Annotated in this window: 56 protein-coding genes (2 of these 56 only partly in view); 27 read left to right on the top strand and 29 right to left on the bottom strand. The window is 69.4% G+C overall.

The features are described 5' to 3' along the window. From EFL95_RS10875 to EFL95_RS10850, 5 genes are all read right to left on the bottom strand, one after another. On the bottom strand, positions 1-162 hold the 5' portion of the coding sequence (locus tag EFL95_RS10875) for a DUF4242 domain-containing protein (RefSeq protein ID WP_123233981.1). 87 nt of this gene lie to the left of the window's left edge; 162 of the gene's 249 nt are visible here — the first part of the coding sequence; its start codon is at positions 160-162; the stop codon falls past the left edge of the window. Between the two features lie 98 nt (positions 163-260). Continuing rightward, entirely contained in the window at positions 261-821 is a 561-nt protein-coding gene (locus EFL95_RS10870; RefSeq protein WP_148045029.1) for a hypothetical protein, read from the bottom strand. A gap of 19 nt (positions 822-840) precedes the next feature. Beyond that, entirely contained in the window at positions 841-1,404 is a 564-nt protein-coding gene (locus EFL95_RS10860; protein ID WP_183407128.1) for a LemA family protein, read from the bottom strand. After that, entirely contained in the window at positions 1,401-2,093 is a 693-nt protein-coding gene (locus EFL95_RS10855) for a DUF3137 domain-containing protein (RefSeq protein WP_123233978.1), read from the bottom strand. Before EFL95_RS10855 ends, EFL95_RS10860 begins: the two co-directional genes overlap by 4 nt. Positions 2,094-2,122: 29 nt before the next feature. Further along, positions 2,123-2,932 carry a crotonase/enoyl-CoA hydratase family protein gene (locus EFL95_RS10850; RefSeq protein WP_123233977.1) on the bottom strand — a complete coding sequence of 270 codons (810 nt, stop codon included), beginning with the start codon at positions 2,930-2,932 and terminating at the stop codon, positions 2,123-2,125. 47 nt (positions 2,933-2,979) lie between these two features. Between EFL95_RS10850 and EFL95_RS10845 the strand changes: the two genes are divergently transcribed. From EFL95_RS10845 to EFL95_RS10825, 5 genes are read left to right on the top strand one after another with little or no spacing between them, the layout of a single operon-like run. After that, positions 2,980-4,644 carry an acyl-CoA synthetase gene (locus EFL95_RS10845; protein WP_123233976.1) on the top strand — a complete coding sequence of 555 codons (1,665 nt, stop codon included), beginning with the start codon at positions 2,980-2,982 and terminating at the stop codon, positions 4,642-4,644. Continuing rightward, positions 4,644-5,744, top strand: coding sequence for an NAD(P)H-dependent flavin oxidoreductase (locus tag EFL95_RS10840; protein WP_123233975.1), 1,101 nt, complete (start codon positions 4,644-4,646; stop codon positions 5,742-5,744). The genes EFL95_RS10845 and EFL95_RS10840 overlap by 1 nt, the downstream gene beginning before the upstream one ends. Positions 5,745-5,783: 39 nt before the next feature. After that, entirely contained in the window at positions 5,784-6,389 is a 606-nt protein-coding gene (locus tag EFL95_RS10835) for a LysE family translocator (RefSeq protein ID WP_123233974.1), read from the top strand. 41 nt (positions 6,390-6,430) lie between these two features. Then, the gene (locus EFL95_RS10830; RefSeq protein ID WP_123233973.1) at positions 6,431-7,918 is read left to right on the top strand and encodes an LVIVD repeat-containing protein; all 1,488 of its coding nucleotides are present in this window, start codon (positions 6,431-6,433) and stop codon (positions 7,916-7,918) included. 16 nt (positions 7,919-7,934) lie between these two features. Then, a complete protein-coding gene (locus EFL95_RS10825) occupies positions 7,935-9,356 on the top strand; it encodes an LVIVD repeat-containing protein (protein WP_123233972.1) in 1,422 nt (473 codons plus the stop codon). A 16-nt stretch (positions 9,357-9,372) separates the two neighbouring features. Here the strand turns inward: EFL95_RS10825 and EFL95_RS10820 are convergent, their stop codons facing one another. From EFL95_RS10820 to EFL95_RS10805, 4 genes are read right to left on the bottom strand one after another with little or no spacing between them, the layout of a single operon-like run. After that, positions 9,373-10,113 (bottom strand): RDD family protein, encoded by a 741-nt coding sequence (locus tag EFL95_RS10820; protein ID WP_123233971.1) that lies wholly within the window; start codon positions 10,111-10,113, stop codon positions 9,373-9,375. Positions 10,114-10,131: 18 nt separating this feature from the next. After that, positions 10,132-11,661, bottom strand: a complete 1,530-nt coding sequence (locus EFL95_RS10815) for a long-chain-fatty-acid--CoA ligase (protein WP_123233970.1) — start codon at positions 11,659-11,661, stop codon at positions 10,132-10,134. After that, entirely contained in the window at positions 11,658-12,770 is a 1,113-nt protein-coding gene (locus EFL95_RS10810; RefSeq protein WP_123233969.1) for an acyl-CoA dehydrogenase family protein, read from the bottom strand. Before EFL95_RS10810 ends, EFL95_RS10815 begins: the two co-directional genes overlap by 4 nt. An 11-nt stretch (positions 12,771-12,781) precedes the next feature. After that, positions 12,782-13,996: an acyl-CoA dehydrogenase family protein gene (locus EFL95_RS10805; RefSeq protein WP_123233968.1), complete on the bottom strand. Its 1,215-nt coding sequence runs from the start codon at positions 13,994-13,996 to the stop codon at positions 12,782-12,784. Positions 13,997-14,096: 100 nt separating this feature from the next. On the opposite strand from EFL95_RS10805, the gene EFL95_RS10800 reads away from it, so the two are divergent. The 3 genes from EFL95_RS10800 to EFL95_RS10790 are packed head-to-tail and all read left to right on the top strand — an operon-like array spanning position 14,097 to position 16,657. Continuing rightward, positions 14,097-15,260 (top strand): 3-ketosteroid-9-alpha-monooxygenase, oxygenase component, encoded by a 1,164-nt coding sequence (locus EFL95_RS10800; protein ID WP_123233967.1) that lies wholly within the window; start codon positions 14,097-14,099, stop codon positions 15,258-15,260. After that, complete coding sequence (locus EFL95_RS10795; RefSeq protein WP_123233966.1) at positions 15,260-15,562, top strand: hypothetical protein; 303 nt, start codon at positions 15,260-15,262, stop codon at positions 15,560-15,562. Before EFL95_RS10800 ends, EFL95_RS10795 begins: the two co-directional genes overlap by 1 nt. 3 nt (positions 15,563-15,565) lie before the next feature. Beyond that, positions 15,566-16,657, top strand: coding sequence for a ferredoxin--NADP reductase (locus tag EFL95_RS10790; RefSeq protein ID WP_123233965.1), 1,092 nt, complete (start codon positions 15,566-15,568; stop codon positions 16,655-16,657). Here EFL95_RS10790 and pssA read toward each other — a convergent pair. The 6 genes from pssA to EFL95_RS20110 form a co-directional block, all read right to left on the bottom strand. Continuing rightward, positions 16,645-17,577, bottom strand: a complete 933-nt coding sequence (gene pssA, locus EFL95_RS10785) for a CDP-diacylglycerol--serine O-phosphatidyltransferase (RefSeq protein WP_221176365.1) — start codon at positions 17,575-17,577, stop codon at positions 16,645-16,647. The two genes, EFL95_RS10790 and pssA, sit on opposite strands and share 13 nt — an antisense overlap. Next, positions 17,574-18,221: a phosphatidylserine decarboxylase gene (locus tag EFL95_RS10780; protein ID WP_123233964.1), complete on the bottom strand. Its 648-nt coding sequence runs from the start codon at positions 18,219-18,221 to the stop codon at positions 17,574-17,576. Before EFL95_RS10780 ends, pssA begins: the two co-directional genes overlap by 4 nt. Further along, positions 18,205-18,984, bottom strand: coding sequence for an SDR family NAD(P)-dependent oxidoreductase (locus EFL95_RS10775; RefSeq protein ID WP_123233963.1), 780 nt, complete (start codon positions 18,982-18,984; stop codon positions 18,205-18,207). The genes EFL95_RS10780 and EFL95_RS10775 overlap by 17 nt, the downstream gene beginning before the upstream one ends. Positions 18,985-19,023: 39 nt before the next feature. Beyond that, a complete protein-coding gene (locus EFL95_RS10770; RefSeq protein ID WP_123233962.1) occupies positions 19,024-20,271 on the bottom strand; it encodes an HNH endonuclease signature motif containing protein in 1,248 nt (415 codons plus the stop codon). 270 nt (positions 20,272-20,541) lie between these two features. Continuing rightward, positions 20,542-22,389: a GMC family oxidoreductase gene (locus EFL95_RS10765; protein WP_123233961.1), complete on the bottom strand. Its 1,848-nt coding sequence runs from the start codon at positions 22,387-22,389 to the stop codon at positions 20,542-20,544. Between the two features lie 56 nt (positions 22,390-22,445). Then, on the bottom strand, positions 22,446-23,615 hold the full coding sequence (locus tag EFL95_RS20110) for a response regulator (RefSeq protein ID WP_123233960.1): 1,170 nt from the start codon (positions 23,613-23,615) through the stop codon (positions 22,446-22,448). A 172-nt stretch (positions 23,616-23,787) separates the two neighbouring features. Between EFL95_RS20110 and EFL95_RS10755 the strand changes: the two genes are divergently transcribed. Beyond that, on the top strand, positions 23,788-24,930 hold the full coding sequence (locus EFL95_RS10755; protein WP_123233959.1) for a sensor histidine kinase: 1,143 nt from the start codon (positions 23,788-23,790) through the stop codon (positions 24,928-24,930). Between the two features lie 3 nt (positions 24,931-24,933). Then, a complete protein-coding gene (locus EFL95_RS10750) occupies positions 24,934-26,046 on the top strand; it encodes a sensor histidine kinase (RefSeq protein WP_123233958.1) in 1,113 nt (370 codons plus the stop codon). Between the two features lie 6 nt (positions 26,047-26,052). On the opposite strand, the gene EFL95_RS10745 is transcribed toward EFL95_RS10750, so the two are convergent. Beyond that, positions 26,053-26,724 carry an MBL fold metallo-hydrolase gene (locus EFL95_RS10745; RefSeq protein WP_123233957.1) on the bottom strand — a complete coding sequence of 224 codons (672 nt, stop codon included), beginning with the start codon at positions 26,722-26,724 and terminating at the stop codon, positions 26,053-26,055. Between the two features lie 66 nt (positions 26,725-26,790). Here EFL95_RS10745 and EFL95_RS10740 point away from each other — a divergent pair, with 66 nt between their 5' ends. Further along, the gene (locus EFL95_RS10740; protein WP_148045028.1) at positions 26,791-27,840 is read left to right on the top strand and encodes a hypothetical protein; all 1,050 of its coding nucleotides are present in this window, start codon (positions 26,791-26,793) and stop codon (positions 27,838-27,840) included. Positions 27,841-27,851: 11 nt separating this feature from the next. On the opposite strand, the gene EFL95_RS10735 is transcribed toward EFL95_RS10740, so the two are convergent. Continuing rightward, positions 27,852-28,568, bottom strand: coding sequence for a maleylpyruvate isomerase family mycothiol-dependent enzyme (locus EFL95_RS10735; RefSeq protein WP_123233955.1), 717 nt, complete (start codon positions 28,566-28,568; stop codon positions 27,852-27,854). Between the two features lie 104 nt (positions 28,569-28,672). Here EFL95_RS10735 and uvrA point away from each other — a divergent pair, with 104 nt between their 5' ends. Together uvrA and EFL95_RS10725 are read left to right on the top strand one after the other, a co-directional pair. Next, positions 28,673-31,531 (top strand): excinuclease ABC subunit UvrA, encoded by a 2,859-nt coding sequence (gene uvrA, locus EFL95_RS10730; RefSeq protein WP_123233954.1) that lies wholly within the window; start codon positions 28,673-28,675, stop codon positions 31,529-31,531. Between the two features lie 79 nt (positions 31,532-31,610). Beyond that, positions 31,611-32,036 (top strand): Rieske (2Fe-2S) protein, encoded by a 426-nt coding sequence (locus EFL95_RS10725; protein WP_123233953.1) that lies wholly within the window; start codon positions 31,611-31,613, stop codon positions 32,034-32,036. Between the two features lie 6 nt (positions 32,037-32,042). Here EFL95_RS10725 and EFL95_RS10720 read toward each other — a convergent pair whose 3' ends face one another. Next, complete coding sequence (locus tag EFL95_RS10720) at positions 32,043-32,321, bottom strand: hypothetical protein (RefSeq protein ID WP_123233952.1); 279 nt, start codon at positions 32,319-32,321, stop codon at positions 32,043-32,045. Between the two features lie 65 nt (positions 32,322-32,386). Between EFL95_RS10720 and EFL95_RS10715 the strand changes: the two genes are divergently transcribed. From EFL95_RS10715 to EFL95_RS10655, 13 genes are all read left to right on the top strand, one after another. Next, on the top strand, positions 32,387-33,271 hold the full coding sequence (locus tag EFL95_RS10715) for an LLM class F420-dependent oxidoreductase (protein ID WP_123233951.1): 885 nt from the start codon (positions 32,387-32,389) through the stop codon (positions 33,269-33,271). Positions 33,272-33,304: 33 nt separating this feature from the next. After that, positions 33,305-35,287, top strand: a complete 1,983-nt coding sequence (gene uvrC, locus EFL95_RS10710; RefSeq protein WP_123233950.1) for an excinuclease ABC subunit UvrC — start codon at positions 33,305-33,307, stop codon at positions 35,285-35,287. Continuing rightward, positions 35,284-36,186: an RNase adapter RapZ gene (gene rapZ, locus EFL95_RS10705; protein WP_123233949.1), complete on the top strand. Its 903-nt coding sequence runs from the start codon at positions 35,284-35,286 to the stop codon at positions 36,184-36,186. Before uvrC ends, rapZ begins: the two co-directional genes overlap by 4 nt. Further along, complete coding sequence (locus EFL95_RS10700; protein WP_183407127.1) at positions 36,183-37,121, top strand: gluconeogenesis factor YvcK family protein; 939 nt, start codon at positions 36,183-36,185, stop codon at positions 37,119-37,121. Before rapZ ends, EFL95_RS10700 begins: the two co-directional genes overlap by 4 nt. A 10-nt stretch (positions 37,122-37,131) precedes the next feature. Continuing rightward, complete coding sequence (gene whiA, locus EFL95_RS10695) at positions 37,132-38,118, top strand: DNA-binding protein WhiA (protein WP_123233947.1); 987 nt, start codon at positions 37,132-37,134, stop codon at positions 38,116-38,118. A gap of 89 nt (positions 38,119-38,207) precedes the next feature. Further along, complete coding sequence (gene gap, locus EFL95_RS10690) at positions 38,208-39,203, top strand: type I glyceraldehyde-3-phosphate dehydrogenase (protein ID WP_123233946.1); 996 nt, start codon at positions 38,208-38,210, stop codon at positions 39,201-39,203. A gap of 1 nt (position 39,204) precedes the next feature. Next, positions 39,205-40,395 (top strand): phosphoglycerate kinase, encoded by a 1,191-nt coding sequence (locus EFL95_RS10685; RefSeq protein WP_123233945.1) that lies wholly within the window; start codon positions 39,205-39,207, stop codon positions 40,393-40,395. A gap of 2 nt (positions 40,396-40,397) precedes the next feature. Continuing rightward, positions 40,398-41,210 carry a triose-phosphate isomerase gene (gene tpiA, locus EFL95_RS10680; protein ID WP_123233944.1) on the top strand — a complete coding sequence of 271 codons (813 nt, stop codon included), beginning with the start codon at positions 40,398-40,400 and terminating at the stop codon, positions 41,208-41,210. After that, positions 41,207-41,560, top strand: coding sequence for a VOC family protein (locus EFL95_RS10675; protein WP_123233943.1), 354 nt, complete (start codon positions 41,207-41,209; stop codon positions 41,558-41,560). Before tpiA ends, EFL95_RS10675 begins: the two co-directional genes overlap by 4 nt. Before the next feature lie 41 nt (positions 41,561-41,601). Then, positions 41,602-42,708, top strand: a complete 1,107-nt coding sequence (locus EFL95_RS10670) for an NAD(P)H-dependent amine dehydrogenase family protein (protein ID WP_221176364.1) — start codon at positions 41,602-41,604, stop codon at positions 42,706-42,708. Continuing rightward, complete coding sequence (locus tag EFL95_RS10665) at positions 42,708-43,445, top strand: glucose 1-dehydrogenase (protein WP_123233942.1); 738 nt, start codon at positions 42,708-42,710, stop codon at positions 43,443-43,445. The genes EFL95_RS10670 and EFL95_RS10665 overlap by 1 nt, the downstream gene beginning before the upstream one ends. A 44-nt stretch (positions 43,446-43,489) precedes the next feature. After that, positions 43,490-43,726, top strand: a complete 237-nt coding sequence (gene secG, locus EFL95_RS10660) for a preprotein translocase subunit SecG (RefSeq protein WP_123233941.1) — start codon at positions 43,490-43,492, stop codon at positions 43,724-43,726. Continuing rightward, the gene (locus tag EFL95_RS10655) at positions 43,726-44,085 is read left to right on the top strand and encodes an RNA polymerase-binding protein RbpA (RefSeq protein WP_123233940.1); all 360 of its coding nucleotides are present in this window, start codon (positions 43,726-43,728) and stop codon (positions 44,083-44,085) included. The genes secG and EFL95_RS10655 overlap by 1 nt, the downstream gene beginning before the upstream one ends. A gap of 1 nt (position 44,086) precedes the next feature. Here EFL95_RS10655 and EFL95_RS10650 read toward each other — a convergent pair whose 3' ends face one another. Genes EFL95_RS10650 through tkt form a run of 7 tightly spaced genes read right to left on the bottom strand, consistent with a single transcriptional unit; the run spans position 44,087 to position 52,486 of the window. Then, a complete protein-coding gene (locus tag EFL95_RS10650) occupies positions 44,087-44,470 on the bottom strand; it encodes a hypothetical protein (protein ID WP_123233939.1) in 384 nt (127 codons plus the stop codon). Further along, positions 44,457-45,176: a 6-phosphogluconolactonase gene (gene pgl, locus EFL95_RS10645; RefSeq protein ID WP_123233938.1), complete on the bottom strand. Its 720-nt coding sequence runs from the start codon at positions 45,174-45,176 to the stop codon at positions 44,457-44,459. The genes EFL95_RS10650 and pgl overlap by 14 nt, the downstream gene beginning before the upstream one ends. Continuing rightward, on the bottom strand, positions 45,173-46,078 hold the full coding sequence (locus EFL95_RS10640) for a glucose-6-phosphate dehydrogenase assembly protein OpcA (RefSeq protein WP_123233937.1): 906 nt from the start codon (positions 46,076-46,078) through the stop codon (positions 45,173-45,175). The genes pgl and EFL95_RS10640 overlap by 4 nt, the downstream gene beginning before the upstream one ends. Further along, the gene (gene zwf, locus EFL95_RS10635) at positions 46,075-47,613 is read right to left on the bottom strand and encodes a glucose-6-phosphate dehydrogenase (protein ID WP_123233936.1); all 1,539 of its coding nucleotides are present in this window, start codon (positions 47,611-47,613) and stop codon (positions 46,075-46,077) included. The genes EFL95_RS10640 and zwf overlap by 4 nt, the downstream gene beginning before the upstream one ends. Beyond that, positions 47,610-49,229 carry a glucose-6-phosphate isomerase gene (gene pgi, locus EFL95_RS10630; RefSeq protein WP_123233935.1) on the bottom strand — a complete coding sequence of 540 codons (1,620 nt, stop codon included), beginning with the start codon at positions 49,227-49,229 and terminating at the stop codon, positions 47,610-47,612. The genes zwf and pgi overlap by 4 nt, the downstream gene beginning before the upstream one ends. Further along, entirely contained in the window at positions 49,226-50,329 is a 1,104-nt protein-coding gene (gene tal, locus EFL95_RS10625; protein ID WP_123233934.1) for a transaldolase, read from the bottom strand. The genes pgi and tal overlap by 4 nt, the downstream gene beginning before the upstream one ends. A 42-nt stretch (positions 50,330-50,371) precedes the next feature. Continuing rightward, a complete protein-coding gene (gene tkt / locus EFL95_RS10620; protein WP_123233933.1) occupies positions 50,372-52,486 on the bottom strand; it encodes a transketolase in 2,115 nt (704 codons plus the stop codon). An 87-nt stretch (positions 52,487-52,573) separates the two neighbouring features. On the opposite strand from tkt, the gene EFL95_RS10615 reads away from it, so the two are divergent. Then, positions 52,574-53,515, top strand: a complete 942-nt coding sequence (locus tag EFL95_RS10615; RefSeq protein ID WP_123233932.1) for a heme o synthase — start codon at positions 52,574-52,576, stop codon at positions 53,513-53,515. On the opposite strand, the gene EFL95_RS10610 is transcribed toward EFL95_RS10615, so the two are convergent. The 4 genes in view from EFL95_RS10610 to EFL95_RS10595 are tightly spaced (at most 4 nt apart) and all read right to left on the bottom strand, a layout consistent with a single transcriptional unit that may run on beyond the window. After that, complete coding sequence (locus EFL95_RS10610) at positions 53,505-54,698, bottom strand: low temperature requirement protein A (protein ID WP_123233931.1); 1,194 nt, start codon at positions 54,696-54,698, stop codon at positions 53,505-53,507. The two genes, EFL95_RS10615 and EFL95_RS10610, sit on opposite strands and share 11 nt — an antisense overlap. Further along, a complete protein-coding gene (locus tag EFL95_RS10605) occupies positions 54,695-55,066 on the bottom strand; it encodes a thiol-disulfide oxidoreductase DCC family protein (protein WP_123233930.1) in 372 nt (123 codons plus the stop codon). Before EFL95_RS10605 ends, EFL95_RS10610 begins: the two co-directional genes overlap by 4 nt. A gap of 4 nt (positions 55,067-55,070) precedes the next feature. Continuing rightward, positions 55,071-55,943 (bottom strand): COX15/CtaA family protein, encoded by an 873-nt coding sequence (locus EFL95_RS10600; RefSeq protein ID WP_123233929.1) that lies wholly within the window; start codon positions 55,941-55,943, stop codon positions 55,071-55,073. Continuing rightward, positions 55,934-56,440: the 3' portion of an ABC transporter permease gene (locus tag EFL95_RS10595; protein WP_246004897.1), read on the bottom strand. It continues 273 nt past the right edge of the window; only the last 507 of its 780 coding nucleotides appear in the window; its start codon lies beyond the right edge, outside the window; it ends in the stop codon at positions 55,934-55,936. Before EFL95_RS10595 ends, EFL95_RS10600 begins: the two co-directional genes overlap by 10 nt.

Below are 56,440 nucleotides of genomic sequence, written 5' to 3'. Positions count from 1 at the left end.
CGCGTCGACCAGGCAGAAGATCTTCCCGTTCGCCTCGTCGACCCAGTACGACTTGTAGTCGACGCCGTGCTGGCCCTGGATCTCTAGGTCCTTCTGGTGCGCTTCGGCGACCGCGTCCGCAGTGACGCCGTCGACGTGGTGGATGTCCATGTACAGAGGCATGGCTGTTCCTTTCGACCTTGTCGACGCTACGCGCGTCGGCGGTGGTCGCCACTAGCCCGAAGAGGCCAGTTTCGCCGAGGAACAGGGAGGGCAGAGGGTCAGTCCGCGGGGATGGCCTTGAGGATCGCCGTCATCGCGTTCAGCTCCGGCGTGTGCGCTCCTCCGCCCGGACCGGCGACGATGGTCACCAGCCAGACCTGGTTCTTCCAGATGAGGTTGCCGCTGATCACGTCGCCCTGGTCGGCATGCTCCAGGCACGCGAAGCTCTGGGTCGAGGCGATCCTCCGCGGTGTGCTGTCGCACGCAGCCCGCGCGTCCTCCAACCCGCGCTGCGGGTCCGGCTCCTCGACATTGGTGATCGCGAAGATCCCCCCGCGTCCGCTCCGGTAGAAGCAGACGGTGCTGCTGTTCTTGTTGCCGGCGGACCAGCCTCCGGCCAGGACGTCGTTGAGCGCGGCCTTCGAGATCAGGCACGGGTCGATGCTGGTGTCCACGGCCGAGGACGGCGTGGGTGTCTCTGTCGGGCTCGAGGTCGGAGTCGGAGTGCTGGCCGCGGTCGTCGGTGAGGCCGACGGCTTCGAGGCGCTCCCGCAGCCTGTCAGGACGAGCAGACCCGCGACGACGAGAAGGGGCCACCGGTTCCGAGAGGATGCGCGCATGGCGGGAGCGTAGCGACGCCTAGAGCCCGACCTGCGGCACGGTCCGGGCCGCAGTGTCGGAGAGCTCGAAGAACGGGTGGGTGACGAAGCCGAACCAGTCGGCGACGAGGTTCGAGGGAAAGGTGCCGACCCGGGTGTTGAACGCGCCGACGTTGAGGTTGTAGAACCGACGCGCCGCGGCGATCCGGTCCTCGGTCTCCACCAGCTGCTTCTGCAGGTCCAGGAAGCCCGTGTCGGCCTTCAGGTTCGGGTAGGCCTCCACCCGGGCCAGGACCGCGGCGAGCGAGCGCCCCATCGTCTCCTCGACCGCCGACCGTCCCTGGGGCGCCTGCTTCTCCAGCGCAGCGGCTGCTTCGCGGGCAGCGACCAGCGACGTCAGCAGGTCCTTCTCGTGCGCGGCGTACCCCTGCACCGTGGCGACGAGGTTCGGGATCAGGTCGTGGCGACGGGTGAGCTCCACGTCGACCCCGGCCCAGGAGTTGTCGATCAGCGTCCGCTGACGGACGAAGCGGTTGTACATGACCACCAGGGCGATCGCCGGCAGCAGCAGGACGGCGACGGCGGCAACGATGATCGTGATCACAGGCCGGCAGCCTTCCAGACGAAGTCCGGGATCCGGTCGAGGATGCCGTCGATGGCCTTCAGGGACGCGTCGAGCTGGACCGCCGAGTGCTGCCCGGCCTCGACCACCATCACGGTGTCGTTGCGGGTGCTCCAGGCGAGGTCCGGCAGCGTGAGGAGGTATTCCATCATCTGCGGGTGCAGCACGTCGGTGGCGAACTTGCGGTCGTCGCAGTTGACGGTGAAGGCGCGGTTGAAGGCCTCGGACTCCAGCTCGATGTCGGTGTTGGTCAGCCGGCCGAAGAAGCGGCCCACCATGCCTTCGGGCGTGACCTTGAGGTGCGGGAACCGCGCTCCGGTGCCGATCGCGATGATCGAGAAGCCGTGGCTCTGCTCGCGCGTCGTGGTGGTGTTGTTGGGCCCGGAGCTGGTCTCGGTCGTGTGGTAGACGTAGTCGAACGCGATCATGTCGCGGCCGTCGTACGTGCCCCGGAGGATGTTCCTCGCCTGCCGGTTGTGCCCGAGGCCGAACGGCGCGTCGTCGAAGCGGTCGGCCCAGGAGTCGTCGCGCTCGGTCCACGTCCAGCCGCGCTTCGCGGCGAGCGCAGCGAGCTCCTCGCGGCGCTTCTTCGCCGACAGGTAGCCGAGGTAGCCGACGAGGCCGACCAGGCCGAAGCCGAGGACGACGAACAGGATGAAGAACGTGGGCACCGCACCTCCCGAGGATCAGGAGGATGAGGCTACTTCCCCTGGAACTGCGGCGCCCGCTTCTCCAGGAAGGCGCGCGGGCCTTCCTTGGCGTCGTCGGACTTGAACACCTCGGCCCCGATCTTGGCGTCGTCGGCCCAGCAGTCGTCCTCGTGCTTGCCCTCGGAGTCGCGCATGGTCTTCAGGATCGCCTGGACCGCGAGCGGGCCGTTCGCGGCGATCATGTCCGCGAGCTCGTGCGCCTTGGCCAGCGCCTGTCCATCCGGCACCACGTGCCCGATCAGCCCGAGCGCGAGCGCCTCCGGCGCGGGCAGCACCCGGCCCGTCAGCAGCAGCTCGGCAGCGACGGTGTAGGGGATCTGGCGGGGGAGCCGGACCGCGGAGCCGCCCATCGGGTACAGCGACCACTTGGCCTCGGCAACGCCGAACTTCGCGGACTCGCCGGCCACCCGGATGTCGGTGCCCTGGAGGATCTCGGTGCCGCCGGCGATGGCGGGGCCCTCGACCGCGGCGATCAGCGGCTTGGTCAGCCGGAAGCCCTTGAGCAGGCCCTTGAGGATCGTCGGGTCGAAGTCGCCCGAGGCGAAGCGGTCACCGGGAGGCGCGTCGTCGGCCTGCTTGAGGTCCATGCCCGCGCAGAAGTAGCCGCCCGCGCCGGTGAGGATGCAGACCCGGATCTCGGGGTCGGAGTTCACCCGGTCCCAGGCGTCCTCCATGATCCGCAGCATCTCGCCGGACAGCGCGTTGCGGCGCTCGGGCCGGTTCATGGTCACGATCAGCTTGTGGCCGTCCTGCTCGACGAGGCAGTCGGGGGTGGTGCGCTCTGCGGCGGTGTCCGTCATGGGGGAGATGCTAGCCCCAAACGAGAACGTGTTCTAGTATTCGTGACATGGCCCTCAACATCGCTGACCTGTTCGAGCACGCCGTCGACGCGGCCCCCGACAAGCCCGCTGTGAAGGTGGGTGACCGCACGGTCACCTACGCCGAGCTCGAGTCGGAGTCGAACAAGCTCGGGCACTACCTGCAGGCGCAGGGCGTCAAGCCGGGCGACCACGTCGCGGTCTACGCGAAGAACAGCATCGAGCACGTCATCGCCGTGCTCGCGATCGTCAAGATCCGTGCGGTCAACATCAACGTGAACTACCGCTACGTCGAGGGTGAGCTGAACTACCTGTTCGACAACGCCGACGTGGTGGCCCTCATCGTCGAGCGCACCTACGCGCCGCTGGTGGCCAAGACCTACCCGAACCACGACAAGCTCCAGACCGTGGTCGTGGTCCCGGACGTCATCGAGCCGGACGACCAGTCCGACGTCAGCGAGTTCGGCGGTGTCCTGTACGCCGACGCGATCGCCGACCAGAGCGCCGAGCGCGACTTCGCCGAGCGCAGCGCCGACGACCTGCACATCATCTACACCGGCGGCACCACCGGCTTCCCGAAGGGCGTCATGTGGCGCCACGAGGACTTCTGGCGAACCCTCGGCGGCGGCATCGACTTCTACACCGGCGACAAGCTCGACGAGTTCGACCAGTCCAAGCAGGCGGCCCAGGACGGCCGGATGGTCACCTTCCCGCTCAGCCCGCTGATGCACGGTGGCGCCCAGGCCGGCCTGCTGATGCACCTGTTCGCCGGGCACCTGACGATCCTCGAGCCGAAGTTCGACCCGCAGCGGACCTGGGAGATCATCGACGAGAACGGCGTGATGCTGATCTTCATGACCGGCGACGCGATGGCCCGCCCGCTGATCGAGGAGTTCGAGCGCAAGGCCGCCACGGACGCGCCGTACACGGGCGCCAGCCTGTTCGCCGTGTCCAGCAGCGCGGCGATCTTCAGCCCGGAGGTCAAGGAGCGCTGGATCGACGCGCTGCCGAACCCCGTCTACACCGACTCGGTCGGTGCGAGCGAGACCGGCTTCCAGGGCATGGGCATGCAGGACAAGACCCACATCTCCAGCGACGGCCCGGTCGTCGGGCTCGGCCCGAACAGCGTCGTACTGGACGAGCAGAACAACGTGCTCGACCTGGCCACCAACGTCGGCAAGGTCGGGCGCCTGGGCCGCGGCGGCTCGGTCCCGGTCGGCTACTACAAGGACGAGAAGAAGTCCGCGGAGACGTTCCTGGTCGTCGACGGCATGCGCATCTCGGTCCCCGGCGACTTCGCCCGGATCGAGGAGGACAACAAGGTCACGCTGCTCGGTCGCGGCTCGAACTGCGTGAACACCGGTGGCGAGAAGGTCTACCCCGAAGAGGTCGAGATGGCGATCAAGCGCCACCCGGCCGTCTACGACGTCCTCGTCGTCGGCATCCCCGACGAGAAGTTCGGCCAGTCGGTCGCCGCCGTGATCCAGCTGCGCGAGGGCCAGAGCGTCGAGCTGGAGGAGCTGCGCGAGTTCCTGCGCGAGTTCCTCTCCGGCTACAAGCTGCCCCGGGCCGTCACCTACGTCCCAGAGATCCCCAGGAATGCGACGGGTAAGGCTCAATATCCCCGCGCAAAGGAGCTGATGCTCGAGGCCAAGGCTGCCGACAGCGCTATCAAGGAAGGGCAGAACGCCTGATGCGTACCGAACTCTGCGAGCGGCTCGGCATCGAGTACCCGATCTTCGCCTTCACCCCCTCGGAGAAGGTCGCCGCTGCCGTCTCCCGGGCCGGCGGTCTGGGCGTCCTCGGCTGCGTCCGGTTCAACGACGCCGAGGAGCTGGACGGCGTCCTGAACTGGATGGACGAGAACACCGACGGCAAGCCCTACGGCGTCGACATCGTGATGCCGATGAAGATCCCGACCGAGGGCACCTCGGTCGACCTCAAGGCGATGATCCCGGGCGAGCACATCTCCTTCGTCGAGGAGACGCTGCGCAAGCTCGGCGTCCCGCCGCTGCCGGACGGCGAGGGCCGCGAAGGCGTCCTCGGCTGGCTGCACTCCACCGCGCGCAGCCACGTCGACGTCGCGCTCCAGCACCGCCCGGTCCTGATCGCCAACGCGCTCGGCACCCCGCCGAACGACGTCATCGAGCAGGCGCACGAGCACGGCGTCCTGGTCGCGGCCCTGGCGGGTGCCGGCAAGCACGCGGCCAGCCACGTCGCCAACGGCGTCGACATCATCGTCTCGCAGGGCTACGAGGCCGGCGGCCACACCGGTGAGATCGCCAGCATGGTGCTCACCCCGGAGATCGTCGACTCGGTCGGTCCCGACGTCCCGGTGCTCGCCGCCGGCGGCATCGGCTGCGGCCGCCAGGTCGCGGCGTCTCTGGCTCTGGGCGCCCAGGGCGTCTGGACCGGTTCGCTGTGGCTGACCGTCGCCGAGTACGACCTGGGCAGCAGCGACGCGATCCAGCGGGCCCTGCTCAAGGCCGGCTCCGCCGACACCGTCCGCAGCCGCGTCTACACCGGCAAGCCGGCCCGTCTGCTCAAGAACAAGTGGACCGCCGCGTGGGAGGAGGAGGGTGCCCCGGCGCCGCTCCCGATGCCGCTGCAGAACATCCTGGTCTCCGATGCGCACAACCGGATGAGCGCGGCCGACGACCCGGACGTGGTGGCGATGCCCGCCGGCCAGATCATCGGCCGCACCAACGAGGTCCGGCCCGTCGCCCAGGTGATGGCCGAGCTGATCGCCGAGTACGAGGAGACGGTCACCCGTCTGGAAAAGATCCGGGGCTGACCCCCCAGGATCCGGTGCAGTCTGATCTACCCTGGTGAGGTGCTTCTCGAAGTCCTCGCGTTCACCGGTGCCGCAGCACTCATCGTGCTGCTGCCCGGTCCGGACACGCTCGTCGTGGTGCGCAGCATCCTGCGTGGCGGACGCCGCCAGGGCATCCTGACGGCGCTCGGCAACCTCACCGGACTGACCATCTGGGTCACCGCTGCGGTCGTCGGCATCGCGGCGCTGCTCAAGGCCAGCGAGGTCGGCTACGCCACGCTGCGCATCGTCGGGGCGGCGTACCTGATCTTCCTGGGCATCCAGGCCTTCCGCACCCGCGGTCAGGTCAGCGATGTGCCGGAGGCACGAGCGATCCTCGGCACCGGCTTCGGGGCGGGCATCCTGACCAACCTGCTCAACCCGAAGGTCGGCGTCTTCTTCGTGACGTTCCTGCCCGGCTTCGTCCCCAGCGGCGCCTCGGTCCCGGCGATCACCGCTCTGTACGGGGGCATCTTCATCGTGCTGACCGGCCTGTACTGGGTGGTGCTGCTCGGCCTTGCCGGCAAGGTCACCGCCTGGATGAACACCCCGAAGATCCGGCGCCGTCTCGACGTCGCCACGGCCGGGGTGCTGGTGCTCTTCGGCGCCCGCCTCGCCACGGAGTGAGACACCGGTCATAACGGACGCTGTCACTTAGAGTCAGGCCCATGGTCCTCCCGAACCCGGCTTCCCGGCGTGCCGCCGCCCGTCGCCTGCTCGCCGTCACCGCCGTCCTCCTGATCGCCGTCGGCGGTTGGGCGATCAGCGGGAACGCCGCCACCGGCATCTCGACCGCCGCGGTCCCGCGTGCGCACTGCGGGCCCGGTTCGCTGCCGGAGACCGACATCCAGGGCCGGGTGCCGAACACCGACTACACCGACGGTCGCGCGGCCAAGGGCTACCGCTGCAACACCGTCCAGGTGAGCCACCAGGGCAGCTCGGGCGGCTTCAAGACCCTGCGCTACACCGACCCCGCCGGGCACACCTGCGCGTTCTACGACTCGACGCTGACGCTCCCGCGCGACGTCGTCTCCGACATCCTGTCCGGCGACGGCCTCGGTGTGGTCGTCCTGGACATGTCCGACCCGGCGCACCCGAAGAAGACCGCGAACCTCGCCTCGGTCGGCATGCTCAGCCCGCACGAGTCGCTGCTGGTCAACGCCAAGCGCGGCCTGCTGGTCGGCGTCATGGGCACCGCGGCGACCGCGCCCGGCATCCTCGACGTGTACGACGTCAAGACCGACTGCCGCCACCCCAAGCTGCTCAGCTCCTCGCTCAGCGGCGTCCTCGGCCACGAGAGCGGGTTCTCGCCCGACGGCAAGACCTACTACGTGGCCGGCGCCGCCGGCTTCACGATGACCGCCGTCGACCTGACCACGCCGAGCAAGCCGAAGGTCCTGTACGTCGGCACCAACGTCGTCTACCACGGCCTGCGGCTCTCCAGCGACGGTCGGACGATGTACGTCGCCAACATCGGCCAGCCGGGCCCGGGCGGGATCACCGGCGCCGGGCTGCGGATCCTGGACGTCAGCCAGATCCAGGACCGCAAGCCGCACCCGAAGGTCTCGATCCTCTCGACGATCCACTGGCCGGACGCCTCGATCCCGCAGGCGGCCGAGCCGTTCACCAGCAAGGGTCACCACTACCTGTTCGAGACCGACGAGTTCATCGACCTGTTCAGCTTCAAGGGCCTGTCGAACCTGCCGGAGTCGCCGGTGGGCGCGGCCCGGATCATCAACGTCGACGACCCGCGGCACCCGTTCGTGGTCAGCAACATCAAGCTGCAGGTCCACGAGCCCGCCAACCGCAAGGGTGACGAGGCGAAGGACCCGATGGCCTGGTTCCCGGCCCAGGGCTACGCCGCCCACTACTGCGGCATCCCGACCCGGGACAACCCGAAGATCGCAGGCTGCTCGATGATCCTGTCGGGCTTGCGCCTGTTCGACATCCGCGACGTGGCGCACCCGAAGGAGGTCGGCTACTTCAACAAGCCGAAGACGCAGATCGACAAGCTGGCGCTGATCCCGGCGCTCGGCGGCTACGCGATGTCGCAGCCCGCGTGGGACGTCGCGCGGAACTCGGTCTGGTACACCGACACCAACTCGGGCTTCTACGTCGTGAAGCTGACCAACGGGGTCCAGAACCTTCTCCACTAACGCTCGTTGTTACTGCATGCGCCGCCTCCTCCTCACCGCCTTCCTCATCCTGGCGACCGTCCTGGCCTGGACGGCCGCTGGTTCGGCCGACACCGGGATCTCCACCGCCGCGGTGCCCACCGCCACCTGCGGTCCCGGTGACCACCCGGAGACGGGACTCCAAGGCCGCGTGCCCGCGGCCGACTACACCTCGGGCCGGTACCTGCAGGGCTACACCTGCAACACCGAGGCGGTCGCGCACGAGGGCTCCAGCGGCGGTTTCAAGGCGCTGCGCTACACCGACTCCCAGGGCAACACCTGCGCGTTCTACGACTCGACCTCGCTGGTCCCGCCGACCTCGACGCTCACGAACCTGCTCGGGCAGAAGGGCATCGGCGTCGTCGTCCTGGACATGAACGACCCGGCGCACCCGAAGCGGACGGCCACGCTCACCTCGGTCGCGATGCTCAGCCCGCACGAGTCGCTGCTGGTCAACCAGCCGCGCGGCCTGCTGATCGGCGTCCTGGGCACGTTCCTCACCGCCCCCGGCGCGCTGGACGTGTACGACGTGAAGACCGACTGCCGCCACCCGAAGCTGCTGTCCACCAGCCTCGCCGGCATCCTCGGCCACGAGAGCGGCTTCGCCCCCGACGGTCGCACCCTCTACGTCTCGAGCACGATCTTCACCCTGGTCGCGGTCAACCTCGACGACCCGCGGCACCCGAAGACCACCACCATCCAGACCAACGTGCAGTACCACGGCATGCGGGTCTCCGACGACGGCAACACCTTGTACGCCGCGCACATCGGCCAGCCGGGCCCCGACCTGATCTCAGGCGGCGGCCTGCGCATCCTGGACGTGAGCCAGGTGCAGGCGCGGGTGCCGAACCCGAAGATCAGCATCCTGTCCACGATGACCTGGGCCGGCTCCTCGATCCCGCAGGTGCCCGAGCCGTTCACCCGGGACGGTCACCAGTACCTGTTCGAGGTCGACGAGTTCACCGACCTGTTCTCGCTGTCCGGCCTGACCGACCTGCGGCACGCCCCGGTGGGCGCGGCCCGGATCATCAACGTCGACGACCCGCGCCAGCCGTACCTGGTCTCCAACGTGCGCCTGCAGGTGCACGAGCCGGCCAACCACGCCGGCGAGCAGTGGAACGACCCCGGCGGCAACAACGCCCTCGGTGGCTACGCGGCGCACTACTGCAGCGTCGACACGCGCGACAATCCGAAGCTGGCCGCCTGCTCGATGATCCTCTCGGGCCTGCGGGTCTTCGACATCAGCGACGTCGCGCACCCACGCGAGGTCGCCTACTTCAACATGCCGACCAGCAAGGGCAGCGCGGCGTTCTCCCAGCCCGCGTGGGACCGGGCGAACGACAGCATCTGGTACACCGACACAGGCACCGGGTTCTGGAACGTGCGTCTGACCCACGGCGTGCAGGACCTGATGCACTGATCCGTGCCGGCTGGGCTCAGCCGGGTCGGACCACGTTCGTGCTCGCGATCTTGTCGTGCAGCGCCTGGCGCTTGGAGTCCCACAGCGGCCAGAGGTAGTCGAGCAGCTGGACGATCCAGCACAGCCCGAGCAGGAAGACGCCGAGGAGGCGCAGCAGGATCGTGCCGACCGGCAGGTCGGGGCTGTCGCGCAGCCGGACCCGCAGCCCGCAGATCAGCTTGCCCGGGGTCGCCTGCTTCCAGAGCAGGAACACGAACTGGTAGACGAGCGAGGCGAGCAGGATCGACCCGATCAGCGCCCAGAACGCCCCGTGCGAGGAGCTGAACAGCGCCGGCTCCGGCGGGTCGGGCGTGTTGTGGTCGGCGGCGTACTGGAGGTCGTCGATCCACTGCGACAGCGAGTCCCACTGCGAGGCGATCACCGGGGCTGCGGCGATGGCGTAGAGCGGGAGCGCGATCAGCCCGTCGAGGAACAGGGCGAGCACCCTCCACCACCAGCCCGAGAGCGGGACGCCGTCCGGGGTGGTGTTGCCGCTGACCGGCTCGTAGTACGTCGGCATCGACGAGCCGTAGGCCGACCCGTACTGCGGCGCGGCCGGCGGGGCCGTGTACGTCGGGTAGGGAGACAGGTCCGGCGCCGCGGTCTGCTCGTTCACGTGCTGGGTCCACTGCAGGCCGTCCCAGTAGCGGAGGCGGCCGGGCACACCGGCGTGGGTCGGGTCAGGATCGGGGTACCAGCCGGCAGGCGTCTGCGTCATGGCGCAGATCGTGCCAGATCAGCGGTACGTCGTACCGCGTTCCTCGCGGGTCCAGGTCGCCTCGAGCGGTCCGGCCTGGAGCTCCCGCTTGAGGACCTTGTTCGTCGCGGTGCGCGGAAGCGAGTCCACGACCCGCACGAACCGGGGCCACCCCTTCGAGGACAGGTCGCCCTGCCCGGCGAGGAACGAGCCGAAGGCATCCGCATCGAGCGCCCCGGTGAGCACGAGCGCCGCGACCAGCTGGTCCCCGGCGGACGGGTCCGGAACGGCGTACACAGCGGCCTCGGAGACGGCGGGGTGACGCAGCAGGATCCGCTCGATGGGCGCCGCGGCGAGGTTCTCGCCGTCGACTCGCAGCCAGTCCGCGGTCCGGCCGGCGTAGTAGATCCAGCCGTCGGCATCGCGGTAGGCGAGGTCCCCCGACCAGTACATCCCGCCGCGCATCCGCTCGGCAGTGGCGGACTCGTCGTTGTAGTACCCGGCGAACTGGCCCATCCCGGTGGTGTTGACCAGCTCGCCCACGCACTCCTCGAGGTTGACGACGCCGCCCGCGGCGTCGAACCGAGCCCGGGGGCACTCCAGCCCGGTCTCCGGGTCGAAGACCGCCACCCCGGGCCCCGGCTGGCCCAGCGACCCCGGGGGCGTCCCCTCGACCCGCGAGATCACCACGGCGTTCTCGGTGGACCCGAACCCGTCGACGACCCGGCACCCGAACCGCTCGCCGAACGCCGCGATGTCGCGCTCGTTCCCCTCGTTGCCGAAGACCAGGCGAAGCGGATTCTCGGCGTCGTCCGGCAGAGCCGGTGTGGCCATCACGTACGCCAGGGGCTTGCCCACGTAGTTCGCGTACGTCGCGCCATAGGCACGCACGTCAGCGAGGAACGCACTGGCGGAGAACTTCTCCCGCAGCGCGATCGCAGCGCCGTTGTAGACGGCTGGTGCCCAGCCCGCGATCACCGCGTTCGAGTGGAACAGCGGCATCGCGACGTAGTGCACGTCGTCGCCGGTCAGGCCCAGCCGCTCGGTCAGGTACGCCGCCGGGAAGGTGATTTTCTCGTGGGTGATGCGCACTGCCTTGGGCTCGCCCGAGGTGCCCGAGGTGAAGATCAGCATGAAGAGGTCCGAGCCCGACGGCGAAGCCGAGGGCGCAGGACCGTCCACGGGCCAGTCGAACGACTCGTCCACCACGACCACCCCGTCGAGGTCGAGCCCGTCGAGCAGCTCTCGGTGCGTGGCGTCCGTGACGACGACGGACACGTCGGCCTTCCGGATGTCCGCCAGCAGGCTCTCGCCGCGCCGGGTCGTGTTCAGCCCGACCAGCGCGTGCGCGCCCCAGCCGGCCGCCGCCAGCTGGATCGCCATCTCAGCGGTGTTGTCGAGCAGGACACCGACATGACGCGGTCCCGACGCGGGAAGCAGGCGTGCCAGTGCCGCGACCCGACCTCGCGACGCCGCAACGTACTCGGTCCAGCTCCACCGTTTCTCGCGGGCGACGAGCGCCAGCGAGTCGTCGGAGGCCCGAGCCTCCAGCAGGGAACGGACGCTCACACAGGCTCGGCCGCCAGCAGCGCGCCGATCTTCCGGGCCTGGTCGGTGGTCCCGCCGAGAGCGAACTCACCGAGCTTGCCGACGGTGAAGTAGCGGTGCGCCTCGCCGTCCAGGTCGATGCCGTTGCCACCGTGGACGTGCACGGTGGTGTGCGCGATCTTGTGGCCGCAGTCCGCCGCCCAGAGCTTCGCGCCGGCGATCTCCTTCTCGGCCGGCAGGCCCTCCTCGAGCCGCCAGGCGGCCTGCCAGAGCATCAGCTCGGCACCGAGGATGTCGATGTAGCCGTCGGCCAGGCGCTGCGAGACGGCCTGGAACGTGCCGATCGGGCGACCGAACTGCTCGCGGGTCTTGGCGTAGGCGGCGGTCAGGTCGAGCGCGCCCTTCACGACACCGAGCTGGTAGGCGCAGGCGGCCAGCGTCAGCCGCTGCTCGAGCCACTCCACGACGGTCTCGCCGTCACCGATCGCGCCGAGGATCCGCGCGGCCGGGACCGCGGCCCGGTCGAGCTCGAGGCGCGCGACGAGCGCGCCGTCGCTCACCTTCTGCTCGATGATCGAGACACCCGGGTCGTCGGGGTGCACCAGGAACGCCGTCACGCCGTCGTTGGTCAACGCGGGAACGATGAACAGGGACGCCACGGTCCCGGCCGGGACGATCGACTTCACGCCCGTCAGCAGCCACTGCGAGCCGTCGAAGTCGGCGGTCGTGGTCGGCGGGGACGGCAGGTGCTCGCGTTCCTCGGAGATCGCCGCGGTGAGGATCGCCGCACCGGTGCTGGCGCCCTCCAGCCACATGCCCTGCGCCGCTGCGTCGCCGAACTTGGCGATCGCCATCGCCGACGGGATGTGCGAGGCCAGCGGCGCCGGAGCGACCAGCTTGCCCGCCTCGATGAGCACGCTCGACAGCTCGAGCAGGCCGAGCCCCGAGCCCGCGAGCGACTCCGGCAGGCACAGCCCGAGCAGGCCGGCGTCGCCCAGCTTGGCCCACAGGTCGGCGTCGTACCGACCGGCGTCCGCCTTCTTCAGGCGCTCGGGGGTGCACTCGTTCTTGAAGACCATCGCGGCCAGTGCGGCAGCGTCGACCTGAGTCTCAGTCAGTCCGAAATCCATGACAGTTCCCCTTAACGCTTCGCCGCGGGCAGTCCGAGCCCGACGTAGCCGATGATGTCCCGCTGGATCTCGTTGGTGCCGCCACCGAACGTCATCACCAGCGCGGACCGGAAGTACCGCTCCAGCCGACCCCGAAGGACGGCTCCAGCAGAGTCGCCCGACACCACGGCGTCGGGCCCGACGATCTCCATCAGCGAGCGGTAGACCTCGGTGGCCAGCTCGGAGCCGTAGACCTTGGTCGCCGACGCGTGCGCGGGGGAGAGGTCCTCGGTCGCCGAGGCCAGCTTCCAGTTGAGCAGCTTGAGCATGTCGGCGCGGGCGTGCGCCCGGCCGAGGAGCACCTGGACCCACTCGGAGTCGATGACCCGCGAGCCGTCGGGGTTCTTGGTCTGCTGGGCCCACTCGCGGACCTGCAGGATCGACTGGGTCACCGGCGCCGCGGAGGTCAGCGCGACCCGCTCGTGGTTGAGCTGGTTGGTCATCAGCGCCCAGCCGCCGTTGAGGCCGCCGACGAGGTTCTCCTCGGGCACGCGGACGTCCTCGTAGTAGGTCGCCGACGTACCGACGCCCGCCACGGTGTGCACCGGGGTGTAGGAGAAGCCCTTGGCCGAGGTCGGCACCAGGATCATCGACAGGCCCTTGTGGCGCGGCAGGTCGGGATCGGTCCGGCACGCGAGCCACACGTAGTCGGCGTACTGGATCAGCGAGGTCCACATCTTCTGGCCGTTGATGACCCACTCGCCATCCTCCAGACGAGCCTTCGTCTGCAAGGACGCAAGGTCCGTTCCCGACCCGGGCTCGCTGTACCCGATCGAGAAGTGCATCTCGCCCTTGAGGATCTTCGGGAGGATCTCCTCCTTCTGGGCGTCGGTGCCGAAGCGCATGATCGTCGGGCCGACCGTGTTCAGCGTCAGGTAGGGGATCGGGACGCCGGCGATGGCGGCCTCGTCGGTGAAGATCAGCTGCTCCATCATGGAGCGGTTCTGGCCGCCGTACTCCTCGGGCCAGCCGATGCCGAGCCAGCCGTCGTGGCCGATCTGCTTGATCACGTCCTTGTAGACGTTCGCGTCCCCGAACTCGCCCGAGTCGGCCTTGACGCCGTTCTCGTCGAATTCGTTCGTCGCCAGCGCGAGGCCGGCACGCACCTCCGGGGTGACCAGCTCGGCGAAGTACGCCCGCAGCTCTGCCCGGAGCTTTTCGTGCTCCTCGTTCAGTGCGATCCTCATGGAGTTCATCCTCACGCTGGTCAATACTGGATTTGCTACGCGTAAAACTATAACCTGTTCTTGTTTTTGGCGAGATCCCACGCGGACCCTGGAGGTCACGATGAGCACCGCAGTCACCGACGCACGCGCCCTGGACCAGGGAGTGCCGCCCAGTCGTTATGCCCGCGGCTGGCACTGCCTAGGCCTCGCCGAGGACTTCCGCGACGGAAAGCCGCACGCCATCCGGGCGTTCGACGGCAAGCTCGTCGTCTGGCAGGACAGCCAGGGCGAGCTCAAGGTGCTCGACGGTTACTGCCGGCACATGGGTGGCGACCTGACCCAGGGTGAGGTCAAGGGCGACAACGTGGCCTGCCCGTTCCACGACTGGCGCTGGGGCGGCGACGGCAAGTGCAAGGAGATCCCGTACGCCCGGCGCGTGCCGCTGCGGGCCAAGACCCAGCGCTACGAGACCGAGATCGTCAACGACCAGCTGTTCATCTGGTTCGACCCGGAGGGCTCCGACGCCGACCGCTCGATCCTGCCTCCGCAGCTCCCCGGCCTGGCCGAGGGCGAGTACGCCGACTGGAGCTGGAACATCACCGAGATCGAGGGCTCGAACTGCCGCGAGCTGATCGACAACGTCTCGGACATGGCGCACTTCTACTACGTGCACTTCTCGTTCCCGACGAGCTTCCGCAACGTCTTCGAGGGTCACGTCGCGACCCAGTACATGGAGTCGACCGGCCGCCCGGACAAGGCCGGCGGCTACAGCTCCGGCGGCACCGACCTGTTCCTGAAGTCGGAGGCCTCCTACTTCGGGCCGTCGTACATGATCAACTGGCTCTGGGTCGACTACAAGGGCTTCAAGACCGAGGTCATCCTGGTCAACACCCACATCGCCACCAGCCCGAACTCGTTCACGCTGCAGTACGGCATCACGGTGAAGAAGCCCGAGGGCATGGACGACAAGACCGTCGCCTTCATCGCCGAGAAGTACACCAAGATGTTCGGCGAGGGCTTCCTCCAGGACGTGCACATCTGGAAGAACAAGGTCGCCGTCCAGAACCCGCTGCTGTGCGAGGAGGACGGCCCGGTCTACCAGCTGCGTCGCTGGTACGAGCAGTTCTACGTGGACCAGGCGGACATCGTCCCGGAGATGGTCGAGCGCTTCGAGTTCGAGGTCGACACCACCAAGGCCAACGAGTTCTGGCACGAGGAGGTCGCCGAGAACCTCCGCAAGAAGGCCGAGGAAGACGAGCTCGCCGGGAAGCCGGCGCACCACTGATGGTCAGCTTCGCCCCGACCAGTCCGGCCACCGCCGAGGACCAGCGCCTCTACACCGAGGCGCGGTTGGTCGAGGTCGCCTGCCTGGACTGCCTGGCCGTGGTGCGGGTGAAGAAGAACAGCGAGCAGCACACCGCGATCCAGTGGAACGCCGAGGCGCTCGCGCACTGCGCGGAGTTCCGCAAGGCCGCGTCCCAGCCCGAGGGACGACCCGTCCGGGTCGCCTGCTCACGACTACGCTCCTCGATCGAACAGGCCGTCAAGGACGGCGAGATCGAGATCGGCGCAGAGGATGGTTACTGATCAATGGCGACTGAGTCCTTCGTCCTGAAGGTCACTGAGGTCATCGAGGAAACCGCCGACGCCCGATCCGTGGTGTTCGAGGTGCCGTCCGAGCTCCAGGAGACGTTCGCGTACACGCCCGGTCAGTTCCTGACCGTTGCGGTGCCCAGCGACCAGACCGGACTCGCCGCGCGCTGCTACTCGCTGTCGAGCTCCCCGCACAGCGGCCGTCACCAGATCACGGTCAAGCGGACCGTCGACGGGTACGCCTCGAACTGGATCTGCGACAACCTCAAGGCCGGCGACACCTTGCGGCTGCTGCCGCCGAGCGGGATCTTCACCCCGAAGGACGTCGACGCCGACTTCCTGCTCTTCGGCGGCGGCTCGGGCATCACCCCGGTGATCTCGATCGCGCGGACCGCCCTGGAGAAGGGGACCGGCAAGGTCGTCCTCTTCTACGCCAACCGCGACCAGGACTCGGTGATCTTCGCGCGCGAGCTCACCGAGCTCAGCGCCGAGTACGCCGAGCGCTTCACCGTGGTGCACTGGCTCGAGTCGGTCCAGGGACTGCCGAGCGAGGCCGGGCTCCAGCTGTTCGCCAGCTACTTCACCACCTACACCGCCTTCTGCTGCGGACCTGCGCCCTTCATGAAGGCGGTCTCGACCGCGCTGCGGAACCTGGAGTTCCCCCGCGAGCGTCGCCACCAGGAGAAGTTCGTCTCCCTGGGCGGCAACCCGTTCGGCGACGTCGAGGAGGTCCTCGCAGCGCAAGCAACGCTCGCTGAGGCGGACGACGCCGACGACGAGGGCGAAGCCGAGGAGCCGGCGTTCGCCGGGCCGGTGGCACTCGAGGTCGAGCTCGACGGCCAGCAGTACGCCTTCGACGACTGGAAGGGCGAGGAGGTGCTGCTGGAGTTCCTGGAGAAGAAGGGCGTGCAGGCACCCTTCTCCTGCCGCGAGGGCAACTGCAGCTCGTGCGCCTGTGTCGTCCTCGAGGGCGACCTGGCGATGAAGCACAACGACGTCCTGGACAAGGACGACCTCGCCGACGGCATCCGGTTGACCTGCCAGGGGCTGCCGCTGACCGACACGCTCAAGATCAGCTACAACGGCTGATCTTCGTCGTCGTCGGCCTCCTCGCTGTCGTCGTGCAGCGGGAGGAACACCGACTGCTGCTTGACCCGGGGCGGAGCCACCGAGTCAGCGCCGAACAGGCGCCGACGCAGCGGACCGGTCAGCACCCCCACCGGTGCGGTGAGCACGTACGCGTACGCCAGGACCAGCATGGTTCCGGCGGGCTCGAGTACGAGGCCGACGAGCACCGCGAGGCCCACGAGCGCGGTAATGACACGCGCCTGCTGGGTCTGCGGTGAGATCAGGTTCCGGAACGACCGGAACCGGACGGTGCTCACCATCAGCAGCGCCGGGACCACGCTGATCACCGCGGGGAGCAGGATCGACGGACCGACCTTGTCCTTCGGGAAGTCCAGCGCGAAGACCGTGGCGATCACGACCGCCGCGGCGCCCGGCGAGGGCATCCCGATGAAGTAGCGCTTGTCCGCGTGCGGGTCGATGGTGAAGTTGAAGCGAGCGAGCCGGAACCCGGCACACGCGAGCCAGAAGTACGCCGCGATCCAGGCGACCACCGGCCACTCGGGGAGCACCCAGGTGTAGACGAGGACCGCCGGCGCCAGACCGAAGGAGATCAGGTCGGCGAGCGAGTCGAGCTGGACGCCGAAGGGCGAGGTGGCACCGACGAGGCGGGCGACCGCGCCGTCGCAGATGTCCATCACGATCGCGACGGTCATCAGGATCGCCGCCCAGTGGCTGTGCCCGTTGAACGCCAGCGGGACGGCGGAGAACCCGCAGGCCATGTTCGCGGCGGTGAACATGCTCGGCGCGGTGACGCGGAGCCGCTCCTTGGGCGGGAGCTGGCGCAGGGAGACGACCTCGGCACCGGAGTGCGAGGCGATCCGGAAGCGTCGACGGCGCAGCAGGCGGCGTCGGCGGCGTTCCGGGGCTGCGGGCTCGCTCACGAAGGCCACCGTCCCAGCACGGTCACGCCCGCCACGGTCCGGTCGCCGGCCGAGACGGCGAGCTCGACCTCCGGCGGGACGAAGATGTCCATCCGGGAGCCGAACTTCATCAGGCCGATGCGGTCGCCGGTCTCCAGCACGTCGCCGACCCCGATCCGGGTGACGACCCGACGGGCCACCAGCCCGACGATCTGCCGGAAGTGGACCTTGCGGATCTCGGTGCCGACGGCCCGTTCGATCGTGATGTCGCTGCGCTCGTTCTCGGTGGCGCTCTCGAACTTGTACGCCGCGTGCCACTTGCCCGGCCGGTACTGGACGTCGGTCACCGTGCCGCCGTACGGAGTCCGGTTGATGTGCACGTCGAAGACCGACAAGAAGATGCTGATCTGCTGCCAGTCGCCCCCGGGAGCGACGCCCGGCTGCCCGGGTCCGGCATGCATGACCTTGCCGTCAGCCGGGGCCAGCACCGTGTCCGCGTCAGCCGACACTGCCCGCTCAGGATCCCGGAAGAACGCCACGATGCCCACGGGAAGCGCCGCGAGCGCCAGCGAGAGGCGCCTCCGACCGGTCAGCAGGGCGAGCGCAGCCGGTACCGCGCCGACCGCGGCCGCGGGCCACGCCTCGCGATCAATCGTTGTCGGCATGCTTGCTCGCGATCTCGGCAGCGCCGCCCATGCGCTGGGCAGCGTCGTTGATGGAGGGGAAGAGCGAGCCGAACCGGGCGCCGGCCCGGATCTCGACGGGGGCGACCACGACCTCACCCTTGTCCTTGGTCACGGCCTTCACGACGCCCGCGGCGACCTGCTCCGGCGAGACCGTTCGGGTGCCCTTGGGGGTCTCCATGCCGCTGTTGACGAACATGCCCGCGTCGCGCACGAACCCGGGCTCGACGATCGAGGCGCTGACCCCGGTGCCGTGCAGGTCCTGGCGCATCGCGGAGACGAACCCGCGCAGCCCGAACTTGGTCGCGTTGTACATCGAGCTCCACGGCGACGCGACGATGCCGGAGACCGATCCGATGAAGACCAGGTGGCCGGAGCCGCGCTCGAGCAGCTGGGGGAGCAGGGCGCGCGACATCAGCATCGGGGCGCGCAGGTTGACGTTCAGGTTCGCGTCGATCTTCTCGACGGCGATGGTGTCCATCCGCCCGATGCCCGGCAGGGCGGCGTTCGCGACGAGGATGTCGAGGTCGCCGGCCTCGGCCAGCAGGCCGTCCAGGGCGGCCGGGTCGTTGAGGTCGGCAGCGACGGCCCGTGCCCCGAGCTCGTCCGCCAGCGGCTGCAGCACGTCGGTCCGTCGACCGGTCAGCACCAGCTCCGCCCCCTCGGCCTTCAGGCGTCGCGCGATGGCGTGCCCGATTCCCCCGGTGGCGCCGGTCAGCAGCACCCTGGCTCCGTTGATTTTCACGCCCACGAACCTACCGGAGTGCGGGCGCAATAGCCCTTTTCAGGCGGCCGGGTGCCAGGAGATGTCGATGTCGAACTCCCACGCGATCTCGGGCCGCTCCGGACGACTCTCGGCGTTTCGACGGCGCAGATCGGAGAGCGCCTCGTGAAGTTCAGTCGCTGAGAACTGAATCAGCACCGGCGGCTCCTCCCAGTCGTCGCTGCTCGGGTGATCGTCCTGGGTCGTCGCGTACCTGAAACCTGCCGGGGTGCGAAGAGCGAAGCCGCCGTTCTCGGTCTGCTCGATGGAGAAGCCGTCCGAGTGCTTGGCGCGGTGATCCGTCCGGCAGCCTGGCCAGAGGTTGCTGGTCGAGGTCGGGCCGAGGGGCCACGGAGTGCGGTGGTCGAGATCGCAGGCGGTGGACTCGTGATCGCAGTTGGAGCGGAAGCAGGTGCTCTGCGTGCTGACCACGTGCTCCCAGATCGCGCGGGTCGGTACGTAGCGCTCGGTGGAGAGCTCGACAGCTGTCCCGGCCGGGTCGGTCAGCATCCGGTGCCACGTGGCGCCGGGTCGTTGGGCGATCACCCGGGCCAGGCCAGCCGGAACTACCTTGCCGCCGGACAGCGTGCCGGGGTGGTCCGAGAGACCCATCACCGTCTGGATCGGCACGGTGAGGTTGATGATCGGCCGGGCGAACTGGGGAACGGGCGCCTCGCCCGTGCTCCCGTTGATGAGCAGATCGAGCGCCAGGTCGGTGCGCAGCTGGGTGAGGGTGCGCGGGTCGCCGGCTGCTCGCGCGGCTCGGGCGGACAGGTCGAGGCGGTGGGCGGCGAGCTGGACCTGGTCAGTGGTGCCCGCGAGGGTCAGCCACGAGATCCCGTCGTCGCCGTCGTTGACCTCCACGCTGCGCAGCCCGTGGGCGTTCCGGAACCGCGCCTCGGCGTCCGCCGCACGGAGCAGCTTGATGACGTAGGCCAAGCGGTTGCGCAGCTGACGGTGGCTGCACCCGAGGATCCCGCCGGAGCGAAGGTGCTTGGTGAGGAACGATTCGATCCGCCGCGCAAGACCAGCCCATTCCTCGGGTGTGTCGAGTCCGTGGCGCGCGGCTTCGACGATCAGCTTCACGCGGTACTGGTCGACCCTTCCATCGGCGGCGAGGTCTCGCAGGAACGGGAAGTGCTCGTCGAGCCAGAGGGCGTTGTTCAGCTGGGTGCGGACGAGCCCGGCGGGGAGCGCCCACAGCTCGCTGAGCTCGATCTCGACCTCGTTCCGCGCCGAGATCTGCGTCGGGTCCTGGTCGTCGTGCACGGCTTCATGGTGGCGAGCGCGTCGTCGGAAGAACTCGACCATGGCTCTCTGCCTGGCGGCCGCCAGCCGGTTCTCGGCCATCAAGTCGTCCAGACTCGCGGCGAGCAGATCGTGATCGGACAAAGGCAGCACTGCTGGTGGTGTCACGCGGTTCCCCCGGGTTGAAGGTTCGACCCCTTCGAGAACAACGTTATCCGCGGTCGTCGACAGTTCTCGGAGCACTCGCAGCGGTACCGGTCACGGGTGGGTAACAGGTCGAGCAGGTGTCGATCAGGCCGGACTTCCGACGATCTCCTCGAGCGCCAGTCCATGGTCGAGGGCGATCAGCTCGGCTGCCTTCTCGCCGATCATGATCGAGGCGGCGTTGGTGTTCCCGCTGACCACGTTCGGCATCACGCTCGCGTCGGCGACCCGCAGGCCCGCCACGCCGTGCACCCGGAGCTGCGGGTCCACGACGCTCCCGATCCGGCAGGTGCTCGTCAGGTGGTAGACGGTGGTGGCGTAGTGCCGGGCGAGATCCTCGATCAGCGCGTCGCTGAGGTCGCCTCCCGAGACGTGCCCGTGCTTCGCAGCCAGTGCCGGCGGAATCAGCAGGTCTCCGGTCCCGTGGCTGGCTCGGATCCGATCCACGATCGTCAGAGCACGACGCACGACCGCGGTCATCACCTTCATGTCGTGCGGGTCGCCGAAGTAGTTCATCCGGATATCGGGGGCCGCCAGCGGGTCAGCACTGGCGAGCCGGATCTCGCCCTCGCTGTGCGGCTGGACCGGGTTGGCGAGCACGATCAGGCTCTCGGCGGTCGGACTCAGCGTCATGTCCGGGTCGGCGAAGTACTCGTGGGTGTCGACGTGCAGGCACCCCTGCCAGATGTCGGTGTTGTAGCCGCAGGTGAAGACAGCGATCTGGGCGTCGTGGGTGTGTTCGTCGCCCAGGCCGGTCGAGAGCCAGGCGCTGGCGTCGTACAGGGACGACGAGACCAGCCCGCTCCCGGTCAGGAACCACTCGCCGAGCTGTCGTTCTGCCTCTGCCTTCAGTCCGGCCAGCTCGGGAGGGAGCGCCGCGTCGTCCGCAGGGTCGGCCGGCAGAGGGCCGGCCGGGGCACGCAGGGCATCGGGACCCATCGCCACACCCACGGCGGCCATGGAGACCCCGAGCCCCGGGGCGTCGAACATCAGCGCGAGCTGGAGGTGGTCCTTGAGGTGCGCTCCGACCTCGGGCGCATCGACCAGGCAGGCGATGCCGAGCGACTCGAGGTGCTCGCGGGGGCCGACACCGGAGAGCATCAGCAGCTGCGGGGAACCGACCGCGCCTCCGCTGAGCACGACCTCGGTGCCGGCACGTACGACCTGCGCGGTGCCGGACCCGTCGACGTACTCGACGCCGGTCGCGCGCGGGGTGCCACCGTCGTCCTCGATCAGGATCCGGGTCACCTGAGCTTCGGTGATGACGTACAGGTTCGGGCGGATCTCGGGCTTGCCCTCGAGGAACGCGTGGTAGGTGCTCGCTCGTTTCCCGTCGAGGGTCGTGGTCTGCAGCAGGGACACCAGGCCGGCCGGTCCTCCGCGATCCCGGCCGTTGTAGTCACCGACGGGGATCCCGGCCTCGACGGCCGCGTCGACGAACGCTCGAGCACCGGGCAGGACAGGAGCGCGCACCGAGACGCCGAGGGGTCCGGCGACGCTGTGGGCGTCCTCGTCGATCGTGATCTCGTTCGAGGGCACCAGGCCCTCGCTCTTGCGGAAGTAGGGCAGCACCTCGTCGTAGCTCCACCCGGTGGCACCGCCGGCGGCCCAGGCGTCGAAGTCGCCGGGGTGGCCCCGCACGTAGGCCATGTAATTGATGCCCGAGGAACCGCCGAGCATCTTGCCGCGCGGTACGACCATGCGGCCCTCGGCAAGGCCGAGCCCCGCACCCCCGGCGTCGGCGGTGAAGGCCCAGTCGGTCTCCGGATTCACCTGGAGCACCGGGCAGGCGGCGGGCATGAGCTCCGCAGGCGGCGGGGTTCCGCCGGCCTCGATCAGGATGACCCGCGTGGTGGGGTCTTCGGACAAACGTGCTGCGACGACAGCGCCTGCCGAGCCGGCTCCGACGACGACGAAATCGGCGGTCTCACTCATCGGCCGAAACTAGCAGCGGGGCGCGACGAGCGGAATGGGTCAGCGGCGGCGGCGACCTACTGCGCGAGGAATCCGGATTCGTAGGCGAACACGACGGCCTGCACCCGGTCGCGCAGACCGAGCTTGTGCAGCACCTTGCCGACGTGGGTCTTCACTGTCGTCTCTTCGACGAACAGCTCCGTGGCGATCTCTGCGTTGGACAGCCCCCGCGCGAGGAGCTTGAGGATGTCGGCCTCACGGGCGGTCAGGACGTCGAACGCAGGGGTCTCCGGGGCTGCGGGCGGCTTCGCGAACTGCTCGATCATGCGACGGGTGACGGCAGGGTCGATGATCGACTCACCCCGCGCGATCGTGCGAACGGCGTCGACCAATTGCTCGCCGGGGACGTCCTTGAGCAGGAAGCCGCTCGCCCCGGCACGGATCGCTTCGTAGACGTACTCGTCGAGGTCGAAGGTGGTGAGCATCAGCACCCGGGTCTCGGGGAATTCTCCGAGGATCTGTCGAGCCGCCTCGAGCCCGTCCATGTTGGGCATCCGGACGTCCATCACGACGACGTCGGGTCGCCGCTCGCGGACCACCTCGATCGCCTCGAGGCCGTCGGAGGCCTCGCCCACCACGGTGAGGTCGCGCTCCGCGCGCAGGATCACCGAGAACCCGGCCCGCAGCAGCTTCTGGTCGTCGACGACCACGACCGTGAACTGCGACTTCCCGGTGCCGACCTCCGTGTTCCAGAGCACCTCGGTGGTCTCGACGGGGTTCTCCAGGCCCTTGACCGCGACCGGGCCGAGGGAGGAGAGCCGGACGTCGTTGAGGCGCGAACCTGCCACGGTCAGGACGGTCGTGGTGGACAGGATCTGTCCGGGGTCACACAGGTCGCAGAGCCGTTTCGCCACGATGACCGGGTTGCCGAAGTAGTCACCGTCGCGCTCGACCGGCTCGCCGCAGTCGAGCCCGACCCGGATCTCGATCCCGTCGTCGGCCGCCGCCACCTCCTGCTGCATCCGTACGGCGCACTGGACCGCCTGGTTGGCGCTGGCGAAGACGCTCATCACGCCGTCACCCATCGACTTCACGACGCGGCCGTCGAACTGGTCGACCAGCGCGCTCATCTCGTCGAGGTGGTCCGCGTGGGCGCGCGACGCGGCCTCGTCGCCCAGCCGCTGGAAGGCCTCGGTCGATGCCACAATGTCGGTGAAGAGCACCGTCACGACTGCTGGTTCGGCCACGGAAGGAATCTAACGGCTCTGAACCGGGCCGTGCCTCATCCTTGCGGATGAGAGCTGGACCTCGGGATCCACCTCTTGCGCACGATGTGGCGCGGCACCGACCGAACCTAACGTCGTCGGTGGGCAAGGCGCCCACGTCCGGCACCCGGACGAGAAGCACCAGGAGGGTCCCATGACCAGCGTCTCCTCACCTTCGTCGGTCGGCCCCGCTGCGCCGAGCAAGATCGACATCGTCCTGGCGATCGCCCTGAGCGTGTTCGTCTACGCGCTCTCGACCCGGATCATCGATCCCGGCGCTGACGTGGAGACCGGCGGCGTGGTCGCCGGATCGCTCGCCGTCCTGATGACGCTTCCGGTGGCGGTGCGACGGCAGTGGGCGTTCCAGGCCGCCGCGTTCGTCGCGGCCGCGGACTGGGTCAACGGGCTGGCCTTCCCTGACTTCGTCCGCTGTGGTCCGGGTCTGCCGGCGGTGTTCCTGATCGCCTACTCGTGCGGCCTGCGGTTGGACAAGCGGTCGGGGCGGATCGGCCTGTTGCTGTGCGCGGTCGGGGTCGTCGGGCAGGCGCAGTACGACCAGGCGCTCGGCCTGTCCGCGCTGGTGCTGATCCTGCCGCTGACCGTGGGTGCGTGGGGGACCGGCCGACTGGTGCTGCGGCGCCAGGAGTCGTCGGTCGCGCTCGCCGCCAGCAACGCCGAGCTGCGGGTCCAGCGCGAGGCCAACGCCCGGCTCGCCGTCGCCGCGGACCGCGAAGCGGTTGCGGGTGACCTGGACAGCTTCCTGCACGAGCAGATCGGCGGAATCGCGGCCCGGGCGGCCGAGGGCAGCGACGCGCTCGCCCACGACCCGGAAGCAGCGCGGCGGGCACTCGAGGACATCGAGGAGAGCGGCCGCTCGACCTTGAACCAGATGCGCTCGGTGGTCGGGTCGCTCAAGGAGAGCCCTGACGGTCCACAACCGGTCCTCGCGCAGCTCTCCGAGCTGGTCGCCCGGGCTGCCGTCGCGGATGCACGCCTCGACGTCGAGGGAGACCCCCGTCAGCTGCCCGCCGGCATCGAGCTGTCCGGCTACCGGATCGTCGAGCACCTGCTGACCGCGATGAGCGAGGACAGGCGCTCGAAGGTGAAGGTGACGGTCACGTTCGGCGACGACGCACTGGAGCTGGCGATCTCCGGGTCGGCCCGCGGCGAAGCCGCCCGGACGGCGCTGGCCGCAGCCAAGGAACGGGTGGCCCTGCACGGCGGAACGCTGACCAGCACCACCCGGCTCGGCCGGGCCGACGTGCATGCGCGGCTGCCTCTGCCCAGCGGGGTGTAGGGCGTGGGCGTCGCGAAGCCTGCTCGCACCGACCTGGTTCTCGGGGTCGCCCTGGTCGCGGCGGCGGTGCTCAGCGAGGCGTTCATCGCGACCAGCTCGACGTTCGCATCCCTCGCCTGGGGCATCGTCATCGCCGGCGGGGTGACGGTGCGATCGACGTACCCGGCCGTTGCGGTGCTCGTCACCTCGATCGCGCTCGTGTTCAGCCCGCAGGCGGAACACGCTGGGATCGACCCAGCCAGCCTGGGGGTCGTCGTCGCGGCTCTGCTCGCGTTCACCGTCGCCGAGCGTTTCGGGTGGCTCGCCACCGGGCTGGCGGTGGTCGTGCTGACGGTCAGTTGCGAGACGACTGCGTCGTACATCATCCCGCTCTTCCCGGTGGCGATCGTGGGGGCGGCAGGGGTCGGTTGGATCATGAAGTCCCAGCGTCGGGTCAACGACGAGCTCGCAGCCCGCGGCCAGGAGCTCGAGGTGGAGCGCGAGATCTTCGCTCGCGAGTCGGTCCGCCTCGAGCGGGCCCGGATCGCGCACGAGCTGCACGACATCGTGGCCCACTGCATCAGCGTGCTCGTCGTCCAGGCCGGCGCCGGCCGCCGGCTGACCGACGTCGACCCCGAGGCGGCTGCCGAGGCCCTCAGCTCGATCGCCGAGGTGGCGGCCCAAGCCGAGCAGGAGATCACCGCCCTCGTCGCGATGCTCGGCTCGGAGCCAGAGGAGGTGACAGAGCCGGGGGTGGCGATGATCGAGGAGCTGGTCGCCCGGATGAAGGCTGCTCGCTTGAACGTGCGGCTCCGGATGGACGGCAGCATCAGTGAGCTCGATGCCGAGGAGGCCAAGGCCTGCTACCGCGTGGTGCAGGAGAGCCTGACGAACGCGCTCAAGCACTCACCGGGCGCGGAGATCGCCATCTCGGTGTTGCGGCAGGGACGTTCAGCCGAGGTGATCGTGCACAACGGGCCGCCGCCCGGAGCCCGCTCCGGTCTGGAGAACGCCGGGGGCGGGAACGGCACCCAGAGCATGGCCGCCCGGTTGCGGACCTTCGGGGGTGCCTTCGAGTCAGGGCCGACCGCTGAGGGCGGCTGGCAGGTACGTGCGCTCCTGCCGCTCGCGTCCTGAGCGGGGTCACCAGCCTCGTTCGCGCCACTCCGCAAGCTGCGGTCGCTCGACACCGAGCTGCGAGTCGTTGCCGTGGCCCGGGTAGAACCAGGTCTCGTCGGGCAGCCGCTTGAAGATCCGCTCCTCGACGTCGTTGATGAGGCTCACGAACGCGTCGCCGTCGCCGAAGGTGTTGCCGACGCCGCCCGGGAAGAGGCTGTCGCCGGTGAAGAGGTGCGGAGTGCCGTCCGGGTCGTCGTACAGCAGGCAGATCGAGCCGGGGGTGTGCCCGGTGATCCGGATGACCTCGAGGCGGACGTCACCGAACTCGATGAGGTCGCCGTGCTCGACCCGGTCGTCGACGGTGACCTCGGTCTGCTCGGTGATCGCGTCGGCATCCGGCTCACCGGCGACGGTGACCGCGCCGGTGGAGGAGACCACGTCGGCCAGGGCGCGGTGGTGGTCCCAGTGCTGGTGGGTGGTGATGACCTTGGTCGTGCGGCCGTCGCCGAGGATCCGGGCGATCGTCTCCGGTTCGGCGGCCGCATCGATGAGGACCTGCTCGTCGGTGGCCCGGCAGCGCAGCACGTAGGCGTTGTTCGACATCTGCGGGTCGACGGCGACCTTCGTGATGATCAGGTGCTGGAGCTCGCGGGTGTCGGGTGTCCCGCCGGGGGTCACCTCGCCGGTGTAGGTCATGAGAATCACCTTAAGGCCCGAGAAATGTCTTCCGCCGTCGGCTGCGGGAGGTCTACGTTCCGATCCATGAGAACTCGGGGTTCCGTGCTCGGCCTGGTTGCACTGCTGTTGCTTGCCGGCTGTGGGGGCTCGCCTTCGGCGTCGCCGACGCCTACGGCTCCGACCTCGACGGATTCGGGTACGCCGACTGCCACGCCCGGTACGCCGACACCGTCGGTCACCCCGACGGTCACGCCGGTCGCGATGGGACAGGCCGTCACCGTCGGATCGATCTTGTCCCTCGGCGTGCCCAAGGGCTGGACGGCTGTTCCGTCGGAGGTGGTCCTCAACGGCACCACTGGGAGCGTCTGCCTGAACCAACCGACCAAGTCCGGCGCGATCAACCCTGACCGGAGCCTCGGCTGCAGCATCGAGATCTACTTCGGTTCACGCCTCCCGGGTGCCGAGAACTCCGAGTACGCGCCGAACCAGGGCGAGGGCTGGTACCACGGGACCGACGTCGCCCAGTGCCCGTTCGTGCCGCAGGAGGGAAAGCTCGTCCCGATGAAGATGGCAGACGGGTTCGACAAGGGCCTCAAGCCGGTCGGGGCGCACCAGGCCGCGTGGAACCGCTGGACCGCGTCCTGCGCCGGGCACACCTTCCACCCGCAAGCCTGGTTCCTGCCCAAGTCGAAGGTCCTGATCTTCGACTACATCGGGCACTCCCAGACCGCGTCGGTCCTGGCGTCGGCGAAGTTCGCCGCAGACGGGGTCGCGCTCCCGACGTACGTGTCCGGGCACCTGGTCTCGGTGAGCGGCTCGAAGGTCCTCATCCAGCCGTTCCACACCTACACCACCGGTGCGGCTGGCAAGGCCTACGCCAAGGCGCACGGGATCGCGTACCCGTTCCCCAACGACTACTACGACGCCGACCAGGGCGCCAAGCGCACGATCGTCGTCGACTCGAGCACGAAGTGCGTCGGCAACGTCGAGCTCGGCAAGGACGCGGGCGGAGCGGCGATGTCGTGCTCAGCGTTCCTGGCCGGCGCGGCCAAGCACAAGGGCATGCCGATGGCCTTCTGGGTGCTCCCGGGCTCCTCGACCGCGCAGACGGCGATCGAGATCTTCCGTCCCTAGTCGTCGTCCACCTAGCGGGCGCGCTGCCAGGGGCCGAGAGCGGGCAGGACGCCCCCGTCGGTCTCGAGGCCGTCACCGTCGCCGCGGCCGATCAGCCACCATCCGAGGGCGCTGGCGCCGCCGCTGACCTCCGGTGCCGCGGCGCCGACCGGCCAGGTTCGGCCGAGGTCGGTGGCCCGTACGGCGAACGCGGGGGAGTCCGGGGACAGGTCGTGGGTGGCGGTGCTGCTGTCCAGCAGTGTCGTGGCGAAGTCGACCGGCCAGTCGGCGTGCGTGTAGTCCAGGCCGAGGTCGGCGTGGTGGATCTCGACCTCCCGCTGGCGGGCCTCGACCAGGTCGACGGCGGGCCACACCGGGCCCTCGGGAAGCCGGTTCACCGTGCCCTCCCACTGCTCGGCGGTGAGGAGCCCGAAGACGTCCCGAAGCCGCTGGGTAGCGGCGAAGAGCCGTTCCCGGATCTCGGGGGTCTCGGCCTGGGCCAGCTCGTGGATGCCGGCTGTCCGGGCATCGTTGGACGGGTAGATGGCGACCTGCTCGCCCGTGGTCAGGCCCTCGAGCGCGCCGGCGAAGCCCTCGGCGTTCAGGGCGAGGTGCGCGACCACGTGCGCGCGGGTCCACCCGGGCAGCAGTGAGGGCTCCCGCCAGTCGCCGGCGGACTGGGAATCCACCGTCCGGAGCAGGCGTTGGTCGGAGTGGTGCAGGCTCTCAAGCGCTTCGGCAGTCGGCATGGGACCAGTCTTAACCCCGACGCAACGACGTTGTCGGTGCCCCGTGCCATCCTGTGTGCTTAACTGATGCCGCACCGAACACGTGTTCGAAGATGGGGATTTGAGTGATCGACCAGCTGATCATCCGTGGAGCACGGGAGCACAACCTCAAGGACGTCTCCCTCGACCTGCCCCGGGATGCCCTGATCGTGTTCACCGGCCTGTCCGGGTCCGGCAAGTCCTCGCTCGCGTTCGACACGATCTTCGCCGAGGGCCAGCGCCGGTACGTCGAGTCGCTGTCCGCCTACGCGCGCCAGTTCCTGGGTCAGATGGACAAGCCCGACGTCGACTTCATCGAGGGTCTGTCCCCGGCGGTCTCCATCGACCAGAAGTCGACCTCGAAGAACCCCCGTTCGACCGTCGGCACGATCACCGAGGTCTACGACTACCTGCGCCTGCTCTACGCCCGCGCCGGCCGTCCGCACTGCCCGCAGTGCGGGGCGCCGATCGAGCGGCAGACCCCGCAGCAGATCGTCGACCGGGTGCTCCAGCTCGAGGAGGGCACGCGTTTCCAGGTGCTCGCACCCGTCATCCGGGGCCGCAAGGGCGAGTACCTCGAGCTGTTCCGGTCGTTGCAGTCCCAGGGTTTCTCGCGTGCTCGCGTGAACGGCGAGACGTACCAGCTCGACGACCCGCCGAAGCTCGACAAGCAGAAGAAGCACACCATCGAGGTCGTGGTCGACCGGCTGGCGGCGAAGTCGTCGGCCAAGCGCCGGCTGACCGACTCGGTGGAGACCGCGCTCAACCTGGCCTCCGGTCTGGTGATCTTCGACCTGGTCGACGCCGACCCGAAGGACAAGAACGCCGTCAAGGAGCTGAAGTTCTCCGAGCGGATGGCCTGCCCGAACGAGCACGACATCGACACCGACGAGCTCGAGCCGCGGTCGTTCTCGTTCAACTCTCCGTTCGGTGCCTGCCCCACGTGCCACGGCCTCGGCACGAAGATGGAGGTCGACCCGGAGCTGATCATCTCCGACCCGCAGGCGAGCCTGTCCGAGGGCGTGATCGGCCCGTGGTCCGGTGCGCACATCGCCGACTACTTCTCGCGCCTGCTCGAGGCGCTCGGTGAAGAGCTCGGCTACACGATGGACACGCCGTGGGCGAAGATCCCGAAGAAGGCGCAGACCGCGATCCTCGAGGGGCACCCGACCAAGGTGCACGTCCGGCACACCAACCGGTACGGCCGCGAGCGCTCGTACTACACGAACTTCGAGGGCGTCCGCCCGTACGTCGAGCGCCGGCACCGCGAGGCTGAGTCCGACACCAGCCGGGAGCGGTTCGAGGGCTTCATGCGCGAGGTCCCGTGCCCGGCGTGCAACGGCTCGCGGCTGAAGCCGGTCTCGATGTCCGTCACCCTGGGCGGGCGCAACATCGCCGAGGTCTGCGCGCTCCCGATCAACGAGGCGTCGGACTTCCTGAACAACCTCGAGCTGTCCACGCGGGAGAAGCAGATCGCTGAGCGGGTGCTCAAGGAGATCCAGGAGCGGTTGCGCTTCCTGCTCGACGTCGGTCTCGACTACCTCTCGCTCGACCGGCCGTCCGCGACCCTGTCCGGCGGCGAGGCCCAGCGGATCCGGCTGGCCACCCAGATCGGCGCCGGCCTCGTCGGGGTCCTCTACGTCCTGGACGAGCCGAGCATCGGCCTGCACCAGCGCGACAACCAGCGGCTGATCGAGACCCTGGTCCGGCTCAAGGACCTGGGAAACACCCTCATCGTCGTCGAGCACGACGAGGACACCATCAAGACCGCTGACTGGGTCGTCGACATCGGTCCGGGTGCCGGTGAGCACGGTGGCCAAGTGGTGCACTCCGGCACCGTCAAGCAGCTGCTCAAGCACCGCGACTCCGAGACCGGCCTCTACCTGTCCGGTCGCAAGTCGATCCCGGTGCCTGAGGTGCGCCGGCCGCGCACCAAGGGCCGCGAGCTCACCGTGCACGGTGCGCGCGAGAACAACCTCAAGGACATCGACGTCACGTTCCCGCTGGGATTGTTCGTCGCGGTCACCGGAGTCTCCGGGTCCGGCAAGTCGACGCTGGTCAACGACATCCTCTACACCTCGCTGGCCAAGCAGATCTACAACGCACGCACCGTCCCCGGGCGGCACACCAAGATCACCGGCATCGACGAGGTCGACAAGGTCATCCACGTCGACCAGTCGCCGATCGGGCGAACCCCGCGGTCCAACCCGGCCACCTACACCGGCGTCTTCGACCACGTCCGCAAGCTGTTCGCCTCGACACCCGAGGCGAAGATGCGCGGGTACCAGCAGGGCCGGTTCTCGTTCAACGTCAAGGGCGGTCGCTGCGAGGCGTGCTCGGGCGACGGCACGATCAAGATCGAGATGAACTTCCTGCCGGACGTGTACGTCCCGTGCGAGGTCTGCCACGGTGCGCGCTACAACCGCGAGACGCTCGAGGTGCACTACAAGGGCAAGACGATCGCCGACGTGCTCGACATGCCGATCGAGGAGGCCGTGGACTTCTTCGCGGCCATCCCGGCGATCGCGCGGCACCTCAAGACCCTGGTCGAGGTGGGCTTGGGCTACGTGCGGCTCGGACAGCCGGCGACCACGCTCTCCGGAGGTGAGGCACAGCGCGTGAAGTTGGCCTCAGAGCTGCAGAAGCGCTCGACCGGGCGCACCGTCTACGTGCTCGACGAGCCCACGACCGGCCTGCACTTCGAGGACATCCGCAAGCTGCTCCTGGTGCTGGGGCGCCTGGTCGACCAGGGCAACACCGTGCTGGTGATCGAGCACAACCTCGACGTCATCAAGACCGCGGACTGGATCGTCGACATGGGGCCGGCCGGTGGCAACCGCGGTGGCACCGTGGTCGCCGAGGGCACGCCCGAGGAGGTCGCGGCCAACGCCGAGAGCTTCACCGGAGAGTTCCTGAAGCCGCTGCTGGAGCGCGGCCGAGGCTGATCCGGGGCTGACCGGTACTAGTACCAATTGACAGTCATCTCTCAGCCGGTGTTGAAGATTCACCCAATAGGCTCAAGCCATGACTGACACCAACGCCAGCCGACGCAACGTCATCCTGGGAGTAGCGGCGGTCGGGGCCGCCGTACCGGTGATCGCCGCCTGTGGCTCCTCGGACTCGTCCGGGGACAAGACCGGCGTCACCAGCTCGGACGGTGGATCGTCGGCCGGCATCTCCACGAGCGAGATCCCGGTCGGCGGCGGCAAGGTGTTCGCGGGCGAGGAGATCGTGGTGACCCAGCCGACCGCCGGCGTCTTCAAGGCGTTCTCCGCGGTCTGCACGCACCAGGGCTGCCTGGTGAACAAGGTCGAGGACAAGCAGATCCAGTGCCCCTGCCACTTCAGCCACTACTCGATCACCGACGGGTCCGTGGAGAGCGGCCCGGCACCGAAGCCCCTGCCGGAGAAGACCGTGAAGGTCACCGGCGACACCATCACCGTCAGCTGAGGCCCATCAGCTGAGCACGCGCTCCGCGCGCAGGTGACGCACGATCGCCTCGACCTGGCGGCGTTCCTCGGGGGAGGACCGGCGGGCGTGCAGCTCGGCGTCCCGGAGGCGGCTGCACAGGTCGACAGCATCACTCCCGTCGCGGAAGCAGGCCAGGGCCAAGGTGGCGTGCGCCAGGGCGAAGGTCGGGTCCAGTGCGAGCGCCTCGGCCCAGCGACCCAGGCGGTAGGCCTGGGCAGCCTCGGCCGACGTTGTCAGCCTGGGGTCGAGCGCGGTACATCGCACATAAGTACACTAAACCGATAGACAAATATCTCCAAGAGGTTCGCCCCGGTGTCTAGGCTCGAGGCATGAAACTCGGTCTGCACTACGCGAACTTCACCCACCCGGACTGGCAGCACACCCTCGAGGACCGCCTGACCGAGTCGGTGCGCATCGCCGACCAGGGCGGGATCGACCTGGTGACGGTCATGGACCACTGGTTCCAGATGGAGAACCTCGGCGGTCCACCTGAGCCGATGCTCGAGGGTTACACGACGCTCGGCTACCTGGCCGGCATCACCGAGCGGGTCAGCCTGAGCCTGCTGGTGACGGGCGTGACCTACCGGCATCCCGGGTTGCTGGCGAAGACCGTGACCACCCTGGACCGGCTCTCGCGCGGCCGGGCGATGCTCGGGATCGGCGCCGCCTGGTACGACCGTGAGCACCGGGGGCTCGGGGTGCCGTTCCCCTCGACCTCCGAGCGGTTCGAGATGCTCGAGGAGACGCTCCAGGTCTGCGCCGCGATGTGGGGCGACGCCGCCTCGTACGACGGGAAGCACTTCCAGCTGGCCGAGACGGTGTGCGTGCCGCCGCCGTACCAGAGCTCGGGGCACCTGGGTGGGCCTCCGGTGATGATCGGCGGGAGCGGCGAGCGGAAGACACTGCGCCTGGTCGCCCAGTACGCCGACGCGTGCAACCTCTTCGGGTCCACCGCCGACGAGGTGGGCCACAAGCTGGACGTGCTGCGGCGGCACTGCGACGACGTCGGACGCGACTACGACGCGATCCGGAAGACCGTGATGGGTGCCGGGACGGCGACGGGGCCGGAGACCCCGGAGGAGTTCCTTCGCCGCGTCGCGGGCTTCGCAGATCTGGGTGTCGACCTGGTGACGGTCTACCCGCTGACCGACGACCCGGTGGCGTGGACGACCCAGGCGGTCGAGGAGCTGGTGCCACGGTTGGCCGAGCTCTGACCTCCTGTCGGCGCGGCCCCGTAGGGTTTACGCGTGGCTGACCCGTCGACGTACCGTCCGAAGCCGGGGTCGATCCCGACCTCGCCGGGCGTCTACCGGTTCCGCGACAAGGACGGACGCGTCGTCTACGTCGGCAAGGCCAAGAACCTCCGCGCCCGGCTCTCGTCGTACTTCGCGGATGTCGCTTCGCTCCATCCGCGCACGGCGACCATGGTGACGACCGCGGCGTCGGTCGAGTGGACGGTCGTCGAGACCGAGGTCGAGGCCCTCCAGCTCGAGTACTCCTGGATCAAGGAGTACGACCCGCGGTTCAACGTGAAGTACCGCGACGACAAGTCCTACCCGTGGCTCGCGGTGACCCTCAACGAGGATTTCCCGCGGGTGATGGTCGGCCGCGGCGCCAAGAAGAAGGGCGTGAAGTACTTCGGTCCGTACTCGCACGCCTGGGCGATCCGCGACACCGTCGACCTGCTGCTGCGGGTCTTCCCGATGCGGTCCTGCAGCAACGGGGTCTTCAAGCGCTCCGCCCAGATCGGCCGCCCGTGCCTGCTCGGGTACATCGAGAAGTGCTCCGCGCCGTGCATCGGACGGGTCGACGAGGAGGAGCACCGCCAGATCTCGGAGGACTTCTGCGACTTCATCGGGGGGCGTACGGACGCGTTCGTGAAGCGGGTCGAGCGGGAGATGTACGCCGCCTCCGAGGCCCAGGAGTACGAACGGGCTGCCCGCCTGCGCGACGACCTGGGCGCGCTGCACAAGGCGCTCGAGAAGCAGGCGGTCGTCTTCGGCGACGGCACCGACGCGGATGTGATCGCCCTGGTCGAGGACCCGCTCGAGGTCGCCGTGCAGATCTTCCACGTCCGCGCCGGTCGGATCCGCGGTCAACGCGGCTGGGTCGCGGACCGCGTCGAGGACCTCGAGACGCCCGGCCTGGTCTCCGAGTTCCTGCTCCAGCTGTACGCCGGGGAGGAGGGCGACGCGATCCCGCGGGAGGTGCTGGTCCCGGTCCTGCCTGAGGATGCCGGCGTGTTCGAGGAGCTCCTCTCCGAGGCCCGCGGGTCCAAGGTGCGCATCCGGGTGCCGCAGCGGGGGGACAAGCGGTCGCTGCAGGAGACGGTGGCCCAGAACGCCGCGCAGTCGCTCGCCCTGCACAAGACCAAGAGGGCCGGCGACCTGACCGCGCGGAACCAGGCGCTGGAGGAGATCCAGCACGCCCTGGAGCTGCCGTCGGCTCCGCTGCGGATCGAGTGCTACGACATCTCCAACCTGCAGGGCACGGAAGTGGTCGCCTCGATGGTCGTCTTCGAGGACGGCCTGGCGCGCAAGAGCGAGTACCGGCGGTTCGTGATTCGGGGCGTCGAGGGTCAGAACGACGTCGCGTCGATGCACGAGGTGATCACCCGGCGGTTCCGGCGTCTGCTCGACGAGCGGATCGAGGCGCCGGACCTGACCGGAGGTGAGGTCGATCCCGAGTCCGGCCCGTTGCTCATCGACCCGGACACCGGCAAGGCGAAGAAGTTCGCCTACGTGCCCGGACTGGTCGTCGTCGACGGCGGTCCGCCGCAGGTCGCGGCGGCCCAACGGGCGCTCGACGAGCTCGGCATCGACGACGTGCCGGTCTGCGGACTCGCCAAGCGGCTCGAGGAGGTCTGGCTGCCCGGGGAGCCAGACCCGGTGATCATGCCGCGCTCCAGCGAGGGTCTCTACCTCCTGCAGCGGGTCCGCGACGAGGCGCACCGCTTCGCGATCACCCATCACCGATCGCGTCGGTCCAAGTCCATGGTCGAGTCGTTGCTCGACGACGTGCCAGGCCTGGGGGAGGTGCGGCGCAAGTCGGTGCTGAAGTACTTCGGCTCGATGAAGAAGCTGCGGGCCGCGTCTGCTGCGGAGATCGCCGAGGTGCCGGGGATCGGACCCTCGATCGCTGACGCGATCGTGGGGGCCCTCGCCAAGGAGGCAGCCGCAGGGAAGACTGTCGCCGTCAACACGGCCACCGGCGAGATCGAGGAACTGTGACGCTGTCACCCGAAGACACAGGCGAGATCCCGGCGATCGGTGACCTCGGCGAGCTGGTGGTGGTCACCGGCATGACCGGGGCCGGTCGCAGCACCGCGGCCAAGGAACTGGAGGACCTCGGGTTCTTCGTCGTCGACAACCTCCCGCCCGAGCTGGTCACCGAGGTGGTCCGGCTCGTCGACGAGAAGATGGGGCGCGCCCAGCCGATCGCCGTCGTCGTGGATGTCCGCGGCGGCACCCAGTTCCACGCGCTGCGCGAGCAGATCGCCCTGCACCTGCCCACCCGACGCGCCTCGGTGCTGTTCCTCGAGGCCGACGACGGCATCCTGGTCCGCCGCCAGGAGGCCGCGCGCCGCCCGCACCCGCTCCAGGAGGGTGGTCGGCTGCTCGACGGCATCCACCGCGAACGCGAGGTGATGACCCAGCTGCGCGGCGACGCCGAGGTCGTCATCGACACCACGTCGCTGAACGTCCACCAGCTCAAGGACAAGGTCGCCGCGGCGTACGGAACGCCCGAGCGGGTGCAGCTCAAGGTGACCGTGGTCAGCTTCGGTTTCAAGTACGGCGTCCCGGTGGACGCGGACCTGCTGGCCGACATGCGCTTCCTTCCGAACCCGTTCTGGGTGCCCGAGCTGAAGGACCTGACCGGCCAGGACCCGTCGGTGGCGACGTTCGTGAAGGACCGCGACGACGCCCAGGCCTTCCTCGAGCGCTACCTGCCGGTCATCGAGACCGTCGGTGAGGGCTACCTGCGCGAGGGCAAGCGCTTCATGACCGTCGCGATCGGCTGCACCGGCGGCAAGCACCGGTCGGTGGCGATGTCGGAGGAGATCGCGAAGCGCCTGCGGGAGAGCGGGACCGAGGCCGAGGCCACCCACCGCGACCTGGGGCGCGAGTGACCTGGGGCAGTGAACCCCGCGTCGTCGCTCTCGGCGGCGGGCACGGGTTGGCGGCCTCGCTCAGCGCCCTGCGCCGGTTGACCGGCGACCTGACCGCGGTGGTCACCGTGGCGGACAACGGCGGTTCGTCGGGACGGCTGCGCGAGGAGTTCGGGGTACTCCCGCCCGGTGACCTGCGGATGGCGCTGGCCGCGCTCTGCGGTGACGACCGTTGGGGACAGACCTGGGCGAAGGTGCTCCAGCACCGCTTCACCTCCGAGGGCGAGATGGACGGCCACGCGGTCGGCAACCTGCTCATCGTCGCGCTCTGGGAGCTGCTCGACGACCACGTCGCCGGCCTGGACTGGGTCGGCGGCCTGCTCGGGGCCCGTGGCCGGGTGCTTCCGATGGCGATCACGCCGCTGGACATCACCGCGTCGGTCTCGTTCGGGGCCGACGTACGGGTGGTCCGCGGTCAGGTCGAGGTGGCGCGGACGGCCGGGAAGGTGCTCGACGTCGAGCTCGACCCGCTGGACCCGAAGGCCTGCCCGGAAGCGGTGCGCGCGATCGCGGACGCCGACTGGGTCGTCCTCGGACCCGGGTCCTGGTACTCCTCGGTGATCCCGCACGTGCTGGTCCCCGAGCAGCGCGAGGCGCTGACGACCACCTCGGCCAAGGTGCTGGTCAACCTCAACCTGGTCGCGCAACCGGGGGAGACCGAGGGCTACACCCCAGAGGACCACCTCGCCGTCCTGCACCGGCACGCGCCTGACCTGCGGGTTGACGTGGTGCTGGCGGATCGCCGCTCGGTACCGGACGAGGCCGCGCTGCGATCGGCCTGCGAGGAGCTCGGGGCCAGCCTCGTGATGAGTGATGTCGCTCGGGACGACGTCGCTGATCAACATGATTCTGAGAAACTTTCCCGCGCCTATGCGGCGATCCTCGGAGCGAACTAAGGTGACGCGCATGGCGATGACGGCACAGGTGAAGGCAGAGCTGGCCAGCACCCCGGTGACGAAGACGTGTTGTCGGAAGTCCGAGGTCTCCTCGATGCTCCGTTTCGCCGACTCGCTGCACCTGGTCAACGGGGGCATCGTGGTCGAGGCCGAGCTGGACACCGGTGCCGCTGCTCGTCGGCTGCGCCGCGACATCGCCGAGGTCTTCGGTCACGACTCCGAGGTCGTGCTGCTCAAGGGCAACGGCCTGCGCCGCGGCACCCACTACATCGTCCGGGTCGCCAAGGACGGCGAGTCCCTCGCCCGGCAGACCGGCCTCATCGACCAGCGCAACCGCCCGGTGCGCGGCCTGCCGCCGCAGGTGGTGTCCGGTTCCGGGTGCGACGCGGTCGCTGCCTGGCGTGGTGCCTTCCTGGCACACGGATCGCTCACCGAGCCGGGTCGCTCGTCCTCGCTCGAGGTGACCTGCCCCGGCCCCGAGGCTGCGCTGGCCTTGGTCGGCTCGGCCCGCCGGCTGGGCATCTCGGCCAAGGCGCGCGAGGTCCGCGGGGTCGACCGGGTCGTCATCCGTGACGGCGACGCCATCGGACAGCTGCTGACGCGCCTGGGCGCCCACGAGTCGCTGCTGGCCTGGGAGGAGCGCCGGATGCGGCGCGAGGTCCGCGCCACCGCCAACCGCCTGGCCAACTTCGACGACGCGAACCTGCGGCGGTCCGCGCGCGCAGCGGTCGCTGCCGGTGCCCGGGTCGAGCGCGCGCTGGAGATCCTCGGCGAGGACATCCCGGACCACCTCCAGCTGGCCGGCAGGCTCCGCCTGGAGCACAAGCAGGCCTCCCTCGAGGAGCTCGGCCAGCTGCACGAGCCGGTCCTCACCAAGGACGCGATCGCCGGTCGGATCCGTCGCCTGCTGGCGATGGCCGACAAGAAGGCCGAGGAGCTGGGCATCCCGGACACCGAGGCCTCGCTGACCCCGGAGATGCTCGCCGAAGAGGCGTGATCGGCACCACGCCACCTGGATTCTGAACGTTTCCTGAGCCGCGATAAGGTCGGGGAGCCCGTTCTTTCGTACTCCAGGAGTAAATCGCTGTGACTGTCCGCGTGGGAATCAACGGCTTCGGCCGCATCGGCCGCAACTTCTTCCGGGCCGTTCGTGCCTCGGGTGCCGACATCGAGATCGTCGGCGTCAACGACCTGACCGACCCCGCCGCCCTGGCGCACCTGCTCAAGTACGACTCGATCCTGGGCCGCCTGGACGCTGACGTGTCCGTCGACGGCTCCTCGATCCGCGTCGGTGACCAGGTCGTGACCGTCACCGCCGAGCGCGACCCCGCCGCCCTGAAGTGGGGCGACCTCGGTGTCGACATCGTCGTGGAGTCCACCGGTTTCTTCACCGACGCGACCAAGGCCCGCGCCCACGTCGACGCCGGCGCCAAGAAGGTCATCATCTCCGCGCCGGCCTCCAACGAGGACATCACCATCGTGATGGGCGTGAACCACGAGCTGTACGACCCGGCCGCGCACACCGTCATCTCGAACGCGTCCTGCACCACCAACTGCCTCGCCCCGATGGCCAAGGCCCTCAACGACGGCCTGGGCATCAACAAGGGCCTGATGACCACGGTTCACGCCTACACCGCGGACCAGAACCTGCAGGACAACATCCACAGCGACCTGCGCCGCGCGCGGGCGGCCGCGATCAACATCGTGCCGACCTCGACCGGTGCCGCCAAGGCCATCGGCCTGGTGCTCCCGGAGCTCAAGGGCAAGCTCGACGGCTACGCGCTGCGCGTCCCGACCCCGACCGGATCGCTGACAGACCTCTCCTTCGAGGCTGCGCGCGAGACCACCGTCGAGGAGGTCAACGAGATCGTGAAGGCCGCCGCCGACGGCAAGTTCCTCAAGTACTCGACCGACCCGATCGTGTCCTCGGACATCGTCACCGACCCGGCGTCGTGCATCTTCGACGCGCCGCTGACCAAGGTCATCGGCAACCAGGTCAAGGTCGCCGGCTGGTACGACAACGAGTGGGGCTACTCGAACCGCCTGGGTGACCTGATCACCCTCGTCGGCGCGACCCTCTGACGTGTCGTCCCTCGCTTCGCTCGAGGACCTGAAGGGCAAGCGCGTACTGGTCCGCTCGGACCTGAACGTGCCGCTGGACGGTTCCGTCATCACCGATGACGGCCGGATCCGTGCGTCGGTGCCGACGATCGCTGAGCTGCGCTCCGCTGGCGCGCGCGTGGTGGTGATGGCTCACCTGGGGCGGCCCTCGGGTGCCCCGGAGGCCAAGTACTCGCTGGCTCCGGTCGCTGCTCGGTTGGGCGAGCTGCTCGGAGCGCCGGTGGCGTTCGCGACCGACACCGTGGGTCCGTCGGCGCAGGCCGCCGTCGCGGCTGCCGGCGACGGTGACGTGGTCCTGCTGGAGAACGTCCGGTTCAACGCGGGCGAGACCAGCAAGGACGATGCCGAGCGTGGTGCGTTCGCCGACGAGCTTGCCGCGCTGGGCGACGCCTTCGTCAGCGACGGGTTCGGCGTGGTGCACCGCAAGCAGGCGTCGGTCTACGACATCGCGCTGCGGCTGCCGTCGGCCATGGGTGGCCTGGTGGCCGCCGAGCTCGATGTGCTGCGCCGGCTCACCGAGTCGCCCGAGCGCCCGTACGTCGTGGTGCTGGGCGGCTCGAAGGTGTCGGACAAGCTCGGCGTGATCGACAACCTGCTCGACAAGGCCGACAAGCTGCTCATCGGCGGCGGGATGCTCTTCACCTTCCTCAAGGCTCAGGGCAAGGAGATCGGCACCTCGCTGCTCGAGGAGGACCAGCTCGGCACCTGCCTGGACTACCTGGCGCGTGCCGAGAAGGCCGGTGTGGAGCTGCTGCTGCCGACGGACATCGTCGTCGCGGACTCCTTCGGTGACGAGGGGTCTGCTGCTGTGGTCCCCGCGGACGCCATTCCGGCCGGCAAGGTCGGGCTGGACATCGGGCCGGAGTCCGGGGCCGCGTTCGCGGCTGCGCTCGCCGACGCGAAGACCGTGTTCTGGAACGGGCCGATGGGCGTGTTCGAACAGGCTGCCTTCGCCGAGGGCACGCGCGCGGTGGCGGCCGCTCTGACCCGGGTCGACGGGCTGTCCGTGGTCGGAGGTGGCGATTCCGCTGCCGCCGTACGGCAGCTCGGCTTCTCCGACGACGAGTTCGGCCACATCTCGACCGGCGGCGGCGCGTCGCTGGAGTACCTCGAGGGCAAGACCCTCCCCGGTATCGACGTACTGAAGGGCTGACCATGGCTGCCAAGAGCGGATCGAATTCTGGGCGCACCCCGCTGATGGCGGGCAACTGGAAGATGAACCTGAACCACCACGAGGCGGTTCACCTGGTCCAGAAGCTCGCGCTCGGGCTGGCCGACAAGAAGCACGACTTCAGCGCGGTCGAGGTCGTCGTGGTCCCGCCGTTCACCGACATCCGCTCGGTGCAGACGACGGTCGACGGCGGCCAGCTGCAGATCAAGTACGGCGCCCAGGACATCTCGGTGCACGACGACGGCGCCTACACCGGAGAGATCTCGGCGGCAATGCTCGCCAAGCTCGGGTGCTCCTACGTGGTCGTCGGCCACTCCGAGCGTCGCGAGTACCACGGCGAGACCGACGCGCTGGTCAACGCCAAGGCGCACAAGGCGCTCGCGGGCGGCATGACGCCGATCGTGTGCGTGGGTGAGGGGCTCGACGTTCGCCAGTCCGGGGAGCACGTCGCTCACTGCGTCGCGCAGATCGATGGATCGCTGGCCGGGTTCTCGTCCGCTCAACTCGCGTCGCTCGTGGTCGCGTACGAGCCGGTGTGGGCGATCGGGACCGGCGAGGTTGCGACTCCCGAGGACGCCCAGGAGGTGTGCGCTGCGCTGCGCGCGCGCATTGCCGAGACGGCCGGCGACGAGGCTGCCGCAGGCATCCGGATCCTGTACGGCGGCTCGGTGAAGGCCGCGAACATCGCCGGCATCATGCAGAAGCCCGATGTCGACGGCGCACTCGTCGGGGGAGCGAGCCTCCAGGCCGATGAGTTCGGTGGCATCTGCCGCTTCTACGACATGCCGGTCCTGTGAGCGGCGCGCAGCTCGGCCTGGTGCTGGACTGCGCTGATCCTGAGCGCCTGGCGGAGTTCTGGGCGCCTGCTCTGGGCTACCGCCACGCGGGCACCTTCGACGCCTTCGGCGTGCTGCTCCCGCCCGAGGACGGCGGCCCGAAGCTGCTGCTGCAGCGCGTCGAGGAACCCAAGGTCGGCAAGAACCGGATGCATCTCGACCTGCACGCCGAGGACCTCTCCGCCGAGGTCGCCCGGCTGGTCGCGCTGGGTGCCACCCGGCTCGATGAGGAGCCGCAGAACATGTTCGGGACGACCTGGTTCCGGATGAGCGACCCCGAGGGCAACGAGTTCTGCGTCTGCTCCCCGTGAGACTCCTTGCCGCTAGGTAGAACGTGTTCTAGGCTGGACACGTGTCCAGCGAGAAGATCCGGGTCGTCCACGTCGCGACCGGCAATGCCGGGAAGATCGCGCTCCGCCACCTGATCGAGGATCCTCGGTTCGAGCTCGTCGGAGTCGTGGTGTCGAACCCCTCCAAGGTCGGACGGGACGCCGGGTCGCTGGCGGGGCTGGACGCCGTGACCGGCGTCGTCGCCACCGATGACCTTGGAGCTGCGCTGGCGCTCGCTCCGGACTGCGTTTCGTACTGCGCGCTGGCCGAGACCCGGTTCTTCGAGGCGCTCGAGGACATCAAGACCTGCCTGGCTGCCGGTGCGAACGTGGTGGCCACCTCCCCGGTCCCGCTGATGTACCCGTGGGGGCTGCTCCCGGACTCGATGATCGACCCGTACCAGGAGCTGTGCCGCGAGAAGGACGTCAGCCTGTTCGTCACCGGCGTCGACCCGGGCTGGGCCAACGACATCCTGCCGCTGGCGATCGCGAGCACCTGCCAGAGCATCGAGCAGATCCGCTGCTCGGAGATCGCCGACTACGCGTCGTACTCGGGCGCTCCGGTGATCTTCGAGGTGATGGGCTTCGGTCGCGAGATCGGCGACATGCCCATGCTGTTCCAGCCGGGCATGCTCTCCTCGGCGTGGGGCATTTCGCTGCGCCAGCTCGCCGCCGCCTTCGGCTTCGAGCTCGACGAGATCCGCGAGTCCGTCGAGCAGGAGCCTGCTCCCGAGGCGTTCGACGTCGCGGCCGGCCACATCCCCAAGGGCACCGTGGCCGCGCTGCGCTTCCAGATCATCGGGGTTGCGAACGGCAAGGAGGTGCTGGTCATCGACCACACCACCCGCCTGGACCCGGACCTGCGCCCGGACTGGCCGCTGCCGGCACACGGCGGCGGCTGCTACCGCCTGGAGATCACCGGTGAGCCGCGGTACCTCGTCGACGTCACCCAGGACAGCGCGTACGGCGACCACAACGACGCCAGCATCGCCTCCGGTGTCGGTCGGATGATCAACGCGATCCCGTCGGTCGTCGCGGCCGAGCCGCGGATCCTGACCCTGCTGGACCTGCCGCTGAACACGGCCAAGGGCGTGTTCGCCACCACCCTCGCGAAGGACGGGAACATCTGATGGGACGCGTACAGGACAAGGTCGTGCTGATCAGCGGCGGAGCCCGCAACATCGGCGGCGCTTCGGCGCGTGCGCTGGTCGCCGAAGGTGCTCGGGTCGTGATCGGGGACCTGCTGGATGACGAGGGCGCGGCGCTGGCCGCTTCGCTGGGCGACGCTGCGCGCTACGTGCACCTTGATGTCACGTCCGAGGAGGACTGGGCGGCTGCCGTGGAGCTGGCCGTGGCCGAGTTCGGGAAGCTGGACGTCCTGTTCAACAACGCCGGGATCTTCAACGGCGGGCAGCTCCAGCGCTACAAGACCTCGCAGTGGCAGGAGATGATCGACGTCAACCTCACCGGGGCCTTCCTGGGCGCCCGGGCCGCTGCGGACGCGATCATCGCCGCGGGCGGGGGCTCGATCATCAACACGTCGTCCATCGAGGGCTTGCGCGGTACTCCGTGGGCCCACGGGTACGTCGCCAGCAAGTGGGGCCTGACCGGGCTGACCAAGTCGCTGGCCATGGAGCTGGCCCCGCACGGGATCCGGGTCAACTCGGTGCACCCGGGGCGGATCAGCACTCCCGCGACCGACCAGATGCCCGAGAACCTCATCCCGATCCCGCTCGGCCGCGCCGGGAAGCCGGAGGAGGTGGCGGCGCTCGTGGTGTTCCTCGCGAGCGACGAGTCCTCGTTCAGCACCGGCTCGGAGTTCGTCGTGGACGGCGGCACCGTGATGCACATCCCGACCAACATCTAAGCCCGGTCCCCGGTTTTGGCCTTCTCTCAGTTAGCATTCACGCCGTGATTACCGTCTTCCAGATCCTGCTCGTCGTCTCGAGCATCCTCATGGTCCTGCTCGTGCTCCTGCACAAGGGCCGTGGTGGCGGCCTGTCCGACATGTTCGGAGGCGGCGTCTCGAGCGGTCTCGGCGGATCCTCGGTGGCTGAGCGCAACCTGGACCGGATCACCATCGGCATCGGCCTGGTCTGGTTCGCCTGCGTGATCGGCCTCGGCCTCCTGCTGAAGACCAACGCCTGATGGCCGGCGGAGGAAGCGCCATTCGTGGCAGCCGCGTCGGTGCCGGCCCGATGGGCGAGGCGGAGCGCGGCGAGGCCGCCCCGCGGCAGAACATCACCTACTTCTGCTCCCAGGAGCACCGCACCCTGATCGCGTTCGCGGTCGAGGCGCAGGTCCCGGAGTCCTGGGACTGCCCCAAGTGCGGCCTGCCCTCCAGCATCGACTCGGAGAACCCGCCGCCGCCGAAGAAGGTCGAGCCGTACAAGACGCACCTGGCCTACGTGAAGGAGCGCCGCTCCGACGCCGAGGCCAAGGACATCCTGGAAGAGGCGCTCCAGACGCTGCGGGCTCGCCGCAAGTCCGGCGACGTCATCTTCTGATTCAGGTCTGGTCGCGCTCGGCTGACCAGTGCAAGCCCTGTCGTCCCGCCTGAAGGGCTTCATCGACGGCTGCTTCGAAGGCTGCGCGGCCGGGATCGACCCACGCTGCGGTCGGTGACGGCTGTACGTCGTACTGGCCGTCGTAGACCAGGAAGCGGTCGCTGGCCCCAGCGCGTCCCCACGCGGCGCGGATCAGTCCGGCGGCCCCTTCGGTGTTCCCGCCGAAGGGGATGCTGACGATGTCGTCCCACTGGTCGGGCGTCAGGCGGAGCTCGCGGCTCACACCGGCGCAGGTCAACGTCATGGAGTCGGGTCCGCCGACCTGGACCTCCGCCCAGGTCTCGAGCTCGGGCAGCAGCCCGAACCACGCGTCAGCGCTGGTCACCCGCGGCCGCCTCGTCGACGAACCAGGTCACCGACGGCCCGCTGATCCCGCGTGCCGGCGTCTCGGCGACGCTGCCGTCGAACGCCCACGCCCGCTGGGTGGCCTCGGCCTTCTCGGCCCCGGTGACCAGGAACCAGACGGCGCGGGCCCGGTTCAGGGCGTCGAAGGTGAGCGAGACCCGCTCGGGTGGGGGCTTGGGGGAGTCCGTGAGCCCCACGGCGATGTGGTCGTGGTCGTCCAGCTGCGGGTGGCCGGGAAAGAGCGAGGCCACGTGGCCGTCCGGGCCCATGCCGAGCATGACGAGGTCGAACTCGCCGCTTCCCTCGGAGCGGAGCTGCGCGCTGTAGCGGTCGGCTGCATCGCTCACGCCCGAGGCCTCGGCCGTGCTCGGGATGGCGTTGACCCGGGTCGCACCGACGGCGTCCAGGAAGTCCGCCCGCGCCTGCAGCTCGTTGCGGTCCGGGCTGTCGGCCGCCACGAAGCGCTCGTCGCCGAACCAGAAGGTGATCCGGGTCCAGTCGATCGGGTGCTCGTGCGCGTGCGCGGCGATCTGACGGTGGACGAGACGAGCGACGGTGCCGCCCGTGAGGGCGACGTCGGGAGTCTCTCCGCGTTCCTGGGCAGCGGCCATCCGGGCCAGGAACCGCTGGGCGACCGTTTCGGCCACGGCCTCGGCGTCGCTGAGGACCGCGACGTCGCGGGTCATGGGTGCATCTTCAGCAGCCGCTTGGCCGTCGCCTGGTAGACGTCGTCCTCGTCGAGGCGGCGCAGCTCCTCAGCCAGGAGGTCGGGCAGGTCGCGCCGGCGCAGGGCCACCGGTCGGTCCGGGCGGTCCGGCGAGGAGAACGTCGCGAGCCGGCCGTCCTTGCGGCTGATCCGGATCGGACCCTCCTGGGTCTCCAGGACGACTTCGGTGATCCCCGGGCCGGCGGAGTTCTCCCGGTCCACCGGCACCCGCAGGCGGTCGTTGAGCCAGGCTTGGAGCAGGTCGGCGCTCGGGCTGATCCGCTCCGCGGTGACGCTGGCGCGGCGCACCTTGAGCGGCTGCTGGTCCAGGGCCGCGGCCAGCAGGGCTCGCCAGGGGGTGATGCGGGTCCAGGCCAGGTCGGTGTTGCCCTTGGTGTACGACGCGCACTGGGTGTGCATCGCGCGGGTCTTGCTCCGGGTCGCGGCTGCCGCGTCGGTGATCCGGCGCTGCGCGAGAGCGCCGAGAGGGTCGGCGGCCGGGTCCGACGGCGGGTCGTTCGGCCACCAGACGGCCACCGGGGAGTCGGGGAGGAGCAGCGGCAGGACCACGGACTCCGAGTGCCTCACCACCTCGCCCTTGAGGCGGATGATCGCCGTCTCCCCGGTCCAGTCGTCGCCGATGCCGACCTGGGCGTTGACGACCGCCGCGCCCCGCGCGTCGCCGAGGATGATCGCCAGGACCCGTGCCGGGTGCTCGCGCGATGCCTGGCGAGCGGCGGCGAGGGCGTCGTGGGCGTGCTCCTCGTCGACGACGATGACCAGGGTCATCACCATGCCCATCGCCGGGCTGCCGGCCTTGGTACGGCTGCGGACGAACTCGGCCGCGATCTGCGCGGAGTTGGTGTTCAGCAGCTCGGTCATGGCCTTCTCCAGACTCGGCCGTCGCGGGCCAGCATCGCGTCAGCGGACTCCGGTCCCCAGGTCCCGGCCGGGTACTGGTCCGGCTTACCCTTCTTCGCCCAGTGGGCCAGGATCGGGTCGAGGATCTTCCAGGAGAGCTCGACCTCCTCGTGCCGGGGGAACAACGGCGGATCGCCGAGCAGGACGTCGAGGATGAGCCGCTCGTAGGCCTCGGGGGAGGCTTCGGTGAACGACCCGCCGTAGGCGAAGTCCATGTTCACGTCCCGGATCTCCATCGCGGTGCCCGGAACCTTGGAGCCGAACCGGATGGTCATGCCCTCGTCGGGCTGCACCCGGATCACGATCGCGTTCTGGCCGAGCTCCTCGGTCGCGGTCTTCGCGAACGGCTGGTGCGGCGCCCGCTTGAAGACGATCGCTACCTCGGTGACCCGGCGGCCCAGGCGCTTGCCGGTGCGCAGGTAGAACGGCACCCCGGCCCAGCGGCGGGTGTCGACGTTCAGGGTCACGGCGGCGTACGTCTCGGTGGTGGAGGACTTCTTGATGCCCTCCTCCTCGCAGAACCCGATCACCTTCTCGCCGCCGGACCAGCCGGCGGCGTACTGGCCCCGAGCGGTGGCCAGATCCAGGCGCGGCGGCGCGGAGATCGAGCTGAGCACCTTGAGCTTCTCGGTGCGCAGGCTCTCGGCGTCGAAGGAGACCGGCTCCTCCATCGCGACCAGCGCCATCAGCTGGAGCAGGTGGTTCTGGATGACGTCGCGGGCGGCGCCCACTCCGTCGTAATAGCCGGCGCGACCGCCGATGCCGACGTCCTCGGCCATGGTGATCTGCACGTGGTCGACGTAGTTGGAGTTCCAGATCGGCTCGAACAGGTTGTTGGCGAACCGCATCGCCAGGATGTTCTGGACCGTCTCCTTGCCCAGGTAGTGGTCGATCCGGAAGATCGAGCCCGAGTCGAAGACGGTCGCCAGGATCTCGTTCAGCTCGCGCGCGGACTCCAGGTCGTGGCCGAACGGCTTCTCCACCACCACGCGGCGCCAGGAACCCGGTTGCGGCTCCGCCAGGCCGTGCTCCTTGAGCTGGGCGGCCACGTCGCCGAAGAACGTGGGCGGGATGGCCAGGTAGAACGCGTGGTTGCCGCCGGTGCCACGGACCTCGTCGAGCTCCTCGATCGTGCGGCGCAGCTGGTCGAAGGCCAGGTCGTCGTTGAAGTCACCGGGGACGAACCGGAACCCCTCGGCGAGCTGGTTCCAGACCTCCTCGCGGAACTCGGTGCGGGCGTGCTCGCGCACCGAGTCGTGCACGATCTGCGCGAAGTCCTGGTCGGCCCAGTCGCGGCGGGCGAAGCCGACCAGGCTGAACCCGGGCGGCAGCAGTCCGCGGTTGGCGAGGTCGTAGATCGCCGGCATGACCTTCTTGCGCGACAGGTCTCCGGTGACTCCGAAGAGCACCATCCCGCAGGGGCCGGCGATCCGCGGGAGGCGGCGGTCCTCGATGTCCCGCAGGGGGTTCACGTACGAGTTCGCGTCCTGGGTCACGAGCGGTGCTCCCGGTAGTAGTCGACGAGTGCTCGGGTCGAGGCGTCCTGGCTGGCGCCGTCGTCCTTGCCGGCGACGACGTCGACCAGGTCGAGGGCCAGCTTCTTGCCGAGCTCGACGCCCCACTGGTCGAAGCTGTCGATGCCCCAGACCGCACCTTCGGTGAAGGTGATGTGCTCGTAGAGCGCGATCAGCTGGCCGAGGACCGCCGGGGTCAACGCGGGCGCCATGATCGAGGTGGTCGGCCGGTTGCCGGAGAAGTTCCGGTACGGCTGGTCCGGCGGCGCCTCGCGACCGAAGGCCAGCGCCTGGGTCTGGGCGAAGAAGTTGGCCATCAGCAGCTCGTGGACGTCGGTCTCGCCGTCCTTGAGCGGGTAGGCCGGGTTCGCGAACCCGATGAAGTCCGCCGGGATCAGCCGGGTGCCCTGGTGGATCAGCTGGTAGAACGCGTGCTGGCCGTTGGTACCGGGCTCGCCCCAGAAGATCTCACCGGTGTCGGTGTCGACCTTGGTGCCGTCCCAGCGCACGCCCTTGCCGTTGGACTCCATGGTGAGCTGCTGCAGGTACGCCGGGAACCGGTGCAGCAGCTGGGAGTAGGGCAGCACCGCGTGCGTCTGGGCGCTGAGGAAGTTGGTGTACCAGACGTTCAGCAGTCCCATCAGGGCCGGGACGTTGCGCTCGAGCGGTGTGGTGCGGAAGTGCTCGTCGATCGCGTGCAGGCCGGCGAGAAACTCGGCGAAGCCTGCGGGGCCGATCGCGACCGCCAGCGAGGTACCGATCGCCGAGTCGATGGAGTAGCGGCCGCCGACCCAGTCCCAGAACCCGAACGCGTTCTGCGGGTCGATCCCGAAGTCGGCGACCTTGTCCAGGGCCGTGGAGACCGCCACGAAGTGCCGGGCCACGGCCTCGCTGCGCTCGGACTGCGGCAGGTTCTCCATGAGCCAGCTGCGGCAGAGCCGGGCGTTGGTCAGGGTCTCCAGGGTGCCGAAGGTCTTGCTGGAGACGATGAAGAGCGTCGTGGCCGGATCCAGGCCGGCCAGCTTGGTCGCGGCGTCGGTCGGGTCGATGTTGCTGATGAACCGGCACTCCAGGCCGTCCTGGACGTAGGGCTTGAGCGCCTCGTACGCCATCACCGGGCCGAGGTCGGAGCCACCGATGCCGATGTTCACCACCGTGCGGATCCGCTGGCCGGTCACGCCGGTCCAGGCCCCGGAGCGCACCCGGTCGGCGAAGTCGTAGATCCGCCGCAGCGTCTCGTGCACCTCGGCGACGACGTCCTTGCCGTCCACCTCGAGCGTGGCGCCCTCCGGCAGCCGCAGGGCGGTGTGCAGCACGGCGCGGTTCTCGGTGGCGTTCACGTGCTCGCCGCGGAACATCGCGTCGCGGCGGGTCTCCAGGCCGACGTCGGAGGCCAGCTGGAGCAGGGCGGCCAGGACGTCGGCGTCGACGAGGTTCTTCGACAGGTCCACGTGCAGGTCGGCGGCCGCGAACGCGAACCGCTGGGCGCGGTCCGGATCGTCGGCGAAGGCAGCGCGGAGGTCCGGCTGGAACCCGGCCGCGAGCTTGCCGAGCTGGGACCAGCCGTCGGTGTGTACCGGGTCGACCGGTCCGTTCATCGGCCGGCCTGGGCCAGGCTCGCCTCGACGGTCCCGAGGAGCTCGTTCCACGCCTTGACGAACTTCTCGACGCCCTCGCGGATGAGCACGTCGATGACGTCGTCGTAGTCGATCCCCGCGGCTGCCAGCTCGTCCATCGTCCGGTGCGCGTCCGCGTAGAACGGCCGGACCTGGTCGCCCTTCACCTCACCGTGGTCGGCGACGGCGTCCAGGGTCTTCTCCGGCATCGTGTTCACGGTGTCCTCGACGACCAGGTCGATGACGTACATAGTGTCGTCGTAGTCCGGGTTCTTGACACCCGTGCTCGCCCAGAGCGGGCGCTGGCGGCGGGCGCCTGCCTGCTCGAGCGACGCCCAGCGCTCGGTGCCGAAGAACTCCTCGAACATCTCGAAGGCGAGGCGTGCGTTGGCCACACCGGCGCGGCCGAACAGCGCCTTGTCCGCGCCGGACTTCTCCAGGCGGGCGTCGATCTCGGTGTCGACCCGGGAGACGAAGAAGCTGGCCACCGAGTGGATCTTCGCGATGTCGTGACCGTTGGCCTGCGCCTGCTCGATGCCGGCGATGAAGGCCTCCATCACCCCGCGGTACTGGTCGAGGCCGAAGATCAGGGTGACGTTCACGTCGATGCCCTGGGCCACGGTGGCGGTGATGGCGGGCCACCCCTCGGGAGTGCCCGGGATCTTGATGTAGGCGTTCGGGCGGTCGACCGCGTCCCAGAGGCGCTTGGCCTCGGCGATGGTCGCGTCGGTGTCGTGGGCGAGGTCGGGGGAGACCTCGATCGAGACCCGCCCGTCGACGCCGTCGGTGGCGTCGAAGACCGGGCGCATCACGTCGCAGGCGTCCCGGACGTCGGTCGTGGTGAGCTCGAAGACGGTGCGGTCCACGTCGGCGCCGTCAGCGGCGAGCGAGCGGACCTGGTCGTCGTACCGCTCGCCGTCGGCCAGCGCGGCCTGGAAGATCGACGGGTTGGTGGTCACGCCGACCACCGAGGAGTTCTTGACCAGGTCGGCGAGGTTGCCGGTCTCCAGGCGCTCGCGGGACAGGTCGTCGAGCCAGATGGAGACACCCGCCTCGGACAGCTTCTTCAAACGGTCGGACATGGTGCTCCCTCTCCTCTTCGAAAGTAATGAACCCCGGTGCTGCTACCTGCTGAGCGCCTCGACGGCCCGGATCGACTCGCGGGCGGCAAGCGTGACGGCCTCGGGGGTGATGCCGAACTCGGCGTACAGGGTCTTGAAGTCTGCCGATGCCCCGTAGTGCTCGAGGGAAACGCTGCGACCGGCGTCGCCGACGATCTCGCGCCACCCCTGGGAGATGCCGGCCTCGACGCTGACGCGTGCCTTGACGATCGGCGGCAGGACCGCGTCACGGTAGGCCTGGGTCTGCTGGGCGAACCACTCGAGCGAGGGCATCGAGACGACGCGGGCGTTGATCCCGTCGGCAGCGAGCTGCTCGCGGGCCGCGACCGCCAGCTGCACCTCCGAGCCGGTGCCGATCAGGATGACGTCGGGCTGACCCTCGGTGTCGAGCAGGACGTAACCGCCCTTCTCGGCGCCTTCGGCGTCGGCGAAGCCCTGCTCGCCGCGGGGGAAGGTGGGTACGTTCTGGCGCGTCAGGGCCAGTGCGACCGGGCGGTCGGTGTGCTTCAGGGTGGCCTTCCACACCGCGACGGTCTCGTTCGCGTCGGCGGGCCGCACCACGTCCAGGCCAGGGATCGCGCGCAGCGCGGCCAGGTGCTCGATCGGCTGGTGGGTCGGGCCGTCCTCGCCGAGGCCGATCGAGTCGTGGGTCCAGACGTAGATCGTCGGCAGCGCCATCAGCGCGGCGAGCCGCACGGCCGGGCGCATGTAGTCGGAGAAGACCAGGAAGGTGCCGCCGAAGACGCGGGTCCCGCCGTGCAGCGTGATCCCGTTCATGATCGAGCCCATCGCGTGCTCGCGGATGCCGAAGTGGAGCACCCTGCCGTACGGGTTGCCGCTCCAGTACGTGGTCTGCCAGGCGTCCGGCGTGACGCTCGGAGCGCCCTCGATGGTGGTGTTGTTCGACTCGGCCAGGTCGGCGGAGCCGCCCCACAGCTCGGGCAGGTGCGCCGCGACTGCGTTGATCACCTGGCCCGACGCCTTGCGGGTGGCGACACCGCCCTCGCTCGCCTCGTACGTCGGCAGGTCGGCGTCCCAGCCCTCAGGCAGGCTCCGGGACTTCAGCCGGTGCAGCAGCTCGGCGCGGTCGGGGTGCGCCGCGGACCAGGTGGCGTACTGCTCGTCCCAGGCGGCGCCGTACTCCTTGCCGCGCTCGAGGAGCGTGCGGGTGTGCTCGATGACCTCGGCCGGCACCTCGAAGGTCTGCTCGGGGTCGAAGCCGAGGATCTTCTTGGTCGCGGCGACCTCCTCGTTGCCCAGGGCCGAGCCGTGCGAGGCGCCGGTGTTGTGGGCGTTGGGGGCGGGCCAGGCGATGATCGTGGAGAGCACGATCAGGCTGGGCTTGTCCGTGACGGCCTCGGCCGCGTTGAGCGCCTCCCAGAGCGCCGGGACGTCCTCGTGGTAGTTCTTCGCGTCGGTGTGGTCCCCGTTGTGGGTCCAGTCCACGTGCTGGACGTGCCAGCCGTAGGCCTCGTAGCGCTTCGCGACGTCCTCGGTGAAGGCGATGTTGGTGTCGCCCTCGATGCTGATCCGGTTGTTGTCGTAGATGAGGGTGAGGTTGCCCAGGCCCTGGTGGCCGGCGATCGAGGAGGCCTCGGCGCTGACTCCCTCTTCGAGGTCGCCGTCCGAGCAGATCGCGTAGACGTGGTGGTCGAACGGACCGTCGGTGCCCTCGGGGTCGAACATCCCCTTCTCGCGCCGCGCTGCCAGCGCCATGCCGACCGCGTTCGCGACGCCCTGGCCGAGCGGGCCGGTGGTGGTCTCGACGCCGGCTGTGTGACCGTGCTCCGGGTGTCCCGGGGTCCGGCTGCCCCAGGTGCGCAGCGCCTTGAGGTCCTCGAGCTCCAGACCCCAGCCACCGAGGTAGAGCTGGGTGTAGAGGGTGATCGAGGAGTGGCCGCAGGACAGGACGAAACGGTCACGGTTGGACCAGTTCGGGTCGGCCGGGTCGTGCCGCATCTTCTTCTGGAAGAGCAGGTACGCCGCCGGCGCGAGGCTCATCGCGGTGCCCGGGTGCCCGTTGCCGACCTTCTGCACGGCGTCCATGGCCAGGCAGCGAGCGGTGTCCACGGCGCGCTTGTCGAGATCGGTCCATTCCAGCGTGGTGACACGGCTCATGGGGCGAGCCTACCCACGGCAGAACGGCCGTTGGAACCGGGATAGACTCACGCGGGCTACAGCGACGAGTAGAAGGCGAGGGCCTGCGTGACCGCGGTCGACTCCCACGCGTCCGTCACCGGACAGACGCCTGTTGGAGCGACCCTGCGGGACGTCATCGCGGCCTACGTCGGGCTCACCAAGCCCCGGGTCATCGAGCTGCTGCTGCTGACCACCGTGCCGGTGATGTTCTTCGCCGCCCAGGGGGTTCCGTCGCTCGGGCTCGTGGTGGCCACCGTCCTCGGCGGCACCCTGTCCGCCGGGAGCGCGAACGCCCTCAACTGCGTCTACGACCGCGACATCGACGAGCAGATGCGCCGCACGCGTCGCCGGGCGCTGCCGCGGCACATCGTGTCCCCGCGGGCGGCCTTCGTCTTCGGCATCGTCCTGGCGATCGTCTCGACGCTGGTGCTCGGACTCTGGGTGAACTGGCTCTCGGCCGGTCTCGCCCTGGCCGCCTCGGCCTTCTACCTCTTCGTCTACACGATGGTGCTCAAGCGCCGGACCACCCAGAACATCGTCTGGGGCGGGCTCGCCGGCTGCTTCCCGGCTCTGATCGGCTGGACCGCGGTCACCAACGGGCTGGCCTGGGCGCCGGTGGTGCTGTTCCTGGTCGTCTTCTTCTGGACGCCCCCGCACACCTGGGCGCTGGCGATGCGCTACCGCGACGACTACGCGGCGGTCGACGTCCCGATGCTGCCCGTGCTGCGCTCGGGCGAGGCCGTCGCCCGTCAGATCGTGGCCTACTCCTGGGTGATGGTCGCGGTCTCGCTGGCCCTGTGGCCGATCGCGGGCACGGGCGTGTTCTACCCGATCGCCGCGGTGGTGCTGGGGGCGACGTTCCTCGTCGAGGCGCACCTGATGTGGGCGCGCTCGCGCACCAGCGACGACCTGAGCGTGATCAAGCCGATGCGGCTCTTCCACTGGTCGAACCTGTACCTGTCGCTGCTGTTCGTCGCGGTCGCCCTCGACCCGCTGCTCAGCCGGTAGTCAGCGGCGCGCGTCGGACCTGGTGGTCGACCACGGCGCCGGTGGCGACGACGCCGATCAGCAGCACGCTCAGCCCGACGTGGTCGGTGAGCGCCGTACCGATGAACGCGGCGACGAACGTCAGCGCAGCGATCGCGACCGGACCGGTCATCGTGCGGAAGCTGCGATCGCCGTAGGCGTGGATGCTGCCCAGGGCCAGCAGGTAGACGCTGACCGCGGCTGAGACGCAGAGGGCTGCGGATGTGGGACCGATGCCCTCGGCGTCGTGCTCGACCACGTTGACGCAGGTCGCCAGGGCGGCGCCGAGCGCGGCGACCGAGCCGAGCAGGAAGTAGTGCGCGTAGCCGAACACGAACCCGTTCCGGCCGTTGATGCACTCCTCCATGGAGCGCTTGAAGTAGATCCACCAGAGCGAGAGGACGAGCAACAATCCGCCGGCGATCACGCCGGTCAGGTCCCAGGTGAGTCCGTGGCCGTCCAGCGTGGCCGAGATCGCCTGGGTGGTGGCCAGGATGACCTCGCCGAGGACGATGATCGTGAACAGGCTGAACCGCTCGACGATGTGCTCGACGTGCCAGGGCGTGTACTCCTCGATGCTGTTCTCGGCCCAGTACGGGATCGCCATCTCGGCGACCGCCAGCGAGATGAAGCTGAGGATGCCGACCGCGCCGTCCGGGAAGCCGAGGCGGGCGACCCAGAGGATCTGGACGACGGTGATGCCGGCTGCGTAGCGCAGGGCGATCGGGCGGACCCCGGGGGAGTCGTGGGCTACCCGCAGCCACATCGGGACCAGTGCGGCCCGCATGATCAGGTAGCCGACCACGACGATCTTGAAGTCCGGGTCGTCGTCGAAGACGCGCGGGACCCCGGCCGCGAGCACGAGCACCCCGGTCAGGATCACGAAGGTCACCAGGCGGAAGACGACGTCACCGGTGTCGTAGGAGCTGGCGAACCAGGAGTAGTTCAGCCACGCCCACCAGATGCCGAAGAACATCATCGCGAACGGGACCAGGCCGTCGAAGTGGCCGAACTCCAGCTCGTGGTGCAGGGAGGCGGCGGCGGCAGCCACCGCGACGACGAAGCTCAGGTCGAAGAGCAGCTCGAGCGGTGTGGAGGCGCGGTGCTCCTCGTCGGGGTCGCGGCCGTCCAGCGGGAGGCGCCACGGCACGTAGGTGTAGCTCATCGCGACTCCTTCGGAGGCTCGATCTTGCAGGCGGCGGTGCCGCCGGGCATCCGGTGGCGGTTCGCTGCGATCCGGGGGTAGACGAGGTGGGCGATCTCGCGGATCCCGGGCGTCGCGAGCAAGATCCCCAGCAGGCGGCCGCCTCCTCGCTTCGCTCGGAGCGCTGCGCCGATCGCATCGGCGCCGAGGTGGGTGATCTTCCCGCCCTCCAGGTAGCCGGCGTTGGCGTCCGCCTCGGCCTGGGTCACCTGCACGGCGTCCAGGTCCAGGGTGTGCCAGGCGACGGGGGCCTCGTCGAGCCAGTGCGCGGAACGGGTGCAGAAGCCGCAGTCGGCGTCGTACACCAGGTGTCCGCCGGTTCCGCCCATCGCGCTACGCCTCTCGTGTCGACAGCACCGTCCAGGTCATGACCGCCATGATCAGCGCGGCCCCGAGCATGTGGAACCCGACCAGGACCACCGGTAGGTGCGTGAAGTACTGCACGAAGCCGATGGCGCCCTGGGCGATCTCCACGATCAGCAGCAGTCTGGCAGCGCGGAGGGCCTCAGGTCGCGCACCCGTGGCCCAGAGCACGAACAGCAGGCCGATCGTGAGGCCGACGAAGAGGAACACCAGGTCGGCGTGCAGCTGGCTGAGCTGCAGGGGTGAGAGGCCGTTGCGCTTGGAGTGGTCGTCGCCGGCGTGCGGTCCGGAGCCGGTGACGATCGTGCCGACCACCAGGACGGCGACGCCCGCGGCACCCATCGCCCAGGCGAGCAGCGTCACCGGGCGGCCGGCCGTCGGGGCCGGGAGCGGCCCGTCCATCATCCGGATGTAGACGGCGGCGAGCCCGATGATCGACATCGAGAACAGCAGGTGGAACCCGACGACCCACGGGTTCAGGTGCGTCTTCACCGTGATGCCGCCGAGCACGGCCTGGGCCGGGATCGACAGGGCCAGCCAGAACGCGACCGTGCGCAGCTGCGTGCGCCCGCCGGCCTTCACGGCCTGGTACGCCGCGATGAACGTCAGCACGGCGATCGCGGTGAGCACGAAGGTCAGGGACCGGTTGCCGAACTCGATCGCGGAGTGCGCGGTGAGCGCGTGCCGCGGGGTGAGCGCGTCGTCGGTGCAACGAGGCCAGGTCGGGCAGCCGAGGCCGGACCCGGTCAGCCGGACCGCGCCTCCGGTCACCACGATGACGATGTTGGCGATCAGGGTCGCCCACGCCAAGGTGCGCAGACGGCCCGCCAGGTTCACTCCCACTTGAAGGTCCTTGCGGTGATCACGGTGCCGAGAACGGCCCAGGCGAGCAGGACGAGCTGGTCGCGGCCGTAGCAGTCACCGTGGATGAGCGCGCCGCGCATGGCCTCGCCGAGGGCTCCGGACGGGAGGAACGTCAGCACCTGCTCACCAGCCCCGTACGACGACGCGGGCAGCACCACGGCACCGCCGGCCATGAGCAGCAGGTAGATCAGGTTCGCTGCGGCCAGGGTCGCCTCGGCACGAAGCGTCCCGGCGACGAGCAGTCCGAGGCTGGCGAAGGCCGCCGTGCCGAGCAGCACCGTCTCCAGACCCAGCAGCACCGTCACGACCCCGCCGTGCGGGTTCCAGCCCATCGCGAAGGCGACCGCGCTGATCACCACGACCTGGAGGAGCTCGACGAGGAACAGGGCGCCGATCTTGCCGACCAGCAGTCCGGCCCGGGGGAGCGGCGAGGCACCGAGGCGCTTGATGACGCCGTACCGGCGCTCGAAGCCGGT

It is taken from the genome of Nocardioides marmorisolisilvae, from assembly GCF_003725775.1.
GTDB lineage: Bacteria > Actinomycetota > Actinomycetes > Propionibacteriales > Nocardioidaceae > Marmoricola > Marmoricola marmorisolisilvae.
This window is presented reverse-complemented; position numbering and strand designations above follow the sequence as displayed.

Coding starts and splice junctions, on each gene's coding strand:
- whiA (WP_123233947.1), top strand. CDS start 37,132: ATGGCGATGACGGCACAGGTGAAGGCAGAGCTGGCCAGCACCCCGGTG.
- EFL95_RS10745 (WP_123233957.1), bottom strand. CDS start 26,724: ATGACCTACACCGGCGAGGTGACCCCCGGCGGGACACCCGACACCCGC.
- EFL95_RS10665 (WP_123233942.1), top strand. CDS start 42,708: ATGGGACGCGTACAGGACAAGGTCGTGCTGATCAGCGGCGGAGCCCGC.
- pgi (WP_123233935.1), bottom strand. CDS start 49,229: ATGAACGGACCGGTCGACCCGGTACACACCGACGGCTGGTCCCAGCTC.
- EFL95_RS10830 (WP_123233973.1), top strand. CDS start 6,431: ATGGTCCTCCCGAACCCGGCTTCCCGGCGTGCCGCCGCCCGTCGCCTG.
- EFL95_RS10655 (WP_123233940.1), top strand. CDS start 43,726: ATGGCCGGCGGAGGAAGCGCCATTCGTGGCAGCCGCGTCGGTGCCGGC.
- EFL95_RS10715 (WP_123233951.1), top strand. CDS start 32,387: ATGAAACTCGGTCTGCACTACGCGAACTTCACCCACCCGGACTGGCAG.
- EFL95_RS10780 (WP_123233964.1), bottom strand. CDS start 18,221: ATGCCGACAACGATTGATCGCGAGGCGTGGCCCGCGGCCGCGGTCGGC.
- pgl (WP_123233938.1), bottom strand. CDS start 45,176: ATGACCCGCGACGTCGCGGTCCTCAGCGACGCCGAGGCCGTGGCCGAA.
- EFL95_RS10790 (WP_123233965.1), top strand. CDS start 15,566: ATGGCGACTGAGTCCTTCGTCCTGAAGGTCACTGAGGTCATCGAGGAA.
- EFL95_RS10735 (WP_123233955.1), bottom strand. CDS start 28,568: ATGCCGACTGCCGAAGCGCTTGAGAGCCTGCACCACTCCGACCAACGC.
- EFL95_RS10740 (WP_148045028.1), top strand. CDS start 26,791: ATGAGAACTCGGGGTTCCGTGCTCGGCCTGGTTGCACTGCTGTTGCTT.
- EFL95_RS10870 (WP_148045029.1), bottom strand. CDS start 821: ATGCGCGCATCCTCTCGGAACCGGTGGCCCCTTCTCGTCGTCGCGGGT.
- EFL95_RS10810 (WP_123233969.1), bottom strand. CDS start 12,770: ATGGATTTCGGACTGACTGAGACTCAGGTCGACGCTGCCGCACTGGCC.
- EFL95_RS10850 (WP_123233977.1), bottom strand. CDS start 2,932: ATGACGGACACCGCCGCAGAGCGCACCACCCCCGACTGCCTCGTCGAG.
- EFL95_RS10825 (WP_123233972.1), top strand. CDS start 7,935: ATGCGCCGCCTCCTCCTCACCGCCTTCCTCATCCTGGCGACCGTCCTG.
- tal (WP_123233934.1), bottom strand. CDS start 50,329: ATGTCCGACCGTTTGAAGAAGCTGTCCGAGGCGGGTGTCTCCATCTGG.
- EFL95_RS10640 (WP_123233937.1), bottom strand. CDS start 46,078: ATGACCGAGCTGCTGAACACCAACTCCGCGCAGATCGCGGCCGAGTTC.
- EFL95_RS10755 (WP_123233959.1), top strand. CDS start 23,788: ATGACCAGCGTCTCCTCACCTTCGTCGGTCGGCCCCGCTGCGCCGAGC.
- EFL95_RS10840 (WP_123233975.1), top strand. CDS start 4,644: ATGCGTACCGAACTCTGCGAGCGGCTCGGCATCGAGTACCCGATCTTC.
- EFL95_RS10795 (WP_123233966.1), top strand. CDS start 15,260: ATGGTCAGCTTCGCCCCGACCAGTCCGGCCACCGCCGAGGACCAGCGC.
- tkt (WP_123233933.1), bottom strand. CDS start 52,486: ATGAGCCGTGTCACCACGCTGGAATGGACCGATCTCGACAAGCGCGCC.
- EFL95_RS10605 (WP_123233930.1), bottom strand. CDS start 55,066: ATGGGCGGAACCGGCGGACACCTGGTGTACGACGCCGACTGCGGCTTC.
- EFL95_RS10805 (WP_123233968.1), bottom strand. CDS start 13,996: ATGAGGATCGCACTGAACGAGGAGCACGAAAAGCTCCGGGCAGAGCTG.
- tpiA (WP_123233944.1), top strand. CDS start 40,398: ATGGCTGCCAAGAGCGGATCGAATTCTGGGCGCACCCCGCTGATGGCG.
- EFL95_RS10610 (WP_123233931.1), bottom strand. CDS start 54,698: ATGAGCTACACCTACGTGCCGTGGCGCCTCCCGCTGGACGGCCGCGAC.
- EFL95_RS10820 (WP_123233971.1), bottom strand. CDS start 10,113: ATGACGCAGACGCCTGCCGGCTGGTACCCCGATCCTGACCCGACCCAC.
- EFL95_RS10725 (WP_123233953.1), top strand. CDS start 31,611: ATGACTGACACCAACGCCAGCCGACGCAACGTCATCCTGGGAGTAGCG.
- EFL95_RS10800 (WP_123233967.1), top strand. CDS start 14,097: ATGAGCACCGCAGTCACCGACGCACGCGCCCTGGACCAGGGAGTGCCG.
- EFL95_RS10765 (WP_123233961.1), bottom strand. CDS start 22,389: ATGAGTGAGACCGCCGATTTCGTCGTCGTCGGAGCCGGCTCGGCAGGC.
- EFL95_RS10845 (WP_123233976.1), top strand. CDS start 2,980: ATGGCCCTCAACATCGCTGACCTGTTCGAGCACGCCGTCGACGCGGCC.